This window comes from Psychrobacter sp. CMS30, assembly GCF_904846565.1.
Lineage (GTDB): Bacteria > Pseudomonadota > Gammaproteobacteria > Pseudomonadales > Moraxellaceae > Psychrobacter > Psychrobacter maritimus.
In genome coordinates this window covers 57672-115342 of sequence record NZ_CAJHBF010000010.1, presented here as the reverse complement: position 1 = coordinate 115342, position 57671 = coordinate 57672, and the positions used below count along the sequence as shown (strand labels likewise).

Sequence of the window (57671 nt, the reverse complement as noted above, 5' to 3'; positions counted from 1 at the left end):
CAATTGCTCCTACGTCGGCGCTGATGTTAAATTTTACTTTAATAACAGCTTTAACATCATTAGATAAAAAGCTTTAACCGTTTTTTCAGCCTTTATTTTTAAGCCTTTATAAGTCGCAATTTCTCATTTTTTTAACGTCAGTGGTTAGGTCATTTTATGCTAGAGCTTCGTCATCTTAATACACTAACTGCGCTGCGAGCCCATGGCTCATTGGCCGCTGCTGCCGATGAGCTGCATGTCACCGCCTCTGCGGTCTCCCATCAGTTAAAAGAGCTAGAAAATTACTACGATATCAGTTTGGTCAACCGTCGCACGCGTCCGCTGACTTTTACGCCAGCGGGCAAAACGGTATTGGCGCTGGCAGACAGTATCATGCCGCAGGTCACGCGCACCAAAGCAAACTTAAAACGCTTAGCCCATGGTCAAGCGGGCAGATTGCGCTTAGCGTCTGAATGTCATAGCTGCTTTGACTGGTTGATGCCGATACTTAATCATTATCGCCGCGAATGGTCGGATGTTGAGCTGGACTTTGCCACCGGTTTTGAGCCTGAGCCGCATCATTTATTGATGGAAGGTGATATCGATTTGCTGATTACCACCAGTAATTTACCGATAGAAGGTATCAGCTATCAGCCACTATTTGAGTATGAAAGCCGTTTGGTACTATCGCCGACTCATGACTTGGCTGAGCAACAATTCATTCATGCCCAAGACTTGGTTGATCAGACCTTGATTGCTTATCCAGTGGAAGCTAAGCGCCTCGATATCATTGCCAATTTTATGACGCCAGCACAGGTCAGCTTTAAAAGCATGCGTACCACCGAGCTGACTGCGATGCTTATTCAGTTGGTTGCTAGTGAACGCGGGGTGGCGGCATTACCTGATTGGGTGGTCGCTGAATATGAGAAAAAAGGTTGGGTGGTTTCGCGGCCATTAGGCAGTGGCGTCTACTGTCAGCTCTATGCGGCAACGCGCACCTCGAGCCAAGAGATTGCCTATATGCAAGGGTTTGCGAGTTTATTAGAAGGGATTGTGAAGCCGTTGTAGCTAGTGCTTTTTTAAAAAAGTTGTTTAAAAAAAGAGCCGTATTAAAAATTAATATGGCTCTTTTTTATTGCTGCATTTTTATTATTACAAAACCAACTTAAAGAAATAAAAGCCAATTGCGGTTGCTAATAACGTCAGCCCCACATGTAGCCCAATCAGTCCTAAGCCCGCCAGTAGTTTGCCATTATGGATAAAGGTAAATACTTCGACGCTAAAGGTGCTAAAAGTCGTCAGCCCGCCCAAAAAACCGGTAATCACAAACAACCTGAAATTGGGAGACAAGCCGCTGCCCACACGTTCAAACCACACCAAGGCCAACCCTATCAATAGTCCACCTAAGACATTGGCGCCAAGCGTCCCAAGGGGTATCCAGTGATGCAGCGGATTAAAACGCGCCAGCCACCCTCGTAGGCAAGCGCCAATGGCAGCACCTAGTCCAATTGCAAGCCACTGCATAAGTCATCCTTGAGTGAGATAAAGTTTAATAAATTGGATACAAGCGACTTTTTAGCGCTTATACCGCAGGCAACTCGGTCATCGGCCAACGTGGTACGCAGCTGACAGCCAAATCATCTGCTTGGCCCGCTTGCAAACGCTCGTAACCGGCATAGGCAATCATCGCCCCATTATCGGTACATAAAGCTGGTGGCGCGTAATGAACGGTGGCATTTATTTTAGCAAGCTCGCTTTCTAAGGTTTCACGCAAATGCGTGTTGGCACTGACGCCGCCAGCAATAACCAAGCGGCTCATCTCGACCTGTTTAAGGGCTTTGACGCATTTTTTCACCAAGGTATCAACCACGGCATGCTGGAAACTGGCGGCAATATCGGCGCGAACTTGCGGATCACTAGCAGAGCCATTGCCCGAGCCACCTGAACATGGGGTGTCCTTGATAAGATTATGTACCGCAGTTTTCATACCGCTAAAAGAAAAATCTAAACCACGATGTAGCATCGGGCGCGGTAAATCATAGGCATTTTGATTGCCCGTTTCCGCTAATTTAGCGATGTTTGGGCCACCCGATACGGTAAACCAAGCATTTTTGCCGCTTTATCGAAACACTCACCCGCCGCATCATCGATGGACTCGCCAAGGATTTCATATTGTCCGATACCGTGTGCGGCAATCAGTAAAGTATGACCACCAGAAACCAGCAACGAGACAAATGGAAAAGCTGGCGGATTCGCACCCATGAGCGGCGCTAAGAGGTGCCCTTCCATATGGTGAACGCCAATCGCTGGAATACCTAACCCATAAGCCAAGCTGCGACCAAATAATGCGCCCGTCATCAGCGCACCGATAAGCCCCGGACCTTTAGTATAAGCAATGGCATCAATCTCATCTTTAGTGATATTGCACTGCTCCAGCAATTCGTTAAATAAAGGCACCAGCTTACGAATATGGTCGCGGCTGGCAAGCTCGGGCACCACACCGCCATAAAGGGCGTGCAACTCTATTTGTGAATACAGTACCTGCCCTAGCAGACCTTTATTGTCGCTAGTTATCTGCTCGCTATCAAAAATCGCCAGACCAGTCTCATCGCAAGAGGTCTCTAAACCCAATACTTTCATTTATATGCCTTTATATTTTGCCTTGTAGCATTAATAAAAAACCGCCACTGTTAGCTTACAATGGCGGTCAGTCGAGCAAATTTCAACAAGCAGAATTAACTGGCTGCAGCGACCATATAATCAACTGCTGCATGCACTTGCGCTTCACTTACTTCCGCATTTGCCTGCGCCGGCATTTTATTAAAGCCTTTTGCAGAATGCATACGTAGCGTATCTATGTCTTTAGCAAGGTGCGGTGCCCAATCTTCTTTATTACCAAATTTCGGCGCTTCTAACAAACCGCTTTCATGGCAAACCTTACACTGTTTTTCATACAGCTTTGCACCAGCATCAGCGGCTAACACTTCTGTCTCAGCAGCAGCTGTGGGCTCAACCTCGGCTACTTCAGTTGCTTCTGCTTCAACGGCAGGTTCAGTGACTACTTCAGTTTCTGCAACTGGCGCTTCAGGCTCTACAACCACTGTCTCTGTTTCATTGACAGCAGCAGGCTCTTCAGCCGCCGTATTGTCGCCGCCACTACAAGCACTGAGTGTTAATAACGCACTAAGACTCAGGCCAGACAGCACCAATTTCACAACTGATTTTTTCTTCATGGTATTTTGTTTCATGGTTATTCCCTCGTCTATAGCTTGTTAGTAAAACAGCTTGTTAATAAAATAGCTGGCTAGTGGCTGTCGCTACCTTCATCACAACGTACTTTTATCGTAAAAGCTACTAATTCGCTACTGCTGTCGCATCCGTAGTTGCTGCATCCGTAGCTGGCGCCTCTGCACTTTTAGTCTCAGTCTCAGTACTAGCCACTTCGGTATCCGCGCTTGCAGTTGCAGTATCTTCTGATGTAGCAGCAGCGCCTGCTTCTGTGCTAGCTGTGGTGGCTTCAGTACTTGCCGCGGCGTCTGCTTCAGCCGCTGGCATTGGCGCTGTTTCTGGGAAATTCAGCTCTTCTGCTTCAGGTGCGTTTTTACGCGCAAGCTCTGCTGCTTCATCGACGCGGTCTTTTGCTAAGACTTCGTGCGACTCGCCTTCTTTATCCCCACTGCAAGCACTGATACCAAAGCCAAGGGCGACGATAAATGCTGTGCTTAGCACCGTGTTTAGTACTGATTTCTTCATTGCAACATCCTTAATAAAGTGCACATAAAACGATTGATATTATGCAAATTATCATAGCATAAACTCTGCCTAAACCGTTATAGACAGTAGGGTTTTTTATTTCTGTTTGTACCATGCAGTAAATTTATTCATTCATACACTTTTAAAGAGCACTATGTTAAGGGCAAGCAAATCATGAGTCTAAATGAGTTACGACCGTTATTGCTGATAATAGCCTGCAACTTAATGATAATTATGGATTAATGCGCAAAAGCCTTTGACTTTACTGCCATTTTTGATTAAAATAAGCGCCCTTGTGCTATTGCGCAAGACTATCCTAGTTTGAGCTGATGCCGATAATCTTGAGATATTACGGCTAAATACTAATACACAGCCAAACTAATGCCCTTACATCTCATCCTAATAAAGGAGCTTTCATGCCTGCAGTTAAGGTTAAAGAAAACGAACCAGTTGACATCGCTATCCGTCGTTTTAAACGTGCTTGTGAAAAAGCCGGCGTTCTATCAGACGTACGTAAGCGTGAATTTTATGAAAAACCAACGCAAGTACGCAAGCGCAAAAAAGCCGCTGCTGTAAAGCGTTATAAAAAGAAATTACAACGCGAAACTATTCGTACCACTCGTATGTACTAATCACTAATACGATTAGCTAAATACCAGCGCTACACTAACGCCACTGTTATCGATGAATAACAGTGGCGTTTTTTATGCTACAATTTTTGTTATTCATGCTGATAAATGCTCAGCAGATTTTTATTTAACACTTACCAAAAACTATTTTATCCATACTCATAAGGAATAATAACAATGAGCCAACTTAAACAGAGCTTGTCTGACAGCATCAAAACTTCGATGAAAGCGCGTGAGCTTGAGCGCGTCAAAGTATTGCGCAACGTTCAATCGGTGGTCAAACAAATTGAGATTGACCGCCAGACCGAACTTGATGATGCGCAAGTATTGGAAGTGCTACAAAAGCAGCTAAAACAACGCCATGAGTCACTGACGATTTTTACCGAAAATGGCCGTGATGATTTGGCAAATAAAGAGCAGTTTGAAATCGATATCATCAACGAGTTTATGCCAAAACAAATGGATGATGCCGAGCTTGCCACTTTGGTCAATGCCGAAATCGCTGAGCAAGGTGCTACATCGATGCGTGATATGGGCAGCGTGATGGGTGTGTTAAAAAATAAAACCGCGGGCCGTGCTGACCCTGCACTCATCTCTAAATTGGTGAAAGATGCGCTACAAAGTTAATTAAAGTTAAGAAAAGTTATATATTCTTAATCTGCGTATCGACCCAAGCAATAAAAACAACCGCCTAAGGCTTAAAGTCTTTGGCGGTTTTTACGGCTTTGATTTCAGCATTAATATTAGCAAGTAACGGTCGGGCACTGCTCGCTTGCGCGGTTTTTTGCATTTGCTCAGTCAATTGCTTGGCTTGCGTCAACGAAGTCAGCGCGCGGTCATAGCGGCCACTCCATAGCTGGTCATGACTGCGATAACGCAGCGCATTAATAGTGGCGATTTTTGCCAGCGGCGCTGAATCGGTGGTTTTAGCAATTTTTTCATTGGCCAATTGCAAACTTTGCCATGCATAGCGGTCGCTTGGCTGCTGCTCAGTCAAGAGCTTAAGCAGTGTTTGCGCTTTGGTTGGCTGATTGCTATTGGTCAGTGCTTCAGCCAAATAAAGACGCAGGTCACGGCGCTCAGGATAAAGGCGCTGCTGACTCTCTAACAGTTCAGCCGCTTGTTGCCATTGATTTTTCTCAGTAAGGATTTGGCTTTGGGTAATAGACAATAAAGGCTCTAATACTTGGCGCTGCGGCGCGGGCAACGCTGATAGCTCAGTATATAGCTCATTGGCCTCTTTAAAACGCTGCTGTTCGCCATACCAATACATCAGCGCCAATTTTGCGCCAACGCTATTTTTAGCAGCGGTCGTCAATGCAGTTTCAGAGACGTGTTTGCCGGTACTTTGTACACGCCAATACAGCAAATCAAACAACGCTTGATGGCGCTGCTGCTGGTTTAATGACAACGAGGTATAACGCTGAGCGCGGCTTTGCGACTCACTTAAGCGCTCATTACTTAAAGGATGCGAGCGTACGAAACTGGGTAAGAATTGATTGGCGGTTTGGTTTAATTGGCTTTGTTGATTCATCGTCGCAAAAAAGCGTGGCATCGCGCGTGGATCATAACCAGCTTGGTTCATGATTTGCATCCCAACGCGGTCAGCTTCACGCTCATTATTACGGCTAAAAGCCATGCTACTATTCATCGTCGCCGTTTGGCTGCCCATCATGACGGCAGCGGCGGCATCACCATCGACGGCTGACGCGGCAATCGCCGCGAGCATACCGCCTATTTGCATCAGCAAAGCCTTTTTGCGCTCATCCGCCCCGCTCTCATAATGGTTCTGGCTAATATGTGCTACTTCATGCGCAATGACGCTGGCAAGCTCATCCATACTGCTTGCCGCGAGTATCGTCCCAGTATTCAGCCCAATAACCCCACCTGGCGCTGCAAAAGCATTGATACTGGGATTATCAATAATGACCAAGCCAAGTGGCGCTTGTTGTCGTGCTTGAGCATTTAGCCGCCAAGTGATGTCTTTGACCGTTTCGTGTATCCAAGGGTCATGCTCCATCTTAGTGCGACCATTGATGTTTCTTAACGACCATTCGCCAAGCAGCTTATTTTGATACTGTTCAGCAAAGCTTAAACCCTGCCCGCGTAAATTTGGCAAATCTAACTCGTCTGCATTGTTAGACTGCCATGAATCATAAGCAAATGGCGCAGCTTGTGTGCTGATAGCGTTGGCCGTGGTTGCCAGCATCAGTAGAGTAGCAGACATACCTAACTTTAGCGCATACGTGCCTTCTGCTAATTTCTTTACTGGTTTTTTAAGCAGCGATTTTTTAAGCAGCGATGGTCTATGAGAATAATACAAGTGCGTATCCTATACGAGTAATCATAACGTCTTTTTGACTATACGAGCTTGTTTATCCAAGGTCAATTGCCGTCTGCTTCTGGCTACCAATCACGCTGCCGTGCGTCACGATTGTGCAACATGGTTGTGTAAATCTAGACGGTGTAAATTTATAGTCCGAACTTAAGGTTTAAAACGTAAATCTATTGCTTAATGCTAATAAGACGTGCTGATTGACCAAACATTATGATGACTATATTCAACTGCAATTACATAGTGGCAATTTGCTATAATGGTAGGCCATGATAAAGGCTTCTGGGCAGTACTGTACCAAGCTAAGCTCTCTTAAACAGCCGTACTGTCTTAAATACTGCTACCTTAAACATTGATATCTTAAAGGTTAATTTTATGTCTGCTGATAACCAATCCATCATTGTACAAGGCTCGCATGCTGTGCATCTGTCAGAAGCTTTATCAGATACCTTGCCTGAAGCAAAGCAGCAAGCGATAAGGCAGCTGTTAGAGTTATTGCCAGTAGACACCTTTAGTGTAACCGATAACGGTAAACTAAATGATAGCGCAGGTTTGAAGCACGAGACGATTACTATTAAAGATATGGTAGATGGCCGCGGACTTGCCTGCCCGATGCCACTATTAAAAACCAAAGTGGCGCTGCGTCATGTGGCCGCAGGCGAATCGTTATATGTGGTTGCAACCGACCCAAACTCGCAAGCGGATATCACTGCGTTTTGTGAGCAGAGCCAGAAAACAGATACCGTAAACCCATTATTATTGCTTATCAGTCAGGCAACAGCAGCAAATAGCGAAGAGACTACAGCAACAAAATCTAAATATTCTGTTGATACAATATATCACTTCATCATTACCAAAACTGATAGCAACTAAGCGGCGCTATCCTTTACAATTACAACTATAAAGATTTTTATCTGACTCATTGCTTATCTATTTAACCAAGGTCAAGAATATGGCTAACACTTCTACTAACGCTGCAAATTCCCGTAAAAAAGACAGCGCAGCGCCCGAAAAAAACGAAGCACGCGATGCGGCGCTAAAAGCTGCAGCGGCGCGTCCGCCTTATGACGCCAGCGCGCTTGGCGATACCAGTACTCGCGATTTGGTCCCTGCGATGCCAACGCATTTATCTGCGCCTGGGGTAAATTTGGGTGCATATATCAATACTGTGCATCAAATACCAATTTTGACACCAACCCAAGAGCAAGAGCTTGCCCATCGCTATTACGATGAAGGCGACGTTGAAGCGGCGCGTTTACTTGTCATGTCGCACCTGCGTTTTGTGATTCATATTGCGCGCAGCTACTCGGGTTATGGTCTGCCACAAGCCGATTTAATCCAAGAAGGCAATTTAGGGCTAATGAAAGCGGTTAAACGCTTTGACCCTAATAAAGGCGTACGTTTGGTATCCTTTGCCGTGCATTGGATTAAGGCTGAAATTCACGAATTCGTCATTCGTAACTGGCGCATTGTCAAAGTTGCCACCACCAAAGCGCATCGTAAATTATTCTTTAACTTACGTAGTCTTAAAAAGACCAACAACCAACTAACGCTTGAAGAAGCTGATGCGATTGCTAATGATTTAAATGTAACGCGCAAGCAAGTGCTTGAAATGGAGTCACGTTTGACGTCGTATGATGCATCATTTGAAGCGCAGTCAAGCGATGATGACGATGGACGCTATGCGCCGCAGCTGTTCTTAGAGGACGGCATTGACCCTGCCGAGATGGTTGAAGAATCTGACTGGGAAGAAAATAACTCGTCTGCACTACTTGCGGCGATGGATACCTTGGATGATCGCTCGCGCGATATCGTCGAGCAACGCTGGCTTTCTGAGCAAAAATCAACCTTGCATGAATTGGCAGCGGTCTACTCTATCTCAGCAGAACGTGTGCGCCAAATCGAGAAAAATGCCATGGATAAAATTCGTGAAGCCATGACCATCGATAGCGTGATACTACCTGATGATATTCAGTAAGCAGCTTGTCAGCTAAAGCTTAGATGAAAAGAGCCATTATCAAAGCCCTATTTATAACACGAGTTTGACCATGCTAAATTGGATAAGTATTGCGGCGCTTAATATGGCCATTGCTGTGGCTTTGGGTGCCTTTGGTGCCCATGGTCTTAAAGCTGTCGTCAGTCCTCAGCAGCTAGAATGGTGGCAAACAGCAACCTTATACTGGTTTATACATGGGCTTGGGTTATTACTGGTAGGCATTCTTATTCGGCTAAACTATGCGACTCAAACCACGGCGTGGTTATTGCAGGTCGGGGTGATTATCTTTGCGGGTAGTTTATATGCCATGACGCTTGGTGCGCCGCGCTGGTTTGGGGCGATTACCCCTATTGGCGGTGTATTGATGATTGCAGGTTGGTTATGGCTTGCAGTAACGACGTCTCGTTTAAATCACGCCGGTATTTAATAGCTACTTTGTTTTCAATCATTAAAACGCACAATCAGTCGTTTAAAATGAATAACACAACTAACCGTCATCGATAAAATTTCAGTTACAGATAAACATAGATTAAAGATAAGTTGATGAAAAGGAATCTCAAGTCATTAGGGAGCACATACTATGAGTAATATTAATGTAAACGGTAAGACACTGCAGACCACCCATCAAACGGTACAATTGGTCGTCAATGAACTTGGGCTTAGTACTGGACGCTACGCCGTTGAAGTCGATGGCGAGCTGATACCAAAAAGCGAGCTTGATAAACTGCGTATCGTTGAAGGTATGAATATTGAAGTTGTACAAGCGGTTGGCGGCGGCTAAGATTTATAAGCCACACCGTTTAAAAAGACAATAAAAAAGACCTCAACGATAATACGTTAGAGGTCCTTTTTTTGCTTAGCTTATCGTTTGTTTCATTTCAATCATTAACACTATTAATCGTCTATCATTAACAATCCTGCTATTTATACTATTTATTTATGAGCTAAGAATTATCAATGGTTACGACCATAAAGCTTATATGATAGAAAATCCACCTAACATGACAGCTAAACATTGCTATTAAACCGTGTGGCATTTAAACCTAAACCGCAGGCGCTGCCTCTACATCGGTTAAATCTTCATAGCGTTCATCGCGCCCTGGACCCTGAGTTTTCTTACGGTCTTGACGGGTTTTATATTTACGCACTTGTCTATCAAGTTTGTCTGCCATGTCGTTAATAGCTTTATACATATCGTCTTCAAGGGCTTGGACAAACATCTCTTGACCTGCGACTCGCATAATTGCTTCGGCTTTATGAGTCTTTTTACCGCCATCACTTGCGCCGCTGTTGTCTAGCGATAATATCACTTTAATACTTTGAATCTGATCGAAGTGACGCTCTACTTTTTCAAGTTTTTCGCGAACCGCTTTGTCCATGGCATCGGTAATACTGATATGGTGACCACTGATAGAAACATTCATATTATTGTCCTTTTATTATTGCTTATATTGCTACTTATAATCAACAGATGAGCCAGCACTTATGCTTTTATCACCCTGCCTTACCAATAACTGACCTAGTATCTTTTTATATTTAATAAGCATGTTTAATAAACATATTTAATAAGATTTAACACTTAGCTTTTTTAATCATTAACGTCTTTATCCCTCTACTCCTTTAGTAAAATATAAACGCATTTTTATCATATTTTAGATTGATGATTTATACAAATAAGCCAAATCGATACTTGGTTTTCGTTGTTGGTATGACTCTAATTTGTCATGAAAAGCGAATAGTAGCAAGACATTAAACTGTAACTAAATGTAATAAAAACTGATGTTTCCTGCATGTTTCTATATAATCAAAAAATTTTATTTTTTATATTTACGAAAAAACATATTGATAAGAGCAGTACTGCATTGATAAGCCATTGAATCACAACATTTAATACTTTTGTTTGCGCTGGGTAGAGGAGCCGATATTCATCGCTTCACGATATTTAGCTACTGTTCGTCTGGCGATATCGATACCTTCTGCCAATAAAAAATCTTTTATGCGACTGTCAGATAAGGGCTTTTTAGGGTCTTCATCAGCGATAAGCTGTTTAATCATGGCGCTGATGGCGGTTGAAGAGATATCACCGTCGCTACTGCTAACGTGAGATGAGAAGAAGTGCTTGAGGGAAAATAACCCTTGTGGCGTCAAGATGGTCTTACTGGTAGTCAGGCGCGAGACGGTCGATTCATGCAAATCAACTTCTTCGGCAATGGCTTTTAGAATAAGGGGTTGCATGGCGGTTGCACCATGTTGCAAAAACTCTTGCTGGTAGCGCACGATACTGGTCGCTACTTTTAACAAGTTTTGATTGCGCTCCTCGATACTACGAATAAACAAGCGCGCATCGGTGAGATTTTCACGCAGATACTGATTGTCAGGGCTGTCATCACCGCGTTTGACTAAACTGGCATACTCTTGATTGACCCGCAGCTTGGGCAAGGTTTCAGGATTAAGGCGCACCTGCCAGCCATCTACTTGGGCAGTAATATCACCTCTGTTGCTATTACTGCTGTTATTGCTATTGTGGCGACGAATAGGCGTAACCAACACATCAGGAATATCATAGCTTGCTGATGGCTGCATATAATCAGGCTGACTGCTTTGGAATAACAAGCCAGGTGAAGGATTCAAAGTGCGTAATAGAGTAAGAGCGGGTGTGATGTATTCAGGCGCGAGTCCCGTCAGCTCAGTCAAGGCTTTGATATTATTACTAACTAAATGCTCACTGGCTGAGAGAAGCGCTTGGGCTTCTTTAAGATACTTTGTATTCGTATCAAGCTTTGATAATTGCAGCGCTAAGCATTCGTTGAGATTGCGCGCCCCAACACCAAGCGGGTCACACGATTGAATAATGCGCAGTACCGCCATGACTTCATCATGCTCAACGCGTTCATCCCATTGATAAAAGCTTGCCATGGTATCAAAGCTCTGTAACAACTCATCGATATCAAGGCGCACAAAGCCCATATCATCCATAGAGTCCATCAAGTACTCGGCAATGAGTGTATCTGTCTCGGAGAGATGTTTGAAATTTAGCTGCCAGCGCACATGGTCTTGAATGGTCGCGCTGGTGCTGCCCTGATAGCTATCAAAGTCTTCATCGCCTCCGTGGCCTGAATGATTGGACAGACTGCCAGTGCTTGTCGCAGCAGACGCATAATTACTGCTTTCAAAACCACTATAATCCTCGCCATCTAGCGCATAGTTGTCTATCGCTTCATCATCAAAACTGGCCTGCTGTAACTTATCTAAGCTGTCGCTGCTATATTCATCAGTGATAGTGTCATCGCTGCTATTGTCATCGCTGCTATTGTCAGCATAGTCAAAACCATCATCTGATAAATGGGTAGAGGTAGAAAACGTATCAACGCTAGCGTGTTGATTCCAACTATCTAGCGTTAATGGCTCGCCAAACTCATTGAGCGCCTCATCATCACTCTTGTCGTACTCATCATTATCATCATCGTCATCTTCGATACGTTCAAGCAATGGATTGCTATCAAGCTTCGCCTGTACCTCCTGCGCGAGCTCAAGACTAGAGAGCTGCAACAATTTAATAGCTTGCTGCATTTGCGGGGTCAGTTTTTGTGAGGTGCTCAGCGTGGTCGCCAATCCAAACGACATACTCATGGGTGACTTATTACACTCCGATTAGGGTAAGATTCTATATGTTATGCTGGTTAAAGCCTGCGATTATTGACGCTTATACCGATTAAAAAAGGGCTTTAAGCGGTCAGGTCATGACGATAGCATTTTTTGCTACAATGTTGCTACGATAATTTATACCCTGTCCAGATAAGCTATTTTTTAGCTCTTGCTCAAATTATAAAAATATCAATAACTTTGTAGGGCTGCTAAGCGCTTAATCATGTAAGACCAACACAAACCTAGGCATAAAAGTCGTGAATAACAATAGGATAAAAGAGTAGATAAAAGGGAAACTCAATACAGCTTAAAATTGGGAACAATACTATGAATGAGATAAGAAATAACGGACAACTTACCGTTGCTGCTGTGCAAATGAATAGCCAGCAAAATATCGAAGACAATTTAGCAGATATAAAAGCCGCCATTATCGATGCACGCGCACAAGGCGCTCAGTTGGTAGTGCTACCAGAAAACTGCTGTAGCATGGGTCGACAGTTTGCCACTGCTGAGCGTTTTGATGAGCTATCCGACACAATAGCTGACTATGCGCGTACTTATGGTATCTATGTACTTGCAGGCTCACTGCCCTGCCCTTACCGCCCTGATGGCGTCATTGTACCCGATGGTAGATTGCGCCAAGTCAGTCAGCTGTTTGCCCCCGATGGTACGCGAGTAGCCCGCTACGATAAGATTCACCTGTTTACTGCGACTGTCGCCGATAAGCAAGGCAGCTATAATGAAGCGGCGACTTTTGAGGCCGGCACCCAAACAGTCGTTACGACACTCGAAGCAAATGATGGTATTTATCAGCTCGGTATGATGGTTTGCTTTGATTTACGCTTTCCAGCATTGGCGCAGCGGCTACGGCAAGCGGGCGCGGATTTGCTAAGCGCGCCATCAGCCTTTACTTATTTGACGGGGCAAGCGCACTGGTCACTGTTACTCCGTGCACGTGCGTTAGACAGTCAGTGTATGGTGATTGGCGCAGCACAAGGCGGCGAGCATGCTTATAAGGATGGCAGTAGCCGTCAGACATGGGGACATAGCACGATTACCGCTTATGATGGCACGATTATCAACAGCTATGAGGATAGTGACTTAAAAGACCCTGCTAATAAAAATTATGCTTTAGTCTTGGCATCCTTAGATAAAGCCACCCAAGTGCAAGGACGACAAAAGATGCCTATCTTTGACTGCCATCGTTTGGCATAGATGTAGGTTTAAATGATTAAAAATGAAACTGGCACTAGATCTGTAACTGCAAATTAAGTAGCTTCAACTTAAGTAACTGTAACTTAAGTAACTGTAACTTAAGTAATATCGCTGTCACTGTTTTTTTGCGCATGAGTGGCGCGCGGATGGGCTCGGTCATAGACTTGGGTGAGTTTAGCAAAATCAACATGGGTATAAATTTGCGTGGTGCTGATATCGCTATGGCCAAGCATTTCTTGTACGGCACGCAAATCGCCACTACCAGATAACATATGCGACGCAAAGCAGTGGCGTAATAAATGCGGATACATATTTTGCGCAATACCCGCACGTGTAGCCGCAACCTTGAGGCGTTGCTGCACTGCCCGTGTTGATAAGCGCGTACCTAATTTTTCACTGATAAACAAAGCGCTATCCATCTGCTCTACCCACAGATTTCGGTGCGGCAGATAACGTTGAATCGCCTCGGCAGCTTTGATACCTAAGGGCACTAAGCGCGTTTTATTGCCTTTGCCCGTCACGCGCACGCGCAGGTCAGCCAAGTCGATATCTGCCATATCGAGCGCCACCAATTCACCGACACGCAGACCGCTGCTATAAAGCAGTTCAAACATGGCTTTATCGCGCAACCATAAGCGCGCCTGCTCTGGCGTATCAGGCGTTTCTTGGTCAAGCAATTGCGTTAATAAATCCACATCGGCAATAGATGGCAGCGGTCTAGGGCTGCGCTTAAGCTGATAGCCGGTGGTTGGGTTAATACGTGCTAAATCTTCTTCTATGAGCCAGCCATAAAAATGACGGATAGCCGATAACTCTTGCTGGACGCTCGCAAGTGCCAGCTTGTCTTCATCGAGGCGTTGGCTGATATGCTGGGCTAATTGGCGCTTATCACAGCGCGTCCATGTCAAACGTTTGCCGCGTAAAAATAGCGCCAACTGGTTTAAGCCCGCAAAATAAGCCACCAGTGTATGTTCGGAGTGATTACGCACCGACAGCGTATTTAGCCAACGATGTACCGGCGCTAACAGTTCACGTAGCGCGGCATCCGATTCTATGGCAGCAGCGTGCTCAACTGATAGCCAAGCTTTCGACTCAGAATCTGAGGTAGGCTCGGTCATCTGACGGTTTTTATTGAACATAGCCTTCTTAGAGATGACCATAACATTTACCTAGCAGCAAACCTACACCGCTTGTCATTGTTCATTAACTTATTGTCCATTAACCTTCTGGAATGGGCTTGATACCCGCTTGCGCCATCAGACCATCTGGGCTAAAAACGCCTTCATAGACGAACGCCGTTGGACCGGTCATCATCACTGAATAACCCGGCTGCCATTTGATAATCATGCTGCCGCCATAAAGCTGGGCGCGTACGTCTTCACCTTCATCGAGCCAGCCTTCACGGATACCGACCGCTACTGCCGCACAAGCACCGGTACCACAAGCTTGGGTCTCACCGACGCCGCGCTCATAGACACGCAAGCGAATATGGCGCTGATTCATCACTTGCATGAAGCCGACATTGACGCGCTCTGGAAAGGCAGGATGCGATTCGATGGCTTTGCCCAAGGTTGCAACGTCGGCATCGAGTACGTCATCAACTTTGATAACCGCATGTGGGTTGCCCATATTGGCAACATACAGCTGCACTGGCGTGCCATTAACGTCTAAATGATAGGCGTTTTGGATTTTGGTCGTTGCTCTTGGAGTAAAGGGAATCTCGCTTGGCTCAAATTTTGGTTTACCCATATCGACTTCGACCCAGCCATAGCGGTCAGTCGTCAGCGAAATAATGCCGCTTGCCGTCTCAACGCGCAGGCGCTGTTTAAATGACAGCTTACGTGCTTGTACAAAACGGGCAAAACAGCGCGCGCCATTACCACACTGCTCGACCTCTGTGCCATCGGTATTAAAAATGCGATAACTAAAATCAACGTCAGGACGCATCGGCGGCTCAACAACGAGCAACTGATCAAAGCCAATGCCCAAATGACGATCGCCCAATAGTTGCACCAAATCCTTGGTTAACTCTAAGCGCTGGGTCACCAAATCGATGACCATAAAGTCATTACCCAGCCCATGCATCTTTGTAAATTCTATTAGCATATCCTTGTTATCCTATCCTATTTTTATGTATGCCTTATATTAGCACGCTGTCAGATACAATCATAATTATCACCGCTATCAAAGGCTAAGTTAGTGCTCTACAACCGAACAAATATTTTTAATTAGACTTTGAATTAAAGCAGGCCATAAAAAACCCATTGTCGTTATAACAATGGGTCATTTTTAATTATTAAGCTTTCATCATTAAGCTTTCATCATAAAACTTTAATTATTAAACATCGCGGCGTTTTTAATAGGCTACTTATCTTGCCACAACATTTCATCAGCATATAACGCTTCAAGCGTTTCACGCTTACGAATCAATTGATGATGATTATCGGCTACCATCACCTCGCTGGCACGACCGCGCGAGTTGTAATTGCTACTCATGGTAAAGCCGTACGCGCCAGCACCCGTTATCGCTAAGATATCGCCTGTTGCTAATGACAACAAACGGTCTTTTGCTAAAAAGTCACCGGTTTCACAAATCGCACCAACAATATCCCACGGTTGTGTGCCATCAGTATCGATGCCTTTGTTGGGCAGAACACTTGGAATCACCGCCATTTCAGCTTGATATAAAGCCGGACGAATCAAATCATTCATTGCCGCATCGACAATAGCAAAGTTCTTATGCTCAGTTGGTTTTAACACATCAACCTTAGTTAAGAGCACACCCGCATTGGCCACGATACTGCGACCGGGCTCAAAAAACACCGTTAAACCAAGCTCACTAAGTTTTGGTAATAACGCTTGGGCAAATTCATCGATAGATACGGGCGTCTCATCGATATAACGCACGCCGAGGCCACCGCCCAAATCAATATGACGCAGCGCAATGCCTTTATCACGCAGGCTATGTATCAGCTCAATCACTTTATCTAAAGCTGCTACAAATGGCGCAACTTCCGTCAATTGCGAGCCAATATGACAATCGATACCGACAATATCGATATGCGATAATTGCGCCGCTTGCTCATAGACAGCAACGGCATTTTCATGACTGATACCAAATTTATTGTCTTTTAGACCGGTTGAAATATACGGATGGGTCTTGGCATCGACATTGGGATTGACCCGTAGCGAGATTGGTGCCGATTTATCCAACTGCTTTGCCACGTCATTAATCAAGGTCAGCTCACTGATTGACTCAACGTTAAAGCAGCCAATGCCTTGCGTCAGTGCATATTCGATATCGCTATAAGTCTTACCAACGCCTGAGAATACCACGCGCGCAGCCTCGCCGCCTGCCGCCAATACGCGCATCAACTCACCACGTGAGACTATATCAAACCCTGCCCCTGCTTGCGCCAAGATACCAAGCACCGCCAAATTGGAGTTTGCCTTTACCGCATAGCAAATCTGATGCGGTAGACTGGCAAAGCTGGTCGTATAAGCTTGATAGACATCTAAAATGGCTTGTTTTGAATAGACATAGCACGGCGTACCGTAGTTTTTAACTAATTCATCAATACTGACCTGCTCCATATACAAGGCACCGCCTCGATAATCTAGCGCGGGCAAATGGGCGGTTAAGGCTTCAGGATGCACATACAATCCCTGCTCAGTTTGGGTAGTGACTGACTGACTCATATAAATATCTCTAATATAATCAATGTATTAAGGTTTTAAGGTTTTAAGGTTTTAAGGCATAAAGGTGAATAGCTTGTCGGATACGCTAAAAATCGTTTGAGCATTTGTCTTTTAATAAGCAATAATTAACGATTAATAATCGTTGGGATCGGTGCTCGGTTTAGGCAGCTGAAAATTATCTGCGTTTTGCTGGTTATTTTGATTGTCGTCAATTTTAGCAAAGGCGGCATCTTGCGGATGACTGCTGCTATCAAGCACCGGATTATTAGTCTCAACTGTTTGGGTGCTAGATTCTACTAGATACAAATCGCCTTTTTGCCCGCAGCCTGTCAATACTGTAGAACCTATCACCAGAGTAGCTGCGATAAGCTTATAAATAGCAGGGCGACTGGCGCTAAAACTTGAAACATTTCTTGAAAAAGCGCTTGCATCAGCGCTTTTAATCTTAGAGGTGCGATGTATAGTAAACATAGAGTGGCTAACCTGTGATCTTGCAACCGTTTGGTTTAAATAAGATAGGATAGAAATAAAATAGCTATCCATAAAAAACAACCAAGGCTGCAATAGGGAAATAGGACAATTTTTTAATCATAGCATTATTCGATGAACTACCCCCTACCTTAGAGGTAGGGGTTTCTTAGGTAACGCTCTTACTTGACACGATATTCTGTATCAGCGGTTAAGCGAATTAACTAAGCTAACCCTGTCGCACCGACAGTTTTTGATTGTTTAGCCAGTATCAATCCTTGATGTAAGATATTGATACTGGCATTGATATCGCGATCATTTTGCTGCAAGCAACTTGGACAACCCCATGTTCTGACCGACAGCGGTAATTCAGCTTTAGTCAGTAGATGGTTGCAGTTTGAGCAAGTCTTAGACGATGGAAACCATCGGTCTATTTTGACAAGCTGTTTGCCATACCAGTCTGCTTTATAGGCAAGCATGGTGGTAAATGACGACCATGAGCTGTCACTGATTGCTTTTGCAAGTTTGTGATTCTTAACCATACCCTTGACGTTCAAGTCCTCAATAGCAATAACATCGTGGTTTTTGATGAGATTGAATGAGAGTTTATGTAGAAAGTCTTTGCGAGTATTGGTTATTTTCTCATAGACCTTGGCGACTTTTGTTTTTTGCTTTTGATAGTTGCGGCTCTCTGACAACTTGCGTTGATCCGCTTTGGCAACGGCTCTGCGTTTGGCTAGTATTTTCTGTTCACGCGCAAGCTTGTCTTGCAGCTTCGATAGAAACTTAGGATTGGCAACTTTGCTGCCGTCCGATAAGACGATAAAGTCTGTCAATCCTAAGTCAATGCCGATGTTAGAGTGGGTTTTTGGTAATTCATTAACGATGGTTTCAACCAGTAAGCTGACAAAATATTTACCTGATGGGGTATGGCTGATGGTGGCGCTCTTTATTAAGCCGTTTATTTCACTTGGGAACTTGGCGTTGATATGACCAACCTTAGGCAGCTTGACAGTGCTATCTGTGATCGCCACTGTACCCTTTTGGTTGTTGGTGGTGTAACTGTCGTGTTGGCCTTTTTTCTTGAACGTAGGGAATCGGGCACCTTGCTTGAAAAACTTATTATAAGCAGCTCTTAGGTTTTGCTGGACGTTAGCCAGTGCCAGGCTATCGACTTCTTTTAGCCATTCAAACTCTTTTTTATATTGAGCAGGGGTGTTGTTTAAGGTGGTCTTTGTGGTCTCATAGTGGTCTATTTTATCGCCAAGCATCCTATTCCAAATAAAACGAGCACAACCGAACGACTTAGCAAAAAATATTTGCTGTTCTTCATTAGGGTACAGCCTGACTTTATGGGCTTTTAGGATCTGCTTTGGCATGAGATATTTATTGTTAGTTGGTGTTATATTTATTATTAATTATACTACAGGTAAAGGTTATTATCACCAACAACACATTCATCTCACCACCTTAGAGGTGGGAGAATTCTGCGCTAAGATGTTAAAGCTGTGCGCCTACCACTTCTGTTTGAGCCAAAAATTTATGCAAATAAATGACTGAACGTATGAATATATGGCTTTGATAGAGAGGTCTTACAGCATTAATAAAGTATCAATCTATTAACCCAGAAAAATTTACTTACAATTTTTATAGAGTGTATTTTTGTCTCATTATAGCTGATAAACACTCGCGACCTTCGGTGTACACTTGTATTAAGCACTTATGAGATTGCTGATTAAAGCCTTATAGTTATCGTGGTATAAGCGCAAAAATATGGTACATTATACTTAACCCTTGCGGCTGTGACGAGGCGCTAGCATGCGTCCTATTAACCTCTAAAAGTACGAAAACTTAAGGTTTGCAAGACCAGATTTCTAAAAACTGGTTTCTAAAAACAGATAGTTGCAAACCTTTAGCGTCCTTTAAAGCAGTCCCAGCCCAAGAACAATAAAAATCAGCGATGTCATTGTTTACGTATGTCAGCTGTTCGGCGTACGCCAGCAAGGATATGGCTGGTTTTTGTTTATACAACCGGTGATAATCGATGACGATTCACCACTTACAAAATATAATCTAAGGATAGAGTATGAGTGCCAGCCTAACCACGACTTTTGATGACAAAAACACTGAAACATCAAACTTGACCAACCCCACCTTAGTCCTCAACTGCGGTTCCTCTTCTATCAAATACGCGCTCATCAGCGAAGACAATTCTACTCGTATCACAGGTTTGGCCGAAAACTTAGGCCTCGACACCGCCCGTATCAAACATACGACGTTAAATGGTGAAAAACTAGAAATCGCCATTGCTGGTGGTCGCCACGAACTTGCCTTAAAAAGAATCCTTGAGCTCTTAGAGCAGTATCACTTTATCGCGGTTGGTCATCGCGTGGTACATGGTGGCCGTGAATACTCAGAAGCGGTGCGGGTCAATCAGCATGTGCTAGAAGAAGTGAAGCGCTTAAAAGTGCTAGCACCCTTACATAACCCTGCCAATGCTTTGGGTATCGAAGCGGTACAGGCCATTTATCCTGAAATTCCACAAGTGGTGGTCTTTGATACCGCTTTCCATCAAACCATGCCGCCGGTGGCTTTCCGTTATCCGCTGCCAAAAGCTTTTTATGACGAACATAAAATCCGCCGTTATGGCTTCCATGGTACCTCCCACGCCTATGTATCAGAGCGCGCCAGCGAAATTACCAGCGCACAAGGCCCGCACGGTTGGTTAACGGCGCATTTAGGCAATGGTTGCTCGGCAACGGCTGTTTACGATGGCAAAAGTCTTGATACCAGTATGGGTCTGACCCCGCTTGAAGGGCTAATGATGGGCACGCGCAGCGGTGATGTGGATCCAAGCTTACATATTCATCTTAAACGCCAACTCGGTATGAGCTTAGAAGAAATTGATAAAGTACTTAATAACGAAAGTGGTCTGCTCGGTATCTCAGGCTTATCAAATGACTTGCGTACTATTGAGCAAGCAGCCAACGAAGGTCATCAAGACGCCAAGCTTGCTATTGAGATGTTCTGCTACCGTGTCGCCAAATACCTTGCTAGCTTAAGCTGTGCCCTACCTAACTTTACGGGTATTGTCTTTACCGGTGGTATTGGCGAAAACTCGGTCACCACGCGGACGCGTATCTTAGAGATGATGCCGCATTTTGGTATCAAAGTAGATGCCGATAAAAACGCCAGCTTGGTCGGTGGTCGCGAAGGCAGTTTCCAAGCCGACGATAGCAGCATTGAGCTGTGGGTAGTACCGACCGATGAAGAATGCCGTATCGCTCAAGAAACGCGTCAAGCCTTGGGTTTACAATAAGATTGATAGCAACGTATAAAGAGTAGTACCACCTCGTTAAAAAATATAATAAACAGTAGGATATATTATGCAAACTATTTTACTTGTGCCCATCAGCCGCGGTATCGGCGTGACGTCAGCGGCGTTAGGCTTGATTCGTGCTTTTGATTATAACGGCATTAAAGCGGGCTTTATGAAGCCGTTTTTGCAAGATGACACCCTCGATAAGCAAAACAGCTTGGACAGCTCAAGCGCTTTGGCCATGCACGCTTTTGGGCTTAAGCCGCCAGCATCTATCAGCCGTCAACGGGTTGAGCGCATGATAGGTGACGACAATCTTGATGACTTGATGGAAGAAGTGGTCGTCAACTACCATACCCTTGGCGATGACTATGATGTGGTCATTTGTGAAGGACTGGTATCAACGACTGAAACCTCTTATGCCGCCCAAATCAACCGTGCGATTGCCCATGCGCTCGATGCCAAGATTATTTTTGTCAGCACCGCTGATACCAGTAAGCCCGCTTATTTGGCTGATAAGCTCGATGTCCATGCCCGCGAATTTGGCGGTATGGCAAGCGACCGTACGCTTGGCTGTATCTTGATGCGCATGCATGATTTACCAAACGTACAAAGCACCATGGAAAATCAAATAGTCGCACCGGGTGAAGCGGTTGTGAGCTTGGATGAAGGCTTTATGCAAGAAGTCCAGCGCCTATCACCATACTTTAATACCGAGGAATTCCGTTTAATAGGAGTCGTACCATTTAGCGACTCATTATCTGTACCGCGGACGTGGGATATCGCCGCTGAGCTCGACGCTACTTGGCTCAATGTTGGTGAAGCAAAATCACGCCGTATCAACCGTATCAGCTTAACTGCGCGTTCGGTTGCGCGTGTCGATGAAGTATTTAAACGTGGCACGCTTATCGTCGTGCCCGGTGACCGTGATGATGTGTTATTGGCAGCGGGATTGGCCTGCATCAACGGTATCCCATTGGCAGGCTTAGTATTAACCGGTGGCGTAGTACCAAGCCCAACGGTCGCTGAGCTATGGCAATCAGCGCTCAAAACTGGTATCCCTGTGATGAGTGTCGAAGATGACAGCTTTGAGACGGTACAAAGTCTATTACACATGAGCGCCGAGATTCCAAGCGATGATACGGAGCGCGCTGAAGAAGTGGCGCGTTATGTTGCCGCGCATTTGGATTTGAGCTGGATTAAAGCCTACTTTAGCCAAAACCATGAGCCGCGCCTGTCACCATCAGCATTCCGCCATCAAGTGGTGAAAAAAGCGCAAAATGCTAAAAAACGCATCGTGCTACCAGAAGGCTCGGAACCACGTACGGTCGAAGCTGCTTGTATTTGCCAAAGCCGCGGTATTGCCAATTGCGTATTGCTTGCGAAGCGTAGCGACGTCGAACAAGTCGCTAAAAACCGTGACTTAGTCTTGCCAGAAGGGCTTGAGATTATCGATCCTGATAGCCTTGATATGGATAAATATATCGCTGCTGTGGTCGAGCGCCGTAAGGGCAAAACCAATGCTGAAGTTGCTGCTGAATACCTAAAAGATACGGTCTATTTGGGTACGACCATGCTACAGATGGATGAAGTTGACGGCTTGGTTTCTGGGGCGATACATACCACGGCAAATACCGTGCGCCCAGCGTTTCAGTTGATTAAAACGGCACCGGAATACTCACTCGTGTCGTCAGTATTCTTTATGCTGTTACCTGAGCAAGTGGTTGTTTATGGTGACTGTGCCATCAATCCTGACCCGAATGCCGAAGAGTTGGCCGAAATTGCTATTCAATCGGCGCAGTCTGCCGCTGCCTTTGGTATCAATCCAAAAGTTGCCATGATTAGTTACTCAACGGGCTCTTCAGGTACCGGCGCTGATGTCGAAAAAGTCATCCGTGCGACTGAAATCGTCCGCCAGCGTGCGCCGCACCTCGCTGTCGATGGACCACTGCAGTATGATGCTGCTTCTGTTATGAGCGTTGGTAAGCAAAAAGCGCCTGACTCACCCGTCGCTGGACAAGCAAACGTCTTTATCTTCCCTGACCTAAATACGGGTAACACCACGTATAAAGCGGTACAACGTAGCGCCAATGTGGTCAGTGTCGGACCGATGTTGCAAGGCTTAAATAAGCCCGTTAATGACTTATCGCGTGGGGCATTAGTCGATGATATTATTTATACCATCGCCCTGACTGCTATCCAAGCGCATAGCGATGCGATTTAATTGCATTAAAACTTATCAGTAATCAGTAATCAGTAATCACTCTATATTTAACCGACTATCATTATGATGGTCGGTTTTTTTATGGCTGTTCAACGCTATAGTTAGGCATAATAAAATCGATAAGCGCGATAAGTGCGATAAGTGAATAGCCACATGCTATAGTCCATCTACAATAAATTAACCTTAACTACCTTCTGATTTACTTTTTCACTCACTCATTTATGCCAAATACTGTTAAGCATCTCCCTATAGCCAATACTGCCCCAGCCATTCGCGCCTATTTGGGTGGCTCATTTGATCCTGTGCATAATGGTCATCTGCAACTGGCGATGTACGTTTATCAAAGTCTACTGCCAATAGCTAAGCAGCAACAGCGCGAGCTACAGGTGTCATTACTGCCCAATGCGCGCTCACCTTTTAAAGAAGACAGCACCAATCCTGAGCACCGATTGGCGATGTTAAAGCTGGCAACGCAAGACACGGCGCTACAAATTAACGAGCTTGAGCTCTGGCAAGCGCCGCCCGTTTATACCATCGATAGCGTACAGACATTACGCGCCCGCTACCCTAATGACAGTTTGATATTTATCATGGGGATGGACAGCGCGCGCAGTTTGGATAAATGGAAAGACGGTTTAGCGCTGACTGATTATGTCAATCTATGGGTGTTTAATCGTGAGGAAAACCCTGAGTTGAATAAAAAACTCCTTGAGACTGATTGGCAAACTCCCTTAAAGTCGCAACTTCCTATGCCGCTGCAACCTTTAACCGTCGATTCAATCACTGAGTTATTAATACATAATATTCAACCTTTAACGGATAACAGTGTGTTGAAAAATACTTACCAAGGTCGCATTTATATAGACCCGCGCCCTGTGGCAGCGATATCGAGCACGCAAGTAAGGCGGCAATTGCAGCAACAACTTTACCAACCACTGCCGCAAGCATCTCAATCGCTAAATATAAAGCACGCTGCCGAAACGCAAATCGCATCTTTACAGCCAATAAATGCTATCATTAGCGATACTGCACCTAATTCATTCGCTAAATGGCTAAATCCTGCTGTTTATCAATATATTATTACCCATCAGCTATATTCTGCTGCCCAATTCCGTTAAAATCGCCTTATACTTTTAATTTTGCCCACTTTGTCCATTTTGTCTCAAAAAACGTCTGCCTATCTACCTATATGTTAAGGGGCACGTTAGAGAAGGCATTGTGACGATTTACCATTTTATTTTTAATATTGACGATTCAAGAGATTACAATTTATGACTAACACCATGACTGACGAACGCTTACAAGAGTGCTTAACCCTTGTCCAAAGCGCTCTAGAAGATATGAAAGCGAAAAACATCACCGTAATGAATGTAGAAAGTTTAACTGACGTGATGGAGCGCATCGTCATCGCTGACGGTACCTCTAAGCGCCATGTACGCGCCATGGCTGACAGTGTCGGCGCTGAAGCTAAGCAAGCGGGTTTTATGCCACTTGGCCGTGAAGGCGGTATTGATTCTGACTGGACCCTAATCGATTTGGGTGCCGTTGTCGTACATATGATGACGCCACAAGCCCGTGATTTCTATGACTTAGAAGGCCTATGGTCATCGCCTGAGCAATTGGCTGAGCTGGTCGCTGTGCCACGTGAAAAGAAAACCGTTGGTCGCCGCAATAAAAACAAATAATATTATCCATTGCGATAATTGTTCAACACTTAAAAAGCACAAGAAAAAAGACCAGATAGCTATTCTGGTCTTTTTTTGTTTAAAAATTAGTACTCATAAATCTTAAAGTGCTGATAAACTTTAAACTGCTGCAACCGTATAATCAGCCGCCTGATTAAGCTAAGATAATATGCAGCATTAACATCATTAAAATCACTAATGAGTTAGCCACTCGCCTAATAAATCCCTATCGATTAGGATATTCCATGAGCATAGAGCAAACAGCATCTTCTAGCCAAAAAAATAGCGCTGATTTCAATCAACCTTTACCGCTACATATCGCCAATCTAATCTGCGTCCGTGCTGGCAAAGCCATGCCATTCGCCCGTGAACAGATGAGCGCGATTGATAAAGCACCCATCAAAGCGCCTGTTGCGGTCAATTTTATGGGTCTCACCACCGATGAACAAGCCGACCGACGCCATCATGGCGGCCCGCTAAAAGCCGTGCATCAACTAGCGATGGCAACTTACGATAAGATTAACGCTGAGTTTGGTCTAAAGGTACGCGTTGGCACATTAGGTGAAAACCTAACGACCGAAGCTGTCACTGGTCTGCTAGAAATGACGGAAGCCACGGTTTGTATCGGTGACGTCTTTCAGTATGGTCAAGATGAAATCATTGATGGGAATGGTGGCGATAGTGTGCAATTACGCATCGTGCAACCGCGCCGTCCGTGCTACAAAATCAATGACCAAATCGGGCAGTTTAGTAAAGTGCCCAATATCGCCTCTTGGGTGACTAAGCAAGGTATCGCTGGCTGGTATTTTGAGGTCGTACGTGACGGTATGATTAGCGCTGATTTGCCGGTTTATCTCATCGAACGTCCCTATCCTTTTGCAACGCTTGAGAAACTATGGCAATTATCAAACTCAAAAGATAAGTTTGACGCCGAGGTTATCGAGCCGTGGCTAGCGATTGAATGTTTGGAGGACAGTTGGAAAACGGTTTTGGCGAAGAAGATTCGCAAGGATTAAAAAGCTGTAAAAATACCTCAATCTTATCTCTCTACTATCAATATCAGATAAAGGTAAGCATCATCGCCTACCCTTATTCATACCGAGCATTTCATGGCAAAAAATATCTTTTTAGCATTAGCATGTGCCTTAACGCTGCCCCTAATTGGCTGCGCTACGACTAATAACACCCAAATAGCGAATACTGAACCCTTCGTTATTGATAGCGAGACTTACCAAGCCACTGGTAAAAGTGAGCGTATTAAAACCATTGTCCTGCATTATACGGTGAGCAATAATGCCCGCGCTATCAAACTTTTGACCACCGGTAACGTTAGCGCCCACTATCTGATTTTAGACCATGATGACAACAAAATTTATAACTTAGTGCCCGAGGGCGAACGCGCGTGGCATGCTGGCGCGGGCGGTTTTGCCGGTAGAACGATACTCAACGATACCTCTATCGGCATCGAGATTGTCAATGCAGGCATTAAGCCTGAATATCGAGATGCCTTAAAAAACGGCGCGCTCGACTACCATCCTTATGAGCACTATGTCGAATTTGATGAATTGCAGATTAAAAAAGTGGCGCAGCTGGTGCAAGACTTGGCAAAAAGATATAATATCTCAGCAAAGAATATCATCGGTCATGCGGATATGGCACCGTCGCGTAAAATCGACCCCGGGGCGAAATTCCCTTGGCAGCGACTGCATTTCGATTACGGCATCGGCGCTTGGTATGATGAATTTGATAAGCAATTCTTTATGAATCAAGACGCGTTTGCAGCGGCAACGATACCCGAGATCAAGCAAGCGTTTCGCGATTACGGTTATCAAATCAATGACACAGACGCGTGGGATAAAGCCAGTCGCAATGTCGTGTATGCCTTTCAGTTGCATTTCCGTCCGCAGCAGCCAACGGGCGAGCTGGATTTAGAAACTTATGCTATTTTAAAGGCACTCAATAAGAAGTATGCTGGTCGTGATGACTTTTATTAATGGATAAAAAATATTAGGAGACATAAGCCATGAGTAACTCTCAACCAAATGATCAAAATGATCAAGACGAACTACAGAAATATCTAGAAGAAAAAGCAAGGCAGGAGCAAGAAAAAGAGCAGGAACCTGAGCCGCTCTCTGCATATGAAGCTTGTGTACTAAAAGAAAGCGCTAGGATTCATGAGTTGATTGCTGAAGCTCAGAAAGAAGGTAAAAAAGGCTAAAATGATGGTGAGTAGTTTTATTGCAAAACTACTACTTCACTGATTTCTAATAAAAACTTATAGCGACTGAAGCTAATAACGATAATACTTAGCTACTAGTAAGTATTACTCCAAAGCTTGTTCTGCCTTTGCCAAAAATAATATTGTAGAGGCTGTCATATGAAGTACATAACTTGCTAAGTACTCTGGTATTACTTTTTCATTATTGGGAGTTTCCCAAACTTTGTGTAACTGCTTATAATCCACTAACCGGAGAATAAGCAATGACTACTCAATCTGACATTAAAAAACTGGCCGAGCAAATGGCTAGTAGCATGAATAGCTTCGATGACATCAAAGACTTTCAAAAGCAGCTCATGCAATCCTTTATCGATACTGCCTTAGAGGCTGAGATGGAAGACCATCTTGGCTATCCCAAACATGAAAAGGCGGATAAACCTAATAAGCGTAACGGGCACACTAAAAAGACCGTCCGCAGTGACACAGGCGATCTTGAGATATCCACCCCAAGAGACCGCGGTGGCAGCTTTGAGCCTGTGCTCGTTAGTAAGCATCAAACCCGTATCTCAGGTCTCGATGATAAAATCATATTCCTTTACGCCAAGGGTCAAACCACCACTGAGATCGTAGAGAGCATTAAAGAGCTCTACGATGTCGACATCTCAAGCTCTCTTGTCTCAAGAGTCACCGATAACATATTAGAGGACATCACCGCTTGGCAGAACCGGCCGCTGAGCAGTGTTTATCCTATCGTCTATCTAGACTGCATCGTCGTGAAGATACGTCAAGACAAGCAGATCATCAACAAAGCCATTTACTTAGCCCTAGGCGTTAACCTTAACGGTAAAAAAGAGCTGCTTGGTATGTGGCTCTCAGAGAATGAAGGCGCTAAGTTCTGGCTAGGTGTTCTTACCGAGCTTCAAAACCGTGGCGTACAAGACATCTTAATCGCTTGTGTTGACGGTCTAAAGGGCTTCCCTGATGCCATTAACACCGTCTATCCAAAGGCACAGGTTCAGCTGTGTATCGTACACATGGTGCGCTATTCAATGAAGTTTGTGCCGTGGACGGATAAAAAGGCCGTAGCGGCTGATTTAAAGGCCATTTACGGCGCTGATACCCTTGAGATGGCAGAGGCCAATCTTGAGCACTTTGATGAGACTTGGGGCAAAGATTACCCGCACGTGGTCAAGTCTTGGCGCAATAACTGGGAGGGCTTAACGGTGTTCTTTGAGTATCCGAAAGACATCAGAAAAGTGATTTATACCACCAATGCGATAGAGTCGCTAAACAGTGTGATTCGGACGGCAGTGAATAAGCGTAAGGTGTTCCCATCTGATCAGGCAGCATTCAAAGTGGTGTACTTAGCCACCCAGCAGGCGTCTAAAAAGTGGTCGATGCCAATCCGTAACTGGACGTCTGCTCTGAATCGTTTTATGATTATGTTTGATGACCGTATCAGTAAGCATTTAATCTAAATGGCAGTTACACAGAATCTGGGATGGTCTCGCGACTGAAGCTAATAACGATAATACTTAGCTACTAGTAAGTATTACTCCAAAGCTTGTTCTGCCTTTGCCAAAAATAATATTGTAGAGGCTGTCATATGAAGTACATAACTTGCTAAGTACTCTGGTATTACTTTTTCATTATTGCCTTTGCCATGGCTGCCAAGCTTATTACGAGGAGTGGCTATACTAGATGTTAACAGACTTTTAAGAGAATTAAATTGGCTTTGCCAAAAATCGGGTATCAGGTTATTATCCATGCAAATATTAACAAGAGTATTAGCCGCAGCTTTTTTATCATATTCCCACCCTTGAGTATCGCAGATGGTTAACATAGTGCTTTCAAAAGCTTTTAAACATTCGCTTAATACGTTTCCGTAATCACCATGTCTATAATGCTCGTGAGCTTTCAAAAATTCTTCTTGCGCTCCTTTATACATCGATTTATTGAGTAACTCTAGAGCAGGTTTTACCACTTCAGCATGAATGAATTGCGAATCTACTCGTATAATTTGTCCATTCTCATACTGATAACCGATACCATTTTCTTTGAACCTCGTATTTGTCTCTTCAATCGCTTCAGATTCATTATGATTTCTAAAATCTTTATTTTGATATAAAAGTATCATTTTGCACATTAATTCTAGTACAGTTAATACTAGTTCGACATCGTCCACATTCAAAAAGTAATTTGACACTTTATGGAAATAACCATCAAAAGTATCGTGATTAACAGGTAATTCAAATAGCCCCAATTCTTTTAGTAGAATTTTATGTACTGTTTCATATGCTGTTCTTGAACTCTTGTTACCACCAATCAAGTTTTCCGTATTATATTGAATTATCGATAAGTCTGGTTTTATCGTTTCTCTCCAAATATGAACGATCTGCACTCTAAATTTTTGAGGTAATTCCTCATACTGATAAACGTCGCTATACTCTCCTCTTTCACGCATACGACGCTTAAAATATACATCCGCTATAGCCATACCTTTTCTCTTATATTTATTCAATCGAAGATAGTATCAAACTTAATAGCATATTATATAACTTGTAGTGCTGATTTGAGCCACGTAGATATCATCTGAAATCAAAGTTTAAACTAATTTATCATAAAATGGTCATTCAGAGGCTAGTTTTAGCCCCGACTGTAGTGGTATCCTGCTGGTGTGGGCGAGTTGCGGTGGCTAGAGTTTGAGGTGGTATCGAGGCAACAGCAACATCTCAACTCGTGTCACCGCCTCGCCCAGACTCGCAGATACAAGCGGAAGGCGGGATTAGCTCCGCCTACTTCTAAGAACACTCAAACTCCAAACACAAAAAAGGTGAGCCGAAGCCCACCTTTTTTTATGTTTAAAATAATGATTTAAAACAACTTAACCTATATCTTAACGCAACCAAGCACGGGCGTTACGGAACATACGCATCCACGCGCCGTCCTCGTCCCACTCTTCTGGCTTCCAGCTGTGATTGTAGGCACGTAGCGTACGCTCAGGGTGCGGCATCATGATGGTGACGCGACCGTCGGTGCTACACAGACCCGTGACACCGCCGAGCGAACCGTTTGGATTAAGCGGATAAGTCTCGGTTGGATGACCTTGGCTATCGACAAAGCGCATGGCGAGCTGACCGTGTTTTGCCATACCGTCGATCTCGGTGTTGTCCAGCGTGGCATAGCCTTCACCGTGCGCGACAGCGATTGGTAAGATACTGTCTTGCATGCCTTTGAATAGGATAGACTTGGTGCGCTCGACTTTGACGTTGACCGTACGCGCTTCAAAGCGAGCTGACTTATTGGCGATAAAGCGTGGGAAGTTTTCCGCACCTGGTATGAGGTCTTTTAACTGCGCCATCATCTGACAACCGTTACAGACGCCGAGTGAGAAGGTATCTGGACGGGCAAAGAAGCGCACGAACTGCATGCGCAATTCGTCATGGAACAAGATAGAGTTTGCCCAGCCAGAGCCTGCGCCCAATACGTCACCGTAACTAAAGCCACCACAAGCGACCAGACCATCGAAGTCACGTAGATTGATGCGACCTTCAAGCAAATCGCTCATGTGGACATCGACCGCTTCAAAGCCAGCTTGGGTAAAGCCTGCTGCCATTTCTGACTGACCGTTGACGCCTTGCTCACGCAGGATAGCGACTCTTGGCTTAGTGTCACGGCTGTTTAAGTATGGCTCTTCAACCTTTTGATTGAGATCAAAGTTTGGCGCAGCGATAAGACCTTGATGGCTAGCATCGCTAATCAAATCATACTCTTGCTGTACGCATGCTGGGTTGTCACGACGGCGGGCAATTTGATAGCTGACCTGACTCCACTCTTGTTGCAGCTCAGAACGCTTAAAGCGTAAGGTATCATCACCCATCAGTGTTGGCGTTTGGATGATTAAGCTGTCTTCTTCTGAGCTTTGGCCAACGAGGCTAAGCATATCGCTGACGTTAAATTCTTCTGCCAGTTGCATTAAAGCGGCAACGTTTTCTGGTAATACTTGAATGACTGCACCTAGCTCTTCACTAAACAGTTGACCGAGTAAGTTATCATCAGTCAATGACAGCTTGATACCTTGACGGCTGGTGAACTGCATCTCAGCGATAGTTGCAAGTAGACCGCCATCACCGATATCGTGATAGGCGCTGATGACGCCTTGCGCGTTACCCGCTTGGACAAAGTTAAAGAAATCGACCAAGTCGCTTGGCTGCGTTAAATCTGGGCAGTCGTTACCTAATTGGCTTAGTGTTTGCGCAAGGATTGAACCGCCTAGACGCAATTTACCTTTTGATAAATCAATACGGTAGAAGGCGCTGTCGCCGTTGATTAGCTCAGGCGTTAGGGTTTTTGCCACGTCAATAACAGGCGCAAAAGCCGTAATAACCAAGCTCATTGGCGAAACGACTGATTTGTCTTGGCTACCGTTATCGTCTTCGTTTGTCCAATTAGCACGCATGGATAGCGAATCTTTACCGACTGGAATAGCGATACCAAGTGCCGGACATAGCTCTTCACCGACAGTATAGACGGCGTCAAATAATGCGGCATCTTCTACGTCTTCACCGCAAGCTGCCATCCAGTTTGCTGACATAGTAATATCAGATAACTGAGTAATACGCGCGCCTGCGATATTGGTAATTGCTTCACCAACAGCCAAACGTGCAGAAGCTTTTGGATTAATCAACGCAACTGGCGTACGTTCACCAACGCTCATCGCTTCACCGCTCATTGGCTGACCATCTAACGCAATCAAGCCTGAAGCCGTCACCGCGCAATCTGCGACTGGCACTTGGTAGCGACCGACATACTGATCGCGTACGACCATACCCGTGATAGAGCGGTCACCGATGCTAATGAGGAATGATTTGCTAGCGACAGTAGGATGACGTAGCACGTCTTTGATTGATTCGGCTAGATTAACGTCACCAAGCTCTAGCGCAGGTAGTTCATTCTCCTGACGGCTAAAGCTACGCTGCATCTGCGGCGTACCACCGAGCAATACTTGCATCGGCATATCGACTGGCTGCTCAGGCAGCAATTCATCATTAACGACAAGCTGACGTACTTCCGTGGCTTCACCCAAGATGGCATACGGGCAGCGCTCACGGGCACAGATGGCATCAAATTGATCTTTGCTCTCAGGGCGAATCGCGAGGACATAACGCTCTTGTGCTTCGTTTGACCAAATCGCCATTGGCGACATGCCCGCTTCTAACGATGGAATTTTCCGTAGATTGAGCACCGCGCCCATTTCATGGTCATTGACCAGTTCTGGCATGGCATTGGATAGACCACCGGCACCGACATCATGTAGCGAGACGATTGGGTTGCCATCTTTACTATTATTGCTTGCGTCAATATCGTTGCCAGCTAAGGCCCAGCAGCGATCGATAACTTCTTGACAGCGACGCTCCATCTCAGCGTTATCACGCTGTACAGAAGCAAAGTCCAAGCCTTCATCGAGTGAACCACTATCGACCGAAGAAGCCGCACCGCCACCAAGACCAATTTGCATCGCAGGACCACCAAGGACGATTAATAGATCACCTTGCTGAATGGCATTTTTTTCAATCAAATTGCGTTTGATATTGCCGTAACCACCTGCAAGCATGATTGGTTTATGATAGCCGCGCATTTGGCTGCCATCTTTTGCCGCTGACGTATCCAATTGGAAACTACGGAAATAACCGCATAAGTTTGGACGACCAAACTCATTTGAGAAATTGGCTGAGCCTAATGGGGCTTCGGTCATAATTTCAAGACTGGTTGCCATACGATCTGGCGTACCATAATCCTGTGTACTTACTTGACCTGACTGCTCCCATTTTTCCGCAAGCTCTGGGATATGTAAATGTGACACATGAAAGCCCGTTAAACCGGCTTTTGGTTTACCGCCACGACCGGTTGCGCCTTCATCACGAATCTCACCGCCCGCGCCCGTCGCTGCACCCGCATAAGGAGCAATCGCGGTTGGATGGTTATGGGTTTCGACCTTCATTAAGATATCGATTTCTTCTTGATGGAAATCGTAAGGATGCGCTGAATTGGCATCCATTGCATCAGTAGGTACTGGGTAAAAACGTAAGCCTTCAGACCCTGCCATTACCGCAGCATTGTCTTTATAAGCCGATAAGATACCTTGTGGATTGGCTTTATAAGTATTCTTAATCATTTGGAACAGGGATTTTGGCTGAACTTCGCCATCGACTGTCCATTCAGCGTTAAAGATTTTATGACGGCAATGCTCTGAGTTGGCTTGGGCAAACATCATGAGCTCAACATCGGTTGGATTGCGCTTTAGCTCATTGACATACGCATTCATCAAATAGTAAATATCTTCACTCGATAGCGCAAAGCCAAACTCTGTATTGGCTGCTTCAAGCGCCGACTGACCTTGTCCAATCACATCGATATGATTGAGCGATGCCGGCTTTTCATCGTCAAACAATTTATTCACATCATTTAAATCATAAACCAAGCTTTGGGTCATGCGGTCAAACAATAATTGCTCAGCGGCTTTAGGTAGCGTTGCACCCATTTCGCCGTCTGCTTTTCCATCAATAGTTAGCGTATAAACAATAACGCGCTCAACACGGTTAATCTCAATATCACAGTTATTAAAAATATCGGTCGCTTTACTCGCCCACGGCGATATGGTGCCAAAACGCGGGCCTACGATGACTTGTAATTGGTTGTTTTGTGGAGCGGCAAGTTGGGTGTCTGCCTTAACCCCAAATAGGTCCAGCGCTTTTTTCTGCTCATCACCTTCAAGCTTGCGTGATAGCACATAAACTTGCTGAGTATTGATGTGGCTGACATTTAGCTCGGTTTTTTGCTGAAACTGACTGATGAGTTGCTGCGTCTGAAAATCGGTAAGAAACGGTTGTCCGGCGATGGTCATCATAAAGGCATAATCCGTAAGATCAAGGCATCTCTGCCATGCAAAGTAAATGGTCTGCGTATTATAACAAGAAGCCCCGTAATAAGCAGGTCAAAACCGAGATAAATTGCTGAAAAGCGCAGTTAACAAGTAAGTTAGCAAGTCAGTTATCGAGCTAACAACAGCTATAGATAGCGCTTAGCAGATAACTGTTCTGAGTTAGGTTTTAGCAGTCTTTTCAGTCATGCCTATTAAGCTGCAAATTTTATAAATAATTTTTCTCAACAGAAAGCCTTAATGAATGAAGTCCGGCGTCACAATTTTTACTCAATCCTTATAGTCCTTACAAACACTCACATCGCATTACTGGCAGCCTATATAAATCTCCTAGCGGTAATCGTTATCCTAGATGGCAGTTGCTGGCGAGTTAAGCGCTTATCTATTTGCTTATTTAGCTAAAGCTTGACCGTTTAAACTAAAGATTCAATGAAACAAAAACGTAATCAATAACAATAATCCATTAACAAAAAATCAATCACTATAATGAAAAAGGATAATTACCATGAGTAACCAAGAGCATATCGCTAAAATTCAAGACGTTATTAAAGATGTAAAGTTCGCCATGATGAGTACCACCAATAAAAAGGGCGATATCCATGCTTGGCCTATGACCACTAATGAGGTCAATCTCGATAAGAAAGAAATTTGGTTTATCGGCGATAAATCCTCAGACGTTGTCAAAGATATTCAGGATGATGCAAGAATCGGGCTGACTTATGCCACTCAAGATGAAAAGAACTTCGTTTCTATTAGTGCTAACGCTGAATTGCCGACAGACAAAGCTAAATTAGATGAGCTTTGGTCGCCGGTTTACAATGCCTTCTTTGAGCATGGTAAAGAAGATGAAAACGTACAATTAATTAAGATCGTGCCTCATGGTGCAGAATGCTGGCTTAGCGGCAGTACCGTCGTGAATATGTTTAAGATGGCAGCCGCAGCGGTACAAGATGGCAAAACTGCTGAAGATATGGGTGAAACCTTTTCAGTTTCTTTATAAACTATCGCTATAAACCATCGCTAAAATATGGGACGTCCAAAATCCCCATAAAAAAACGCCAGTCGTATAATGCGACTGGCGTTTTTTATTATGCTTATTTTTAATTTATATTAACCGCTTTGTTTTAAATAGGGCCACGCGGCTTTTAGATAAATGAGCATCGACCATAAGGTTAAAATCACCGCGGCAACCATTAATACATAACCTATCATCTCAAGAGATTGCCAGTTTAATAATAAAACGGTGATGGCTATCATCTGAAAAGTGGTTTTGAGTTTACCGACATAAGAGACTGCCACGCTGGTGCTTTTACCGAGCTCAGCCATCCATTCACGTAGCGCCGATACGGCGATTTCACGCGAGATAATCACAATAGCGGCAATCGCCATAATGATATTCGGATGCCACTGCACTAAGATAATCAAGGCAGCTGCGACCATTAATTTATCGGCAACGGGGTCCAAAAAGCGCCCAAAGGCCGATACTACATTGAGCTTACGAGCAAAATACCCATCAAGCCAATCGGTAATTGCGGCGATAATAAAGACGCCGGTCAGCAATAAATGGCGCAGTAAACTGTCGCTAAATTCACTCATACCGACCCGAGCGATGACGTTATCCGAAATCGCGGGCATCCCAATCCCTAGGGCGGGTGGCCAATAGGCAATCGCTACAAATAGCGGAATCATTAAAATACGCGCAATCGTTAGATTATTGGGCAGATTAAAAATACTTTTGTCATTTTGCGCCGGTAGCGGTTTTTGTTCTGGCGTGTGCAGCTGTGTACTCTCGGTCATGGCAAACCCAGTTGATAGTGAACGATAAGAATGTGGTTAGCTTAGCATTTTTACGGCATGGCGTCATGCCATCTCTATAGGTTGGTTTTGGCTTTGATTCGTTACCCTTTATCTTGACCAATAAACGCTTATAAATAGAGATTTATAAGTGCCTTATTATTTTACTACTTCTTGACAATATAGGCAGGTATAACGCCCTCAAAACGTAATGACATGTAAGCAAACTAGGTAAATCAGCCATTTTCGGTTATCATGGTCAACTAAATACAGTTGTACACTGATAGTTGTAAGCAGATGTAAGAAATTCTTGAAATAGCGGATTCTGACATCATCTTTATATTAACAATAATAAATCTTGATCAATTTATTTGTGACTCGTTTACATCAAAATCGTTAATAGCAAAAGTAACTCGGTCGCATGATAAGTTTCCTCAGCCCACGACACCTCCTTCGTGGGCTCTTTTTTTGCCTGTAAACCATTGATTTATATATATTTTATGTTTATATATATTGAATTGACCACCAATTTGACCACCATCTGCTCAAAATTTTAACTATATGACCACCAATAATAATGTGAACATGTCTGTCATTTACCTGATAGGGTTTTGAGTTTCAATATTCCTCAACTATTTAGCGATTGCAATTTGTTTGCATGGGGTTGTTTTGCTAATGACTGCACGCGCTTAGATAATGCTGTTTAAAGTTAGGCGTTTTCCGTGCGTTTCCTTTGCATCTGCACCATTCCCCCATTGGGGATTATTCCACTTCTTGCTTCCTCAAAAATATCCGCTTCCACCTCTATCCGTTTGCTGTATTGACTTGGCGATAAATAGGAAATGCGCTGTTTTGCTTCCTATTTTCCTTGCTTCCTATTTTCCTTGCTTCCTCGCTTTTTGCTTCCATTCTCTTAATTGATGGGTATCTTTTATAACTCCAGTATTAATCAATTCATCAATAGCCTTTACCCTATCTAGGTAACTATCCTCTATCGTTAGATACTCCATGAATAACCGCTTATATGTAGCGCGGTGCATCCCTTTTTTGCGTGGTTGGTACAATCCATCATGCCAGCCTAAACGCTTTCTTATTGCTTGCATACGTGCATCAGGTCGCTGCCACGGCTGTTCAAGCTGTGTTTGATAGTTCGCTCCTATGCAATGCATACGTAAAGCCCAGCATACTTATATGCTTATTTTTTATTTAATTATGACCGTTCAGTATAGATTTTCGACCGCTCATACCTTTGGGTGTTGTGCTTTATAAGAAAGCTAGGCATCTTATCGTTATTTTGATTCTATTAAATAGAGCAAGAGACATGATAAATACTGGCGATAAATTAATATGCACAAATGGCAATCCTTTTTTTGTAGAAGGACAGGTTTACACAGTTGGTAGTATCATAAACCAGAAGTTTTTTGAAATAGAGGTAGAAAATGGTGACCACTGGTATGCCACAAAAGATAGTGAAGGTATATATGTACGCTTTAATTCTCTAAAAGGTAACATGAGCGACGCTTGGTTTACTAAAGTAAAGCTTCAAGCGCATGCCTAATAGGGGTTTACCACTCTGAAAAACCATCATTCAGTTTAGGTTAGCGTCCAGTGATACCAGCTCATAAGACCATTCTTAGCTTACTTATTTAATGCTCTTTTTATGGACTCTAAAAACTATCTTCTAACGTGTCCAACAATTCATTTTTAGCCGTGCTTAAGATGTCCGAAAACTACCCCTTCGTGGGCTCTTTTTTTGCCTGCGCTTTAGCATTATCAATGCTTAAACATTTCTATAGCTAAATATAGTCTGATACTGCTATCTTGTAGAACTAAATACCGCTAAATACTATCAAGCATTAAAGCTTATGTTTTGATTTAAATGGCTCTGAGAACTGCAAAATTAAAAAGCCCACAAAAGATAAAATAATGGCAATCTCATAGCGACCGTAGGCGACCGAGATACCAATAGCGCCCGTATTCCATAGACTTGCTGCTGTCGCCGTGCCTTTTGAGCCTTCTTCGTTTTTAAAAATCGCCCCACCACCGATAAAACCCATTCCTGTGATGATGGCGTACATGATTCTCGCCTCCCCAGCTGAATCATAAATATCCATGCCTACGAGCATAAAAGCACAGGAAGCAATCGTTACGAGCGGAAAGGTTCTAAGCCCTGCGCCGTTGTCTTTCATCTCACGGTTTAAGGCAATCGGTAGGGAGAGAATAAACGCTATACCCAATTGAAAAAAATGATATTGCATCAGCTCTATATCGATATCAAATCCAAACATGGCGTCCTACCTCCTTTTATTTAGTTCGCACAGATGACTTAATCCGCACTAATTAATGAGTGCGCGCAAATCCTTGCCACTGTTTGTGTTGCCATCTGATAACAGCTCTCGATATTGCCCTGCCCGCACCAGTCGCCGCTGACAATCCATTGCTGCTCGTTATCGACCAATATGCCTACTGCATCTGTATTAGCATCTGTATTATTAGAGTTTGTATTAGAAATATTGACGGTCGCAGCATAACGCCAGCGATGACAGTCAATTTGGCTCGGTGTACTGTCTGCATTCCAACATAAAGCTTGCTTGGCGGCTGCTAATAGCTGCGCTTTTATCGTATCCATATCGGCATCAACGTGCTGCTCTGACCAATCATTGCGCGCATGAATAGTAATACTGGGTAATAGCTCATTATGCGCAGGCTTTTGCTGCTCGATAAAGATTCTATCAAGTATAGAATCCTGCACATACGCCACATCCCATACCATTTCCTGATGCTTTAATGATTCAGGCAATGGCTGCTTATCATCCCAGCCAAGCATCAAGGTATAGCAGGCTTGCATTTGTGGCTCAGTGATTTTTGCTAATTCAGAAAAACCACTAGCTACCATCAGCTCTACAGCTTGAGCATTTGGCGCGGTACAAATGACCCAATCAAAACTGCCAAGACTGTTGCCGTCTTCATTAAATAGTTCAGTTTGTTTACTATCTTTATTATCCAGTGCTTGGTTATGTTCTGCCAAAGGTGCGACACGGGTTTTAAATTTTATGGTGCTATGCTGTAACTCATCGGCTAATGCTCGCCCCCAACTGGTCATTTTTGGCGTACTGATATAGCGCGCCTGAACCCTACTCCATTGCTCTTTAGCTTGAATATCAGGTGTCTGATTATTCGCATCTATTGGCGTTAAGCTCACTACTTGCGCGCACCAAGGCTGTAGCAAACTTGTATGTAACCAAGGCTCAATAAACTGCTGAAAGCTTGTACTCTTGGCGGTAAAAAACTGCGCGCCAAATGCCCATTGCCATTTTTTATTAGTGTGGCTATCGGTGCGATAACGAGTCGCTAAACGACCGACGCTGCGCGATTTTTCGAAAATAGTAATTTCTGGTATTAAGGCTTTGTCATTAACTTGCTGGTCATTAATTTTCTGGTCATTCATTTGGCTAAAAGCACGCTCTAATAAGGTTGCGGTAAATAAGCCCGTTAAGCCGCCACCAATAATGGCAATTTTCGGCGTTGATGTCTGAGCAAGCGGCAAAGAAGAGTCAGGCATAATGACAGTAAACCTTATAAAGTAGGGAGCAAAATATAGTAGATTCAATGTAAAAAACACCGTGCTGCTGGGATGAATTTTTCGAAGCCTCTGGAGTGCGAAGCACACAGCAAGCGAGGAAAATTTATACCAGCAGAAGATTGTTTTGAACGTGCTTCTTTTATGTTGAACTAACTATAGAAACCATAGAAGCTGGAGCCATAAAACAGCGCAGCTATATTAAATATATTGAACCTTTAAAGCCGGTCAATATCAATAACGTCTACGTAAAAGAGCCATGCTATTTTTGCTAACATGGCTCTTTATTGTTTTACTTACACTTATAAAAATTTATTTATAAGCCTAATTATTGGCTATTGGCGCTAAAAAATTACTTTTGACGATTTTATCTATCGATAGTTATTCGATACCTATTAGATAGCTATCTAATAGCTACTATCAGTCTCCGCGTTCAGCTTTCACCACATCAACTAGCTCATTGATAACGGCGCTATCAGCAAGGGTCGATAAATCACCCAGTCCAACATATTGCCCTGCTGCAAGATTGCGCAAGATACGGCGCATGATTTTCCCAGAGCGCGTCTTGGGTAGCACATTGACCATATAGATAGCATCTAAATTGGCAATCGGACCAATCTCCATACGCACATGGCGGTTCAGCTCTGATTTTAGTGATTCAGTGGCAGTTTCGCCCGATTTTAGGATAATAAAGGCGCAAATACCCATACCGCGAATGTCGTGCGGCATACCAACGATAGCCGCCTCAGCGGTCGCCGGATGCGCGACTACCGCGCTTTCAATCTCTGCGGTGCCCAATCGATGTCCTGAGACATTGAGCACGTCATCTACCCGTCCGGTAATCCAATAGTGCCCGTCTTCATCTCGCTGCGCACCATCACCGGTGAAATAGTAGCCCGGATATTCTGTAAAATAGGTTTTTAAAAAACGTTCATGATCATTATAAATGGTACGCATCTGCCCCGGCCAACCACCACTAATTGCAAGGTTGCCTTCGGCCGAACCTTCAAGTATCTCGCCATCACCGTCAACGACGACGGGTACAATACCGTACAAGGGATTCATCGCCGCACCCGGTTTCATATCTACCGTGCCCGGTATCGGCGCCAGTAAAATACCGCCGGTTTCCGTCTGCCACCAGGTATCGACAATCGGACATTTACCGCCGCCGACGACATGATAGTACCAATCCCACGCTTCCGGATTAATCGGCTCACCAACGGTGCCGAGCAAGCGTAAACTTGAACGATTCGACTCACGAACAAAGGTATCACCTTCTTTCATCATGGCGCGAATCGCCGTCGGTGCTGTGTACAAGACCGTGACTTGGTGTTTATCAATAATATGACCGATACGCGCCCACGTTGGATATTCTGGTACGCCTTCAAACATAACGGTCGTCGTGCCATTGGCAAGCGGCGCGTAAGTGGCATAGGTATGACCCGTCACCCAACCAACATCCGCCGTACACCAGTAGACATCGTCTTCTTTAATATCAAACACATCACGGAAGGTCGAAAGCGCATAAGTGATATAACCACCGGTGGTATGTAACACGCCTTTGGGCTTGCCCGTTGAGCCAGAGGTATATAATAAGAACAGCGGGTCTTCGGCATTCATCACCTCAGGTTCGCAATGCTTTGACTCACCATCGACCAAACTGTGATACCAAACATCGCGGCGACCACTCATCGGGACAGAATTGCCCGTACGATGCACGACAATGACGTTGGTCACACTATCAGTACCATCCATATCTAAAGCGCGGTCGACACTGGCTTTGAGCGGCGTGCGCTTATTACCGCGGATACCTTCGTCAGCGGTAATGACCAGTTTAGATTGACTGTCAATAATACGGTTGCCCAAACTCTCAGCAGAAAAACCGCCAAACACCACCGAATGCACCGCCCCAATACGGGTACACGCCAGCATTGCCACCATCGCTTCTGGTATCATGGGCATATATAAGGTGACGCGATCGCCCTTTTTAACCCCAAGTTTGCGCATGGCATTACCTAGGCGACAAACCGCTTCATGCAGCTCTTTAAATGAGATGATTTTATGCAGTGACGGATGGTCACCTTCCCAAATAATCGCCGGTTTATAGGGATTATTTTTAACATGGCGGTCAAGACAGTTGACTGAAATATTAAGCTCACCATCTTCATACCATTTGATATGAAAATCTTCTAAGTCATAATTAACATTGCTAATTTTGGTGGGTTTTTTTATCCAATCAATCAGCTCGGCGCGCTTCGCCCAAAAGGCATCGTTTGCCTCAGGTGACGCAATGGATTGTTGGTATTCTTTAGTGTATTGTTCGGCGGTGGTATTGGCAGCGGCGACAAATTCAGCCGTGAGAGGAAATGATTTCTGAGTCATCGTAGTCATCCTTTTCTAATTATTATGACCGGTAGCGGCTTTCATGAAGCGACTGACGTCAAACGCCAGTCGTCAAACAACAATCGCTGCTACAGGTGATAAGCGTGATCTTCCATAATGTGACACCTAAGGATAGTTTGACAAATAAGCACGAGGGTTGCAAGACATCAACCGTGAATCACAACAATTCCGCTGCCCAGCTGTATACTTGATAAAGCATTACATATCTTGATGAATCGATTGATTATTCAATAATATTCTCCATACCTGCCTATTTAGCATCTTGGATAGTTTTCGGTGCATAGAGAATCTCTCATCGCCTTATTTAATCCTTGTAAGCTGAAAGAAAACATGGACAATGGCTAGCCTAAAGATAGGCTTCAAAATAGCGGCAAGCTATAGTCAATAACCTGCTATTTTCTTGCCTCAAAATCTACTATTTGTTTTACTGCTAATTTTATTGTTAATGTTATAGCTACTTTTATTACTGCCTTTATAGTTACCTTTTATTTTAACCTTTATAACCTCTCGCTTTTTGGAACATATCGTCATGGAAAATACCCGCAATGCACCATCACACAATCACTATGATGTCATCGTCATCGGCGCTGGTGCGTCAGGGTTATATTGTGCGCTCACCGCGGGTCGCCGTGGTCGCCGCGTCTTGGTGCTCGACCATGCCAATAAAGCCGGTAAAAAAATCCTGATGTCAGGTGGCGGACGCTGCAACTTTACCAATTACTTCGTCGAGCCTGAGCATTTTATCGGTAGCAATGCGCATTTTTGTAAATCCGCGCTGAGCCGTTATCCGAGTTGGGAATTCATCGGCATGGTTGAGCAGCATAAAATCCCTTACCATGAGCGCGAGCACGGACAGCTTTTTTGTGATGATTCGGCGCAAGATATTTTAACCATGCTCCTTGATGAATGCGCTGCCGTGGGTGTGCAAGTCAGACTCAATACCCAAGTCGACAGCGTGCAAGCACTCGAAAACGATAAAAAATCCCACTTTCAACTATCAACAACCAAAGCGCTCAGTAAAAAAGAAAAACAAGAGAGAAAAGACAGCGGTAATCAAAGCAAGCTGCCGCAAACCAGCTATCGCTGCGAGTCGCTCGTGGTAGCGACGGGCGGCTTATCGATTCCGACACTCGGCGCGAGCGGATTTGGTTACGAGCTTGCGCAGCAGTTTGGACATACGCTGGTAGCAACCGATGCCAGCCTTGTACCTTTTACTTTTACCGATAAAACCGGTGAGCTGATTCGCACGCTTGCCGGTATCAGCCTGCCGGTGATTGCCAGTAATGAGCGTATCTCCTTTAAGCTACCACTGCTCTTTACCCATCGTGGCCTGTCGGGACCTGCCATGCTGCAACTGTCCAACTATTGGCATCTTGGCGAAACCATCAGCATCAATTTGCTGCCTGATATAGATATGACGGCGCTTTTTCTTGCCCATAAAAAATCGCACCCACGCCAGCTTATCCGGACGGTTTTGGCAGACAATAGCGACAATGCTTTACCGAAAAAACTGCTGGCAGCGCTACAAACGCATTTGTGGGACGATATCAAAGATACCGAGCTTGCCAATATTAAAGATGAGCGCTTGATAGAGCTTGGCGCAACACTCAATGGCTGGCAGCTAAAACCGTCTGGTACCGAAGGCTATCGAACCGCTGAAGTCACACGCGGCGGTATCACAACCGATGAAGTCTCGTCAAAAACCATGCAAAGCAAACATCAAAACGGGCTATATTTTATCGGTGAAGTGCTCGACGTCACCGGTTGGCTTGGTGGCTATAACTTTCAATGGGCATGGGCCAGCGGTTTTGTTTGCGGCGAAGTGGTTTGATATTAAGGCATACCTTTAATTCAAACGACAGCTATTCAAACGATAGCTATTCAAACACCAGTTATCTAAACGCAGGTTATCCGAATGGGATAGAAACCACTAAACGCTTGATAACTGTGAATATAATCATTATATAGACTCATATAAATTTAGAATTACTTAATAGTTAGCAGATTATTATTGAAGCATTATTATTTAATCATGAGCATTTAAATAACTCGTGTTAAATAATTGTGGCTAAAGAATAACTGTTAACTAGATGGGTATTTATTAATACGCTTAGGCTTACGAGGTGTTCAATGCGTTCCATCAAACATATTCACGGCGATAAAGAGCCGCATTGGGTCGGCGACGGTTTTTATGTCAAAACATTGTTCAACCACCTAGATGACGATCCTGATTTTAATCATCGTCATACCGACCCGTTTTTATTATTAGACTATGGTCAGCCAACCAACTTTGCCCCAAATCCGAACTATAAGACGCAGCCGCACGGCGTCGGGCAGCATCCGCATAAAGGTTTTGAGACGGTAACGATTGCCTATGCCGGCGAGATTAGTCATGCTGATTCGGCCGGTGGTTATGGCGTCATTCAAGAAGGTGGTGTGCAATGGATGACCGCAGGGCGCGGCATCATGCACGAAGAGTTCCACTCGCCAGCCTTTGGTCAGCGTGGCGGTCCTTTTAGCATGGTGCAATTATGGGTCAATTTGCCAAGCGCCCATAAGCTGACTGAGCCCAAGTATCAAACTTTAACACGGGCTGATTTGCCTATCGTTAAGTTAACCGATAATGAAAACGGAAATGAGATAGGTAAAGCGGCGATTATTGCAGGTGAATGGCAAGATACGACAGGCGCGGCAAGTACCTTTACACCTATCAACATGTGGGATATTGCATTGCATAGCGCTGGCTCAACGACGCTGCAAGTGCCAAACAGCCATAATGTCATGATATTGGTACAAGAAGGTACGCTACTGATTAACGATACGCCAGTGAGCGCAGGCAGTCTGATTCAGTTTGCCACGCCAACTGATACTGATCTTGATTCTGATATCAATGCTGCCAATGAACCATCAGCAACGCCGGTAAGCGATAGCATTAAGCTAACATACCCTAAGCTCTCTGATGATGAGCACGCGCCAAGTACGGTTAAATTATTACTATTAAGTGGTGAACCGATCGGTGAGCCAGTAGCAGGCTACGGTCCGTTTGTCATGAATACCCAAGCGGAGTTAAAGCAAACGTTTCGTGATTACCAAATGGGTAACTTTGGTAAATAGTCAAATATTACCCATTAAAAAAGCCACCTTGCTGATTATCGCAGGGTGGCTTTTTTATGCATTGTCACTTTATTTTAATCAATAAAGCCCGTTGAATGATTTATCCGATAAACACTTATGCTTGGTTTAAAAACGGATAATCGGTATAGCCTTCCGTACCACCACCATAAAACGTTTGCGGATGTTGCTCATTAAGCGGCGCACCTTCACGGATACGTTCCGCTAAGTCAGGATTAGCAATATAGTCACGACCAAAAGCCACCGCATCGATATAGCCATCTTTAATGTTCTGCTCTGCTTTTTCAGCGGTATAGCCACCAGCAGCAATAATCATCTGCCCAAAAGCATCACGAACGCGCTGACGGAATTCAGGGCTATAAGGCGTACCACCTGCCCAGTCAGGCTCAGAGAGATGCAGATACATCAAACCGCGCTTATTAATCTGCTCAATGAGCCAGATGTTTTCGTCTTCATTGTAGCCCGCTTCGACATTATTAAACGTACCAAGCGGTGATACGCGAATACCAACATGGTCAGCATCCCACGCAGCGACACAAGCATCGATGACATCAAGGGTCAAACGCGCACGATTCTCGCGGCTACCACCATATTCATCATCACGCTGGTTGGTTTGCTCAACCCAAAACTGATGTAGCAGATAACCATGCGCGCCATGAATCTCTACGCCATCAAAACCTGCTTCTTTGGCATTTTTGGTCGCAAGCCCAAAGTCAGCGATAACTTGCTGCACTTCCTCAAGTGTGGCTGGGCGTGGCGGTGTGGCAGCAACGCGAATCGCTTGGTTATTACTGTCACGCAATGAGGTACGTACACCAACATCAATATCAGACGCTGAGATAGGCGCTTTGCCATCTGGTTGGACGCTTTCATGGGCGACCAAACCCGTGTGCCATAGCTGGACGACAATCTTGCCGCCTTTGGCATGGACATTATCAACGATGGTTTTCCATGCCGTCGTTTGGTCTTCGGTATGGATACCGGGCGCGCCCGCATAACCTTTGGCCTGAAAAGACACCTGCGTCGCTTCGGTAATGACCAATCCTGCACCACTACGCTGCGCATAATACTCGCTGGCTAACGCCGTAGGAACATCGCCCGGTTCAACCGCACGTAAGCGGGTCAACGGTGCCATGATGATGCGATTTTTTAGAGTTTGAGTGCCCATTTTTACGGGTTCGAATAAGTTATCGTGTGCCATGAGATGCCTTGTTTGTTGTTATAAAAATACGGTTTTAAGAGTGGTTAAATATTGATAAATAGCGCTCGTCATTATCACTTATCATATTGTCACTTATCATTATGAAGCCGTCTATTGATCAGCCGTGTTCTTTATAGGGGGTAGAGAGGAGGATTCCAAGTAAAACTTACAAACAAAAACACCGACGCAAGTATATTTTCAACCTTTTAAACGCTATTATTTATGTGACCTTATAAGGGTATTAAGATAATAAAATCAGTGGGAATTTTATTAAACGTTATATGCGCCACCCACTCTTCTTTTGCCAATTTTTTAAATAACTATCACCATTATTAGCCTTCACTTTTTTGGCATTTACTTAAGGGATAGAGTCCATGCAAAAAACCATATTATCACTTACGATAGGGCTAATTTTCCTCTTGGGTGTGAGCGTGGGTGTGAGCGCCTGCCAACCCAAATCAGATGCGTTATCTGAAGCAAATGAGGCGAAAAATACAGAACAAGTTAATAAGCAGGCATCCTTAGAAAAACCAGCAACCAAAACGACTACCGCAACAGACTCAGCGCTAGACGCAAAAACCTGTTTAGCATTGAGTAAATCTATGGGAAAAGTGGATAACAGCAGCAAGATTGACGCTATTTATGCCATCCAAAAACAATTAACAGCCTGTTTGCCAACGGCCAGTAATGCCCAAGTATTGAATTTACTAAAAGACTATCAAGCGATGTATGAGCGTTTTTTATGGGAGGAAACTGATATTAGTAATTCAGAATTTGACCAAGATTTTTTTGACGTGATGAATGCCTTAGAGGAAGGCGAAAAAGTAGCGGAAGAAAAACTAAACAATCTGAGCCCACGCGTACGCTACTTGATTGGCCTCATCCAAAATGATGCTGATGTTAGAGTTTACAATTTAGGCGAAGGTTACTATGCCTTTAATCATGATTTGAAAGCAATGGCTGATATTTTCACCCCTTATTTGCGCCAAGACCAAAAAGCATTTATCCAGCGGATGGCAATAGAAAATCAAGATATCTTTTTGAGTGATGCCGCCATTACTACCTCTTTTGCAGAGTTGGTTGAGCGTGCGGTATTTTGGGAAGATTATATAACGCGTTATCCAAATGGCTATGCGGTGCAAGATGCCAAGATGCTACTAGATTCGTATCGCTATTACTTATTTTTTGGCTCAGACAATACCGGATGGACGGATGATGATATTCATGAGTTTCTAGAACCAGAGTATAAGCAGACGATGGTTGCACTCAGCAAACGACCTAATAGTATCTTGGCAAAAGATGCAACAAACTATCTTAATTTTATGGCGTTATCCGATAGTGAGCGTCAACAGCTTTATCCAGCGCCTAGCACTACTGAAGATAGTTACAAGATGCATTATAGGTCAATGGCCTACTATCGACTAAATCAAGCGATGCAGATACCATCCATTTGGCATACTAATGGGGATAATCGAGAATGCTTGGAAGGGCTGTTTTGCCAAGATATAAGCGTTGATTAATAAAGCTCGCACCAAACAATAAAAAAGCACCTACTTTTTAAAGTAAGTGCTTGTTCTAATCGTTATTTTTAACAAACAATCTCAGTTATTTTTTAAAAATGATAACCAAGCTTCATGCCAAGTGCGTAGCCCGTACCATCATCGATATTGGCCACGCGACCATCAACCTTGGTATCGACTGGACCGCCTTCAAACCACATATACTGACCGCCCGCAGAAACACTAAGCTGCTCGGTCAGTTTATATTGCGCGCTTAATCCCAAGCTTTTGATAGAGTCATAAGGTCCTAATAAACTGAGCGGCGCACCAGTGCCATGGTCATAACCCAAGCGTACTTCGCCTGAAACTTTTGGATTAAACTGTTTACCCAATGCCACCTCAACCGCGTAACCGTCTTTTTTATAAGCAGCTAGTGGCTCTTGTGTTGATAATGTCGCTAAAGGCGGGGCAACACTAAAGTTACTCCAATCTACCCAGCGCGCGTTGACCATACCCAGCAACTGATACTTTTCACTGAGACCGGTTTGGAAATCTAAATTGACCGACTGTGGCATTTTAACTTCGGTCTTGCCCGCTAACGGTAAGGCAACTTCGTCAGTAGCTGGTCCCGGTGTTACCCCATCACCGCCAGCGATAGGCGGCAAAATAACTTGCAGGTTTTCTACCCCAGATACCTGATATTTGGCGGGCGCGCGATACGTTAATGCTGCACGCAAGGCAATCTCTGGCTTTTCATACGCCATACCAATCACCGGCGCGAGCGTGCTTTCGTTTTCAAAGTCTAACGTATAATAAGTCGGCGCTATCGCCACAGGATTAATAGCCGCTTCATTAATAGCACCCAAAGTTGCGGCTTCAGCTGGCGTAATCGTGCCATTATTTTGTTTATTGACCAAATCATAATAAGCGGTAGTCGTTGGTATGCCAAAGAGCGCGCCTGCTTCATCGATTACTTGAGAGACAGCAGTAGTCAAACCGACTGGCTGCGCGCCAGTAATCTTGCCTTTTAACGTTTGGTATTCAAGACCGCCATATAGCCAGACATTATTATTAATCTTACCGCCGCCTAAAAGCGTGATACCGGTTGTCTCTACCCGCGCCTCGGTCGTACCCATGCTATTGTTAAACATATTCCCTGCTGGATATTTGGTATCGACGCCAAAGGGTTGCTCGTAAATTACTGCCAATGCCGTATTGGCGGTCGGGGCGATTTTAATAGCCGCGCCGGGTAAATCAAAGTCATCCATCATGTCGCCGATTTTATTACCAGCGGCATCGGTGCCTTCAATTTTTGGGTCAACATACGCATAAGATAGCTCGGCATAATTACCCGGCTCAAAAAAAGGCGCGACCGATTGTTTGCTGTATTCGATGCCAGCGGCATGCGCTGAGCTGATGGCGAGACTTAACGCCGTCAAAGAACCGGCAGTGAACAAATAGCGCGAAGAACGAGAAAGGGTAACAGATTTCATAAATCCTAAAAACAGCTGAGCGCTCATGACAATATCCTTTTGTCAGTTAAAAACACAACCAAACCATAAAATTATTTACACTTTTTATAGTTGGCATTGGTTTCTAGATTAAATAGCGAATGTCGACCTTTGTCAATATATCAGCAGCAACTTTATGGGATTCTCTATTTAATTGAACAGCGACAAAGGTTAAGCTCTTAACGCTTCTCTAATTTTTTCGCTAAAACTTTAATGCGTTACTTGTATCCATTTAGCAAATTAGTCAACTTATTTATGCAAAATTGGCTTAATATCATATTTAACAATCCTTTCTCGATTGCCCTTTATTTTTTAAGCAGAGAAAAATATAATGTCAAAATTACTTTCCAGACTATGTTTAGCTGGCTCATTAGTTTTAGGTTTAAGCGGCTGTATTGTCAGCGAAAAGCTCGATTATCAATTGATGGTACAAGAAGATGCCAAATGGGTAGCCGAAGAGCAATTTACCGACACGATTATTGCTGTCGGTAAGCCCGCCGCGCCTATTCAAGGCGTTGAACATGCGATTGTATTTGCGGGAGAAAAGCGCAGCTATTTGGTGCAGAGCGCCAAGAGAGATCGTGAATTTATTGATATTTTAAACCAAGTAGATTTGGCTTATTTTTCCTTTAAGCCCATGCCGGCATTCAATGCGCCATATTTTAGAATAAGAATAGGCGAGCAAGGCTGCACCTCAGCGCAAGGATGCATTGCCACCATATTATGGTTTGAAAAACCGACCCATCTACTAGCCGCCGGTGAAACTGCTAAACTTGAAGGGTTTGATTTTACTTGTCATGACGGTTTTGCAGGTGGTATGACACGCTGTACAAAAAATCTCTGGCGGCTCCCTGTGACGGTGGCTCCGGCGGTGAAAAATATCGAGACGCTCGCCTATCGCTTGCCGCAACCGACCACGCTAAAGTTTTATCATTATCAACCAGACAAAGCTTTAGCAGAAGAAAAAAGGCTTAAAACGCTGATGCCATTTGCCAAGGCGTTTGACATCATTACCTTTCCCATTCAATTTATTATGGTAGAAGGTGTTAGATAAGTGCCATTTATTAAAAGGTTGTTTATCAATTAGAAAAAAAATCAATGTCTTAGGATTTAAGCATCTTTTTGATAGACAACTCTAAAGACAAATAGGTACCAAATAATATCACCACCGAGCCGATAATCGCTGGCGTGTCTAAAGCCTCACCAAGCAGCAGATAGCCTAAAATAATGGCAAAAATCGGAATCACTAAGGTAATACTGGTCGCGCGCATCGGACCGATACTTTTAATGAGTTGATTCATAAAAATCAGCGCGATGGCGGTTGAAAAGACGCCGATACAAATCACTGATACCCAAGCAGTGAGGCTAATGGTTTTGCCATAGGGAAACTCATACACCGCTATCGGCAGCATGATAATACTGGCAATGATAAGCGAGCCTGCGGTAATTGCCACCGGCGAGACATCGTATAAATAGTTTCTGGTGATATTGGCGCCGACCGCATAACCAACACAGGCCAATAATGCGTAGCCCATCGGCAGTAACCCTGAACCTGAACCAGCGCCCTGCCCGCTGCCGCCAAATAAGTTCTCACTCATCAAAATAATCACGCCGATAACGCCAATGATTAAGCCGATAATTTGTTTTTTTGACAGTCGGTCTTTAAAAAAGGTGCTGGCGATAAAACCGCTCATCATCGGTACAGAGGCATTAAGCACCGCCAACACCCCAGCATTGACCGAGCGCGCTGAAAAGGCAAACAGGATAAAAGGAATAGCGGCAGAAAACAGTCCGACTAGGGTCAAAACCTTCCAGTTATCACGTATGCCTGCTCTGTTTTTTGAGCTGATTAAGACAAAAACCAGCATCACCAAACCGGCAAATACCACCCGCAAACTGGCAAACGCTAGCGAGCCAAATTCCGGCACGCCGATACGGTAAAAAATAAAAGACAGCGACCACATAAAGGACAGGGTCATAAAAATAATGAGGTCGCGGTTGGACATGGGTGAATCCTATCAAGCGTTAGACGTTAAAAAAACCACGATGATAACTGGTTAAACGCTTGAGAGCTGTTGTCTTTTTATACTGCTTGCAGATTTTTTATAGCTTTACCTTATCCAAAATAAAATCAATATCTTTATCGCCGCGCCCTGACAAGTTGACCAAAATTGTCTCATCCGCTGACATATCCTTGGCGATTTTCATCGCATAGGCAATGGCATGTGCCGACTCTAAGGCAGGGATAATACCCTCAAGGCGTGATAGCGCCATAAAGGCTTCTAAACACTCTGCATCAGTCGCTGATTCATAAGTAGCCAGTTGTAAATCTCGTAGGTGCGAATGCTGTGGTCCAACGCCCGGATAATCTAGACCAGAGGCAATCGAATGTACCGGTGCAGGCTCGCCTTTTTCATCGAGCAATACATAACACTTAAACCCATGAATCTCGCCTTTGACGCCGAGCGACATTGTTGCCGCATGATTGGGTGTATCTAAGCCCTCACCTGCAGGTTCCACGCCGATTTTTTGTACCTCTGCATCATCAAAAAAGCCGCTAAACATGCCGATAGCATTGGAGCCGCCGCCAACACAAGCGACCACCTTATTAGGCAACTTACCCGTCGTCGCTAAGAACTGCGCCCGTGCTTCATGTCCAACTACTGACTGAAAATAGCTGACCATTTCAGGATATGGCGCCGGCCCCAATGCCGAGCCAATCGCAAACATGCTAGTATCAAGCTCATTCAAATAAGTCTCAAAGGCGCTATCGACTGCTTCTTTTAGCGTCCCTGCGCCGCGTGAGACTGGCACGATATTGGCACCCAAAATCTTCATCCGGCTGACGTTTGGATGTTCTTTTTTAATATCGACCACACCCATGTGAATCTCACACTCCATACCCATCAAGGCTGCTGCCGTTGCCAACGCGACGCCGTGTTGCCCCGCACCCGTTTCCGCAATCACCTTTTTTTTGCCTAATTTTTTGGCTAATAACACTTCACCCAAACAGTGATTAATCTTATGCGCGCCCGTATGGTTTAAATCTTCACGTTTAAAATAAATCTGCGCGCCGCCGCAATGCTGGGTCAAACGCTGCGCATGATAAATGGGACTTGGACGACCGACATAAGTCTCACGTAAGCGCTTCATCTCTTTGATAAAGTCGTCGTCTTTGATAATTTCACGAAAACCTACTTCGATCTCACTCATGGCTTTGGCAAGCTCAGGATGAGCAATTTTGCCACCGAACTCACCATATAAACCCTCGCTATTCGGCAAGATGGATTGATGTAAACCGTAGCCCGTGGCGGTATTTTTCGTTGTCATAGTTAAACCTTATTGTTTTAAATTAATTACTACTATTGTTGTCTTTGCCGAATTATTTAGCGTTTTTAATGATAAGAATGTTTTAATGTATTTGTGTTCTAGTACATTGAAACAAGATAATAAGGTAAATTCCCTATTTGGTCAAGTTTACGCCTTACTATAAAAATAACTGACTAAAAACTGGCAAGAATAATCGATGAACGAAAGCCCGATTTATCTATAAGTATTACAGCAATCGTGTGACTGAAATAATAACGCAACCTATGTTTGCTAATATGATGCTCGCTTGGCTTAGCGCACCTTTGCGGTCGAAAGCTAATATTATTTCATACAGGCTTTTTTTAGCTTAAATATCAAATTAGGATACACCATGCAACGACGCCAACTGATTAAAGCCATGGGTTTAAGCTTAGGCGCTATCAGCACCTCCGCTGCGGTGAGCGGTTGCCAAACGCTTGCCAAGCAGCCAAAACTACCAAGCAAAATTACTCAAGCTGGACACTTTCCCAATATCATCGTCGGTAGTGGTTACGGCGGCGCGGTATCAGCGCTACGATTAAGCGAAAAAGGTCATAAAGTATTGATACTTGAGATGGGTATGCGCTGGGATAGAACGCCAAATCACGACACCTTTTGCAAAATGATTAGCGCCGATAAACGCTCAAGCTGGTTTAGCAATATGCCAAACGCCCCTATCCCGATTCCAATTCCTATCAGAAAATATCCTGGGGTATTGGATTTAATCGAATACGACGATATGAAAGTATTCGCAGGGCGTGCTTATGGCGGCGGCTCCATCGTCAATGGCGCGATTGCCATTCAGCCAAGACGCTCGCATTTTGAAGCAGTGTTTCCTTGGATTGATTCTAATGAGATGTACGATACTTATTTTCCCCGTGCCATGAAAAATCTGAAAGTCAGTAAAATCCCTGAATCGTTTTTTAATGAGTCCGAGCATTATGAGTACACTCGCGCAGCTGAACGCCAAGCAGCAAAAGCGGGACTTAAAACCGAATTCTTTGGTAATAGCTATGACTTTGATTATATGCAAAAAGAAGCGCGTGGCGAAGTCTATCCGTCAGCACTCGGCGGTGAAGTCATTTATGGCAACAATGCGGGCAAATTTTCACTGGATTTAACCTACCTAAAAGACGCCGAAGCCACCGGCAATGTCACGGTCAAAACCTTGCGCAAAGTTAATAGCATCCAAGCGCTCGATAATGAGCAACTCAGATTAGAAGTTCATGTGTTAAATACTACAGGCGGCATCGATAAAATTGAGCATTATACCTGCGATAAGCTATTTCTAAATGCCGGCAGTACGGGCACCTCAGAGCTGCTACTCAAAAGCCAAGCAGAAAGGAAACTAAACAACCTAAACGAACATATTGGTCAACATTGGGGACCCAACGGTAACATCATGACCGGTCGCAATTTCGTCCACGCTGCAGGCACCACTCAATCTACCATTCCCGTTAAAGGGATAAATATGTGGGATGGCGATAGAGACGGCTCAAAGTACAAAATCTTTGCCGAACTCGCGCCGTTGCCGCTAGGACTCGAGACGTGGACGACTCTATATCTCGCCATCACTGACAACCCAGAACGTGGCAATTATTATTATGATAAAACCACTAAAACCGTCAAACTTAACTGGAAACGCGAGCAAAATGAGTACTCGGTAAACGCTGCCAAAGAGCTGATCGAAAAGCTCGCCAAAGTAAATGGTGGCTCGACTTCAAGCTTATTATTTACCAAAGGCTTTGGCGATGACTTCTGCTATCATCCGCTTGGTGGCTGTGTATTAGGCTTGGCAACCGATGGATTTGGACGCGTCAAAGGGCATAAAAATATCTACGTGCAAGATGGCGCGTTAATCCCTGGCAGCGCAGGCGTCAATCCGTATGTGTTTATCACGGGACTTGCCGAGCGTAATATGGCGAGGATTTTGCGGGAAGATTTGTAAAATTTGGCTAGATAAAAAATGGTCTTGAGGGGTGTTTTTCGTTGCATACTTTTGGAGTTGATGTAACTCTTAAAGTTATTTTCAATATTCTGAACTTTATTTAGGTAACTGTATATTTGACAAAAGCTATACCAACACCTAGAATCAATCGTCATTCATAATTTAGCTTTTGCAAAGGGTTCGGGTGTAGATGCTTCGTCCACTCTTTTTACTTTTGTATACCTCCCTGATTTCAATTGAGCTGACGCTCTTAGTAGGGATTCGTAAATCATGAATGACAACTTCTCTTATCAAATTGCTAGAATTTCCAAAAATAATGGGAAATACCGCAAAATATATATGCCAAATGAAGCTTACAAGGCGCATTTAAGGCAATTGATTCCTCAGCTACAACAAATTTATCATCAGAATGTCATATTTGAATCTGATCATGCTTTTGTTCCTCATCGAAATTGTGTAACCAATGCTTCAATTCATATTGAGCATCGCTATGTATTAACAATAGATATTGAAGAATTTTTTGATAGTGTCAGTTACAGAGTTCTTAATAAGTACATACCTATTTTTTTACTGGAAGACATTATTGTTGATAATAAAGTACCACAAGGTTTTCCTACCAGTCCTATTACTGCTAACATTGCTATGATCGATATTGATAAACTAATTATAGAGTCATTAGAGCGCAGGAATCCTAATATTAAGTATTCTCGCTATGCAGACGACCTTACATTTAGTTTTAGTAATATAAAAGAGAAAGATTTGATTTTTGCAGAAGTAATTAAAGTCTTTAGAGGATTTGGATTAAAAGTTAATAGTAAAAAGACTAAATTGCAAGATAAAAATAACGGCAGGGCTATAATAACTGGCGTTGGAGTTTGTTACCATACCGTCCATCCTACTCGTAAGTCTCTTAAGAAACTACGTGCAGCTGCTCACCAACAAAATGAAAACTCTATAATTGGCTTACAAGAATGGATCTTATGTAAATACCCTAAACTTAAAATGGGATATCGCTAATAGACTTTTATTCACTGTAGCTGATATTATTTCTCACCCTTTTCTTCTTCTTTTTTTCTTAAATAATATTGTTGCTGTCTAAAAAACTTCTTTGCCAATGGTCTATTTATAAAAGTATTATAGGAGCTGAATAAGATCGTTTCCTCACTTTTTGAATAAACCCCTCTACTACCTTTTTTAACGATGTGACCAACAGCATTCCATTCAGCCTTAGTTTTATAAGCTATAAAGACATCTGGTTTTTCATTCTTTGCTTTTTCCTTTTTTTCTAAAAATATCTTAGCTAAATCTAAGTCAATAACCGTATCATTAACATGAAAATATAATCCATCACCTTTCAAATAGATACCCTTGCTATTTTTTATGACCACTCGTCCTATAGAGTTCCAGTCAGCCATCATTTTATGGTTGTCTTTATTGATGTTATTAATATAATGAGTTTTCAATGTTGACCTCTCTTTCAATATAGCGCTCTATATATTTTAAGCCTTAAGATACTGTAAGTAATCAGAAGGCAAAACACGATAGATACTAACAATAATAGGATGTTACCGCTAGCCCTGATAGTAGCGGTATCCTAACGCCGACGATGGCGATGCGGACTATGGCTGGGGGTGGTCGCTCGAATGTTGGAACGCCACCAGACAAACCAGTCCGCACGCCATCGACAAGTTAGATACAAGCGGATAGCAGGATTAGCTCCAACAACTAATTATTCCTCAAAAACCTATAAATCGTATTCTCAAAATCTAACCAAAACTCCCCGCTACATCACAATATTTGAATTCCTAAAACCCTCCTCCCTACCACACAGCCATTGAATTCCAACCTTGCATCAGCAACAATGGCAGTATCTATTTATGACACTCAATCTATAAAAACCATTCGAGAAAAAGGATAAATAATGAAACTGCGCATCTTAAAATCTGCCGTTACCAACCCTTGGTTTAATCTCGCGACCGAGGATTGGATATTTAATACGCTCGACGCAGACTCGCACACGCTGTTCTTATGGCGCAATAGCGAGACCGTGGTCATTGGGCGCTCGCAAAACCCGTGGGTAGAATGCAAAATCGATAAGATGGAAGCCGACGATGTGTTTTTGGCGCGGCGTCAGAGTGGCGGCGGTGCGGTGTTTCATGATTTGGGTAATACCAACTTTACCTTTTTATCGCCCAAAGCCGACTACGATCAAGAAGCGAACTTTACCATCATCATCAACGCGCTAAAAAAACTGGGCATAGACGCGGATTTATCTGGGCGTAACGATATGCAAGTCGGCGATAAAAAAATATCAGGTAGCGCCTTTAAACATGCGGCTGATCGCAGTTTTCATCACGGGACTTTATTGGTCAATGCCAACATGCAAAAGCTCAGCGATTATCTAAATCCGCACCCCCTTAAACTGAAAGCAAAAGGTATCAAATCTGTCCGTGCGCGCGTCGCTAACTTGGTTGAGTTTAATGAAGACATCAATCACGAGACCTTATCCGAGGCGATTATCGAGGCGTTTTGCGAATACTATCGTGACACGGATTATGGCGACACTACGCCAGTAGAAGAGTTGGATGAAGCCAGTCTCGCCAAGCAGCCTAACCTGAATAAATACTATCAGCAGATGGCAGATTGGGATTGGCGCTTTGGTAAGACGCCTGAGTTCACCCATCATATCGAGACGCGATTTGATTGGGGCATTATTGATTTACACCTTGATGTGAAGCAAGCAGTGATACGCGAAGTGGTCATCTTCTCTGACGCGCTAAACGTTGAGTTGATTGATCTTTTAAAAGAATCACTGGCAGATGTTAAGTACGACAAGCATGATATTAAAGCTAAGTTTGATGAGCTCAGCAGAGCGCATCCTGATTTGGCAGCGCAGATTGATGACGTGTCTGCGTGGTTACGTGGTGAAATGGAAGGGTAGATTTTTGCTTGTTATTAATAATAAATAAAGGGACTCAAGTTCCTCTTGCAGTCAATTTCTCAAAAGCTTTCATAGTTTACGTTGACTAAGGTTGTCATATCATTTATAGCTTTAAATAAACTTAAGTTTGATATTTTGCGCTTTTGCCCTCTATAATATGATGCAAATAATAGAATCGTTATAAAAGTCCAAACTTTAAACGTTTAAGC

At 44.0% G+C, this 57671-nt stretch carries 50 protein-coding genes and 1 pseudogene (1 of these 51 only partly in view); 26 read left to right on the top strand and 25 right to left on the bottom strand.

Translation table 11 applies throughout. From position 1 onward, the window contains the following. On the top strand, positions 1-24 hold the 3' end of the coding sequence (gene potC / locus JMX94_RS07330; protein WP_201564627.1) for a spermidine/putrescine ABC transporter permease PotC. 819 nt of this gene lie to the left of the window's left edge; only the last 24 of its 843 coding nucleotides appear in the window; its start codon lies off the left edge, out of view; its stop codon occupies positions 22-24. 132 nt (positions 25-156) lie between these two features. Beyond that, positions 157-1047 carry a LysR family transcriptional regulator gene (locus JMX94_RS07325; protein ID WP_201564620.1) on the top strand — a complete coding sequence of 297 codons (891 nt, stop codon included), beginning with the start codon at positions 157-159 and terminating at the stop codon, positions 1045-1047. An 84-nt stretch (positions 1048-1131) separates the two neighbouring features. Here the strand turns inward: JMX94_RS07325 and JMX94_RS07320 are convergent, their stop codons facing one another. The 4 genes and pseudogenes from JMX94_RS07320 to JMX94_RS07305 form a co-directional block, all read right to left on the bottom strand. Continuing rightward, on the bottom strand, positions 1132-1503 hold the full coding sequence (locus JMX94_RS07320; RefSeq protein WP_201564618.1) for a CrcB family protein: 372 nt from the start codon (positions 1501-1503) through the stop codon (positions 1132-1134). A 58-nt stretch (positions 1504-1561) separates the two neighbouring features. Beyond that, positions 1562-2619 (bottom strand): annotated as a pseudogene (gene tsaD / locus JMX94_RS07315) (tRNA (adenosine(37)-N6)-threonylcarbamoyltransferase complex transferase subunit TsaD). Positions 2620-2714: 95 nt separating this feature from the next. Then, positions 2715-3227: a cytochrome c5 family protein gene (locus tag JMX94_RS07310; protein WP_227673552.1), complete on the bottom strand. Its 513-nt coding sequence runs from the start codon at positions 3225-3227 to the stop codon at positions 2715-2717. A 106-nt stretch (positions 3228-3333) separates the two neighbouring features. After that, positions 3334-3732 (bottom strand): hypothetical protein, encoded by a 399-nt coding sequence (locus JMX94_RS07305; protein ID WP_201564611.1) that lies wholly within the window; start codon positions 3730-3732, stop codon positions 3334-3336. 416 nt (positions 3733-4148) lie between these two features. Between JMX94_RS07305 and rpsU the strand changes: the two genes are divergently transcribed. Further along, a complete protein-coding gene (rpsU, locus tag JMX94_RS07300) occupies positions 4149-4364 on the top strand; it encodes a 30S ribosomal protein S21 (RefSeq protein ID WP_010195908.1) in 216 nt (71 codons plus the stop codon). A 174-nt stretch (positions 4365-4538) separates the two neighbouring features. Then, positions 4539-4988 (top strand): GatB/YqeY domain-containing protein, encoded by a 450-nt coding sequence (locus JMX94_RS07295; RefSeq protein ID WP_201564609.1) that lies wholly within the window; start codon positions 4539-4541, stop codon positions 4986-4988. Positions 4989-5052: 64 nt separating this feature from the next. Here JMX94_RS07295 and JMX94_RS07290 read toward each other — a convergent pair whose 3' ends face one another. Then, complete coding sequence (locus tag JMX94_RS07290; RefSeq protein WP_227673551.1) at positions 5053-6684, bottom strand: M48 family metallopeptidase; 1632 nt, start codon at positions 6682-6684, stop codon at positions 5053-5055. A gap of 387 nt (positions 6685-7071) precedes the next feature. Here JMX94_RS07290 and JMX94_RS07285 point away from each other — a divergent pair, with 387 nt between their 5' ends. From JMX94_RS07285 to thiS, 4 genes are all read left to right on the top strand, one after another. Further along, positions 7072-7569, top strand: a complete 498-nt coding sequence (locus tag JMX94_RS07285; protein WP_201564607.1) for a sulfurtransferase TusA family protein — start codon at positions 7072-7074, stop codon at positions 7567-7569. 241 nt (positions 7570-7810) lie between these two features. Then, complete coding sequence (gene rpoH, locus JMX94_RS07280) at positions 7811-8674, top strand: RNA polymerase sigma factor RpoH (protein ID WP_201545792.1); 864 nt, start codon at positions 7811-7813, stop codon at positions 8672-8674. A 70-nt stretch (positions 8675-8744) separates the two neighbouring features. Further along, positions 8745-9119 carry a DUF423 domain-containing protein gene (locus JMX94_RS07275; protein ID WP_201564605.1) on the top strand — a complete coding sequence of 125 codons (375 nt, stop codon included), beginning with the start codon at positions 8745-8747 and terminating at the stop codon, positions 9117-9119. Between the two features lie 153 nt (positions 9120-9272). Continuing rightward, complete coding sequence (thiS, locus tag JMX94_RS07270) at positions 9273-9473, top strand: sulfur carrier protein ThiS (protein ID WP_201564603.1); 201 nt, start codon at positions 9273-9275, stop codon at positions 9471-9473. Positions 9474-9735: 262 nt separating this feature from the next. On the opposite strand, the gene hpf is transcribed toward thiS, so the two are convergent. Continuing rightward, on the bottom strand, positions 9736-10116 hold the full coding sequence (gene hpf / locus JMX94_RS07265) for a ribosome hibernation-promoting factor, HPF/YfiA family (protein ID WP_201564601.1): 381 nt from the start codon (positions 10114-10116) through the stop codon (positions 9736-9738). A gap of 463 nt (positions 10117-10579) precedes the next feature. Then, complete coding sequence (rpoN, locus tag JMX94_RS07260) at positions 10580-12322, bottom strand: RNA polymerase factor sigma-54 (RefSeq protein ID WP_201564592.1); 1743 nt, start codon at positions 12320-12322, stop codon at positions 10580-10582. A gap of 342 nt (positions 12323-12664) precedes the next feature. Here rpoN and JMX94_RS07255 point away from each other — a divergent pair, with 342 nt between their 5' ends. Continuing rightward, positions 12665-13552, top strand: a complete 888-nt coding sequence (locus JMX94_RS07255) for a carbon-nitrogen hydrolase family protein (RefSeq protein WP_201564590.1) — start codon at positions 12665-12667, stop codon at positions 13550-13552. Between the two features lie 98 nt (positions 13553-13650). On the opposite strand, the gene JMX94_RS07245 is transcribed toward JMX94_RS07255, so the two are convergent. From JMX94_RS07245 to tnpB, 5 genes are all read right to left on the bottom strand, one after another. Next, on the bottom strand, positions 13651-14691 hold the full coding sequence (locus tag JMX94_RS07245) for a tyrosine recombinase XerC (RefSeq protein WP_201564667.1): 1041 nt from the start codon (positions 14689-14691) through the stop codon (positions 13651-13653). A gap of 79 nt (positions 14692-14770) precedes the next feature. Continuing rightward, positions 14771-15658, bottom strand: a complete 888-nt coding sequence (dapF, locus tag JMX94_RS07240; protein ID WP_201564588.1) for a diaminopimelate epimerase — start codon at positions 15656-15658, stop codon at positions 14771-14773. A gap of 258 nt (positions 15659-15916) precedes the next feature. Then, on the bottom strand, positions 15917-17251 hold the full coding sequence (gene lysA, locus JMX94_RS07235; protein ID WP_265088942.1) for a diaminopimelate decarboxylase: 1335 nt from the start codon (positions 17249-17251) through the stop codon (positions 15917-15919). Positions 17252-17383: 132 nt separating this feature from the next. Continuing rightward, the gene (locus JMX94_RS07230) at positions 17384-17722 is read right to left on the bottom strand and encodes a lipoprotein (RefSeq protein WP_201564586.1); all 339 of its coding nucleotides are present in this window, start codon (positions 17720-17722) and stop codon (positions 17384-17386) included. A gap of 221 nt (positions 17723-17943) precedes the next feature. After that, entirely contained in the window at positions 17944-19098 is a 1155-nt protein-coding gene (gene tnpB, locus JMX94_RS07225; RefSeq protein WP_201564584.1) for an IS200/IS605 family element RNA-guided endonuclease TnpB, read from the bottom strand. Positions 19099-19805: 707 nt separating this feature from the next. Here tnpB and JMX94_RS07220 point away from each other — a divergent pair. From JMX94_RS07220 to JMX94_RS07190, 7 genes are all read left to right on the top strand, one after another. Then, on the top strand, positions 19806-21038 hold the full coding sequence (locus tag JMX94_RS07220; protein WP_201564576.1) for an acetate/propionate family kinase: 1233 nt from the start codon (positions 19806-19808) through the stop codon (positions 21036-21038). Between the two features lie 67 nt (positions 21039-21105). Further along, positions 21106-23262 (top strand): phosphate acetyltransferase, encoded by a 2157-nt coding sequence (gene pta, locus JMX94_RS07215; protein WP_201564574.1) that lies wholly within the window; start codon positions 21106-21108, stop codon positions 23260-23262. 221 nt (positions 23263-23483) lie between these two features. Beyond that, entirely contained in the window at positions 23484-24380 is an 897-nt protein-coding gene (locus JMX94_RS07210) for a nicotinate-nicotinamide nucleotide adenylyltransferase (protein WP_201564572.1), read from the top strand. A gap of 153 nt (positions 24381-24533) precedes the next feature. After that, a complete protein-coding gene (gene rsfS, locus JMX94_RS07205) occupies positions 24534-24947 on the top strand; it encodes a ribosome silencing factor (protein ID WP_201564570.1) in 414 nt (137 codons plus the stop codon). Positions 24948-25192: 245 nt separating this feature from the next. Next, the gene (locus JMX94_RS07200) at positions 25193-25963 is read left to right on the top strand and encodes an MOSC domain-containing protein (RefSeq protein ID WP_227673549.1); all 771 of its coding nucleotides are present in this window, start codon (positions 25193-25195) and stop codon (positions 25961-25963) included. A 93-nt stretch (positions 25964-26056) separates the two neighbouring features. Then, positions 26057-26941: an N-acetylmuramoyl-L-alanine amidase gene (locus JMX94_RS07195; protein ID WP_201564563.1), complete on the top strand. Its 885-nt coding sequence runs from the start codon at positions 26057-26059 to the stop codon at positions 26939-26941. 29 nt (positions 26942-26970) lie between these two features. After that, on the top strand, positions 26971-27165 hold the full coding sequence (locus JMX94_RS07190) for a hypothetical protein (RefSeq protein ID WP_201564561.1): 195 nt from the start codon (positions 26971-26973) through the stop codon (positions 27163-27165). 105 nt (positions 27166-27270) lie between these two features. Here the strand turns inward: JMX94_RS07190 and JMX94_RS13575 are convergent, their stop codons facing one another. Further along, on the bottom strand, positions 27271-27411 hold the full coding sequence (locus JMX94_RS13575; protein WP_374220407.1) for a hypothetical protein: 141 nt from the start codon (positions 27409-27411) through the stop codon (positions 27271-27273). A 17-nt stretch (positions 27412-27428) separates the two neighbouring features. Here JMX94_RS13575 and JMX94_RS07185 point away from each other — a divergent pair, with 17 nt between their 5' ends. Continuing rightward, positions 27429-28643, top strand: a complete 1215-nt coding sequence (locus JMX94_RS07185) for an IS256 family transposase (protein WP_201564559.1) — start codon at positions 27429-27431, stop codon at positions 28641-28643. Between the two features lie 74 nt (positions 28644-28717). Here the strand turns inward: JMX94_RS07185 and JMX94_RS07180 are convergent, their stop codons facing one another. Together JMX94_RS07180 and purL are read right to left on the bottom strand one after the other, a co-directional pair. Beyond that, positions 28718-29662, bottom strand: coding sequence for an STM4504/CBY_0614 family protein (locus JMX94_RS07180; RefSeq protein ID WP_201564557.1), 945 nt, complete (start codon positions 29660-29662; stop codon positions 28718-28720). A 399-nt stretch (positions 29663-30061) separates the two neighbouring features. Beyond that, positions 30062-34072, bottom strand: a complete 4011-nt coding sequence (gene purL, locus JMX94_RS07175) for a phosphoribosylformylglycinamidine synthase (RefSeq protein ID WP_201564555.1) — start codon at positions 34070-34072, stop codon at positions 30062-30064. Between the two features lie 538 nt (positions 34073-34610). On the opposite strand from purL, the gene JMX94_RS07170 reads away from it, so the two are divergent. Further along, the gene (locus tag JMX94_RS07170; protein WP_201564553.1) at positions 34611-35105 is read left to right on the top strand and encodes a pyridoxamine 5'-phosphate oxidase family protein; all 495 of its coding nucleotides are present in this window, start codon (positions 34611-34613) and stop codon (positions 35103-35105) included. A 110-nt stretch (positions 35106-35215) separates the two neighbouring features. Here the strand turns inward: JMX94_RS07170 and pgsA are convergent, their stop codons facing one another. Further along, entirely contained in the window at positions 35216-35902 is a 687-nt protein-coding gene (pgsA, locus tag JMX94_RS07165) for a CDP-diacylglycerol--glycerol-3-phosphate 3-phosphatidyltransferase (protein WP_183619641.1), read from the bottom strand. Positions 35903-36774: 872 nt separating this feature from the next. After that, positions 36775-37068 carry a hypothetical protein gene (locus JMX94_RS07160; protein ID WP_201564551.1) on the bottom strand — a complete coding sequence of 98 codons (294 nt, stop codon included), beginning with the start codon at positions 37066-37068 and terminating at the stop codon, positions 36775-36777. A 152-nt stretch (positions 37069-37220) separates the two neighbouring features. On the opposite strand from JMX94_RS07160, the gene JMX94_RS07155 reads away from it, so the two are divergent. Next, positions 37221-37457: a hypothetical protein gene (locus tag JMX94_RS07155; protein WP_201564549.1), complete on the top strand. Its 237-nt coding sequence runs from the start codon at positions 37221-37223 to the stop codon at positions 37455-37457. A 298-nt stretch (positions 37458-37755) separates the two neighbouring features. Here JMX94_RS07155 and JMX94_RS07150 read toward each other — a convergent pair whose 3' ends face one another. The 3 genes from JMX94_RS07150 to acs form a co-directional block, all read right to left on the bottom strand. Beyond that, a complete protein-coding gene (locus JMX94_RS07150) occupies positions 37756-38187 on the bottom strand; it encodes an MgtC/SapB family protein (RefSeq protein WP_183619640.1) in 432 nt (143 codons plus the stop codon). A gap of 38 nt (positions 38188-38225) precedes the next feature. Next, positions 38226-39461, bottom strand: a complete 1236-nt coding sequence (locus JMX94_RS07145) for an NAD(P)/FAD-dependent oxidoreductase (RefSeq protein ID WP_201564547.1) — start codon at positions 39459-39461, stop codon at positions 38226-38228. 438 nt (positions 39462-39899) lie between these two features. Next, positions 39900-41861: an acetate--CoA ligase gene (gene acs, locus JMX94_RS07140; RefSeq protein ID WP_201564545.1), complete on the bottom strand. Its 1962-nt coding sequence runs from the start codon at positions 41859-41861 to the stop codon at positions 39900-39902. 550 nt (positions 41862-42411) lie between these two features. Between acs and JMX94_RS07135 the strand changes: the two genes are divergently transcribed. Continuing rightward, a complete protein-coding gene (locus tag JMX94_RS07135; RefSeq protein ID WP_201564543.1) occupies positions 42412-43713 on the top strand; it encodes an NAD(P)/FAD-dependent oxidoreductase in 1302 nt (433 codons plus the stop codon). A 299-nt stretch (positions 43714-44012) separates the two neighbouring features. Beyond that, positions 44013-44996 carry a pirin family protein gene (locus JMX94_RS07130; RefSeq protein WP_201564541.1) on the top strand — a complete coding sequence of 328 codons (984 nt, stop codon included), beginning with the start codon at positions 44013-44015 and terminating at the stop codon, positions 44994-44996. Positions 44997-45111: 115 nt separating this feature from the next. Here the strand turns inward: JMX94_RS07130 and JMX94_RS07125 are convergent, their stop codons facing one another. Then, positions 45112-46215 carry an alkene reductase gene (locus JMX94_RS07125; RefSeq protein ID WP_201564539.1) on the bottom strand — a complete coding sequence of 368 codons (1104 nt, stop codon included), beginning with the start codon at positions 46213-46215 and terminating at the stop codon, positions 45112-45114. Between the two features lie 374 nt (positions 46216-46589). Here JMX94_RS07125 and JMX94_RS07120 point away from each other — a divergent pair, with 374 nt between their 5' ends. Then, entirely contained in the window at positions 46590-47735 is a 1146-nt protein-coding gene (locus JMX94_RS07120) for a hypothetical protein (protein WP_201564537.1), read from the top strand. Between the two features lie 92 nt (positions 47736-47827). Here the strand turns inward: JMX94_RS07120 and JMX94_RS07115 are convergent, their stop codons facing one another. Beyond that, positions 47828-49234: an outer membrane protein transport protein gene (locus JMX94_RS07115; protein ID WP_201564535.1), complete on the bottom strand. Its 1407-nt coding sequence runs from the start codon at positions 49232-49234 to the stop codon at positions 47828-47830. 322 nt (positions 49235-49556) lie between these two features. Between JMX94_RS07115 and JMX94_RS07110 the strand changes: the two genes are divergently transcribed. Continuing rightward, positions 49557-50279 (top strand): hypothetical protein, encoded by a 723-nt coding sequence (locus JMX94_RS07110; RefSeq protein ID WP_201564533.1) that lies wholly within the window; start codon positions 49557-49559, stop codon positions 50277-50279. Between the two features lie 49 nt (positions 50280-50328). On the opposite strand, the gene JMX94_RS07105 is transcribed toward JMX94_RS07110, so the two are convergent. Together JMX94_RS07105 and trpB are read right to left on the bottom strand one after the other, a co-directional pair. Further along, the gene (locus JMX94_RS07105) at positions 50329-51231 is read right to left on the bottom strand and encodes a DMT family transporter (RefSeq protein WP_201564531.1); all 903 of its coding nucleotides are present in this window, start codon (positions 51229-51231) and stop codon (positions 50329-50331) included. Between the two features lie 97 nt (positions 51232-51328). Next, positions 51329-52555 (bottom strand): tryptophan synthase subunit beta, encoded by a 1227-nt coding sequence (gene trpB / locus JMX94_RS07100; RefSeq protein ID WP_201564529.1) that lies wholly within the window; start codon positions 52553-52555, stop codon positions 51329-51331. A gap of 370 nt (positions 52556-52925) precedes the next feature. On the opposite strand from trpB, the gene JMX94_RS07095 reads away from it, so the two are divergent. Together JMX94_RS07095 and JMX94_RS07090 are read left to right on the top strand one after the other, a co-directional pair. After that, the gene (locus tag JMX94_RS07095; protein WP_201564527.1) at positions 52926-54521 is read left to right on the top strand and encodes a GMC oxidoreductase; all 1596 of its coding nucleotides are present in this window, start codon (positions 52926-52928) and stop codon (positions 54519-54521) included. 270 nt (positions 54522-54791) lie between these two features. Next, complete coding sequence (locus JMX94_RS07090) at positions 54792-55538, top strand: reverse transcriptase family protein (protein WP_201564525.1); 747 nt, start codon at positions 54792-54794, stop codon at positions 55536-55538. Between the two features lie 26 nt (positions 55539-55564). Here the strand turns inward: JMX94_RS07090 and JMX94_RS07085 are convergent, their stop codons facing one another. Continuing rightward, positions 55565-55939 carry a hypothetical protein gene (locus JMX94_RS07085; RefSeq protein WP_201564523.1) on the bottom strand — a complete coding sequence of 125 codons (375 nt, stop codon included), beginning with the start codon at positions 55937-55939 and terminating at the stop codon, positions 55565-55567. A gap of 503 nt (positions 55940-56442) precedes the next feature. Here JMX94_RS07085 and JMX94_RS07080 point away from each other — a divergent pair. Beyond that, the gene (locus JMX94_RS07080; protein WP_201564521.1) at positions 56443-57462 is read left to right on the top strand and encodes a lipoate--protein ligase; all 1020 of its coding nucleotides are present in this window, start codon (positions 56443-56445) and stop codon (positions 57460-57462) included. Positions 57463-57671 lie beyond the last annotated feature (209 nt).

Bases quoted from the DNA above. Each gene is read 5' to 3' on its own strand.
- JMX94_RS07310 (WP_227673552.1), bottom strand. From the start codon at position 3,227: ATGAAACAAAATACCATGAAGAAAAAATCAGTTGTGAAATTGGTGCTG.
- JMX94_RS07135 (WP_201564543.1), top strand. From the start codon at position 42,412: ATGGAAAATACCCGCAATGCACCATCACACAATCACTATGATGTCATC.
- JMX94_RS07180 (WP_201564557.1), bottom strand. From the start codon at position 29,662: ATGGCTATAGCGGATGTATATTTTAAGCGTCGTATGCGTGAAAGAGGA.
- JMX94_RS07185 (WP_201564559.1), top strand. From the start codon at position 27,429: ATGACTACTCAATCTGACATTAAAAAACTGGCCGAGCAAATGGCTAGT.
- thiS (WP_201564603.1), top strand. From the start codon at position 9,273: ATGAGTAATATTAATGTAAACGGTAAGACACTGCAGACCACCCATCAA.
- tnpB (WP_201564584.1), bottom strand. From the start codon at position 19,098: ATGCCAAAGCAGATCCTAAAAGCCCATAAAGTCAGGCTGTACCCTAAT.
- rpoH (WP_201545792.1), top strand. From the start codon at position 7,811: ATGCCAACGCATTTATCTGCGCCTGGGGTAAATTTGGGTGCATATATC.
- JMX94_RS07110 (WP_201564533.1), top strand. From the start codon at position 49,557: ATGTCAAAATTACTTTCCAGACTATGTTTAGCTGGCTCATTAGTTTTA.
- JMX94_RS07170 (WP_201564553.1), top strand. From the start codon at position 34,611: ATGAGTAACCAAGAGCATATCGCTAAAATTCAAGACGTTATTAAAGAT.
- JMX94_RS07150 (WP_183619640.1), bottom strand. From the start codon at position 38,187: ATGTTTGGATTTGATATCGATATAGAGCTGATGCAATATCATTTTTTT.
- rpoN (WP_201564592.1), bottom strand. From the start codon at position 12,322: ATGAGTATGTCGTTTGGATTGGCGACCACGCTGAGCACCTCACAAAAA.
- JMX94_RS07255 (WP_201564590.1), top strand. From the start codon at position 12,665: ATGAATGAGATAAGAAATAACGGACAACTTACCGTTGCTGCTGTGCAA.
- lysA (WP_265088942.1), bottom strand. From the start codon at position 17,251: ATGAGTCAGTCAGTCACTACCCAAACTGAGCAGGGATTGTATGTGCAT.
- JMX94_RS07230 (WP_201564586.1), bottom strand. From the start codon at position 17,722: ATGTTTACTATACATCGCACCTCTAAGATTAAAAGCGCTGATGCAAGC.
- JMX94_RS07080 (WP_201564521.1), top strand. From the start codon at position 56,443: ATGAAACTGCGCATCTTAAAATCTGCCGTTACCAACCCTTGGTTTAAT.
- JMX94_RS07275 (WP_201564605.1), top strand. From the start codon at position 8,745: ATGCTAAATTGGATAAGTATTGCGGCGCTTAATATGGCCATTGCTGTG.
- JMX94_RS07120 (WP_201564537.1), top strand. From the start codon at position 46,590: ATGCAAAAAACCATATTATCACTTACGATAGGGCTAATTTTCCTCTTG.
- pta (WP_201564574.1), top strand. From the start codon at position 21,106: ATGCAAACTATTTTACTTGTGCCCATCAGCCGCGGTATCGGCGTGACG.
- rsfS (WP_201564570.1), top strand. From the start codon at position 24,534: ATGACTAACACCATGACTGACGAACGCTTACAAGAGTGCTTAACCCTT.
- JMX94_RS07305 (WP_201564611.1), bottom strand. From the start codon at position 3,732: ATGAAGAAATCAGTACTAAACACGGTGCTAAGCACAGCATTTATCGTC.
- JMX94_RS07160 (WP_201564551.1), bottom strand. From the start codon at position 37,068: ATGCATTGCATAGGAGCGAACTATCAAACACAGCTTGAACAGCCGTGG.
- JMX94_RS07095 (WP_201564527.1), top strand. From the start codon at position 52,926: ATGCAACGACGCCAACTGATTAAAGCCATGGGTTTAAGCTTAGGCGCT.
- pgsA (WP_183619641.1), bottom strand. From the start codon at position 35,902: ATGACCGAGAGTACACAGCTGCACACGCCAGAACAAAAACCGCTACCG.
- JMX94_RS07115 (WP_201564535.1), bottom strand. From the start codon at position 49,234: ATGAGCGCTCAGCTGTTTTTAGGATTTATGAAATCTGTTACCCTTTCT.
- JMX94_RS07090 (WP_201564525.1), top strand. From the start codon at position 54,792: ATGAATGACAACTTCTCTTATCAAATTGCTAGAATTTCCAAAAATAAT.
- trpB (WP_201564529.1), bottom strand. From the start codon at position 52,555: ATGACAACGAAAAATACCGCCACGGGCTACGGTTTACATCAATCCATC.
- JMX94_RS07190 (WP_201564561.1), top strand. From the start codon at position 26,971: ATGAGTAACTCTCAACCAAATGATCAAAATGATCAAGACGAACTACAG.
- JMX94_RS07210 (WP_201564572.1), top strand. From the start codon at position 23,484: ATGCCAAATACTGTTAAGCATCTCCCTATAGCCAATACTGCCCCAGCC.
- acs (WP_201564545.1), bottom strand. From the start codon at position 41,861: ATGACTCAGAAATCATTTCCTCTCACGGCTGAATTTGTCGCCGCTGCC.
- dapF (WP_201564588.1), bottom strand. From the start codon at position 15,658: ATGCTAATAGAATTTACAAAGATGCATGGGCTGGGTAATGACTTTATG.
- JMX94_RS07130 (WP_201564541.1), top strand. From the start codon at position 44,013: ATGCGTTCCATCAAACATATTCACGGCGATAAAGAGCCGCATTGGGTC.
- JMX94_RS07085 (WP_201564523.1), bottom strand. From the start codon at position 55,939: ATGATGGCTGACTGGAACTCTATAGGACGAGTGGTCATAAAAAATAGC.
- JMX94_RS07245 (WP_201564667.1), bottom strand. From the start codon at position 14,691: ATGTTCAATAAAAACCGTCAGATGACCGAGCCTACCTCAGATTCTGAG.
- JMX94_RS07220 (WP_201564576.1), top strand. From the start codon at position 19,806: ATGAGTGCCAGCCTAACCACGACTTTTGATGACAAAAACACTGAAACA.
- JMX94_RS07155 (WP_201564549.1), top strand. From the start codon at position 37,221: ATGATAAATACTGGCGATAAATTAATATGCACAAATGGCAATCCTTTT.
- purL (WP_201564555.1), bottom strand. From the start codon at position 34,072: ATGATGACCATCGCCGGACAACCGTTTCTTACCGATTTTCAGACGCAG.
- JMX94_RS07145 (WP_201564547.1), bottom strand. From the start codon at position 39,461: ATGCCTGACTCTTCTTTGCCGCTTGCTCAGACATCAACGCCGAAAATT.
- rpsU (WP_010195908.1), top strand. From the start codon at position 4,149: ATGCCTGCAGTTAAGGTTAAAGAAAACGAACCAGTTGACATCGCTATC.
- JMX94_RS07325 (WP_201564620.1), top strand. From the start codon at position 157: ATGCTAGAGCTTCGTCATCTTAATACACTAACTGCGCTGCGAGCCCAT.
- JMX94_RS07285 (WP_201564607.1), top strand. From the start codon at position 7,072: ATGTCTGCTGATAACCAATCCATCATTGTACAAGGCTCGCATGCTGTG.
- JMX94_RS07125 (WP_201564539.1), bottom strand. From the start codon at position 46,215: ATGGCACACGATAACTTATTCGAACCCGTAAAAATGGGCACTCAAACT.
- JMX94_RS07195 (WP_201564563.1), top strand. From the start codon at position 26,057: ATGGCAAAAAATATCTTTTTAGCATTAGCATGTGCCTTAACGCTGCCC.
- JMX94_RS07295 (WP_201564609.1), top strand. From the start codon at position 4,539: ATGAGCCAACTTAAACAGAGCTTGTCTGACAGCATCAAAACTTCGATG.
- JMX94_RS07105 (WP_201564531.1), bottom strand. From the start codon at position 51,231: ATGTCCAACCGCGACCTCATTATTTTTATGACCCTGTCCTTTATGTGG.
- hpf (WP_201564601.1), bottom strand. From the start codon at position 10,116: ATGAATGTTTCTATCAGTGGTCACCATATCAGTATTACCGATGCCATG.
- JMX94_RS07320 (WP_201564618.1), bottom strand. From the start codon at position 1,503: ATGCAGTGGCTTGCAATTGGACTAGGTGCTGCCATTGGCGCTTGCCTA.
- JMX94_RS07200 (WP_227673549.1), top strand. From the start codon at position 25,193: ATGAGCATAGAGCAAACAGCATCTTCTAGCCAAAAAAATAGCGCTGAT.